Origin of the sequence: Streptomyces sp. NPDC059787 (assembly GCF_042732315.1) — a bacterium.
Lineage (GTDB): Bacteria > Actinomycetota > Actinomycetes > Streptomycetales > Streptomycetaceae > Streptomyces > Streptomyces atrovirens.
Map to the genome: position 1 here is coordinate 1 of NZ_JBHWHX010000035.1, position 53550 is coordinate 53550.

59 protein-coding genes and 1 pseudogene (1 of these 60 only partly in view) are annotated in these 53550 nt (G+C 73.3%); 34 read left to right on the plus strand and 26 right to left on the minus strand.

Going from position 1 to position 53550, the window contains the following annotated elements:
* Positions 1–26: 26 nt before the first annotated feature.
* Together ACFV5H_RS27405 and ACFV5H_RS27410 are read right to left on the minus strand one after the other, a co-directional pair.
* Complete coding sequence (locus ACFV5H_RS27405) at positions 27–659, minus strand: FMN-binding negative transcriptional regulator (protein WP_385197698.1); 633 nt, start codon at positions 657–659, stop codon at positions 27–29.
* Complete coding sequence (locus ACFV5H_RS27410; protein ID WP_385050319.1) at positions 659–1339, minus strand: pyridoxamine 5'-phosphate oxidase family protein; 681 nt, start codon at positions 1337–1339, stop codon at positions 659–661. Before ACFV5H_RS27410 ends, ACFV5H_RS27405 begins: the two co-directional genes overlap by 1 nt.
* A 35-nt stretch (positions 1340–1374) precedes the next feature.
* Here ACFV5H_RS27410 and ACFV5H_RS27415 point away from each other — a divergent pair, with 35 nt between their 5' ends.
* Positions 1375–2712, plus strand: a complete 1338-nt coding sequence (locus tag ACFV5H_RS27415) for an aminotransferase class I/II-fold pyridoxal phosphate-dependent enzyme (RefSeq protein ID WP_385197700.1) — start codon at positions 1375–1377, stop codon at positions 2710–2712.
* 166 nt (positions 2713–2878) lie between these two features.
* Here the strand turns inward: ACFV5H_RS27415 and ACFV5H_RS27420 are convergent, their stop codons facing one another.
* Positions 2879–3826: a DMT family transporter gene (locus ACFV5H_RS27420; protein WP_385050322.1), complete on the minus strand. Its 948-nt coding sequence runs from the start codon at positions 3824–3826 to the stop codon at positions 2879–2881.
* Positions 3827–3901: 75 nt separating this feature from the next.
* Between ACFV5H_RS27420 and ACFV5H_RS27425 the strand changes: the two genes are divergently transcribed.
* Positions 3902–4843, plus strand: coding sequence for a LysR family transcriptional regulator (locus tag ACFV5H_RS27425; RefSeq protein WP_385197701.1), 942 nt, complete (start codon positions 3902–3904; stop codon positions 4841–4843).
* On the opposite strand, the gene ACFV5H_RS27430 is transcribed toward ACFV5H_RS27425, so the two are convergent.
* Complete coding sequence (locus tag ACFV5H_RS27430) at positions 4818–5288, minus strand: pyridoxamine 5'-phosphate oxidase family protein (RefSeq protein ID WP_385050326.1); 471 nt, start codon at positions 5286–5288, stop codon at positions 4818–4820. The two genes, ACFV5H_RS27425 and ACFV5H_RS27430, sit on opposite strands and share 26 nt — an antisense overlap.
* Before the next feature lie 41 nt (positions 5289–5329).
* Positions 5330–5830, minus strand: coding sequence for a Rieske (2Fe-2S) protein (locus ACFV5H_RS27435; protein ID WP_385050327.1), 501 nt, complete (start codon positions 5828–5830; stop codon positions 5330–5332).
* Between the two features lie 198 nt (positions 5831–6028).
* Between ACFV5H_RS27435 and ACFV5H_RS27440 the strand changes: the two genes are divergently transcribed.
* Both ACFV5H_RS27440 and ACFV5H_RS27445 read left to right on the plus strand, forming a co-directional pair.
* Entirely contained in the window at positions 6029–6793 is a 765-nt protein-coding gene (locus ACFV5H_RS27440; RefSeq protein ID WP_385050329.1) for a HipA family kinase, read from the plus strand.
* A complete protein-coding gene (locus ACFV5H_RS27445) occupies positions 6790–7179 on the plus strand; it encodes a DUF3037 domain-containing protein (RefSeq protein ID WP_385050331.1) in 390 nt (129 codons plus the stop codon). The genes ACFV5H_RS27440 and ACFV5H_RS27445 overlap by 4 nt, the downstream gene beginning before the upstream one ends.
* A 115-nt stretch (positions 7180–7294) precedes the next feature.
* On the opposite strand, the gene ACFV5H_RS27450 is transcribed toward ACFV5H_RS27445, so the two are convergent.
* Positions 7295–7813 carry an excalibur calcium-binding protein gene (locus ACFV5H_RS27450; RefSeq protein ID WP_385197703.1) on the minus strand — a complete coding sequence of 173 codons (519 nt, stop codon included), beginning with the start codon at positions 7811–7813 and terminating at the stop codon, positions 7295–7297.
* A 281-nt stretch (positions 7814–8094) separates the two neighbouring features.
* Between ACFV5H_RS27450 and fabG the strand changes: the two genes are divergently transcribed.
* The 5 genes from fabG (at position 8095) to ACFV5H_RS27475 (ending at position 12921) form a co-directional block, all read left to right on the plus strand.
* Positions 8095–8856 (plus strand): 3-oxoacyl-ACP reductase FabG, encoded by a 762-nt coding sequence (gene fabG / locus ACFV5H_RS27455; RefSeq protein ID WP_030865253.1) that lies wholly within the window; start codon positions 8095–8097, stop codon positions 8854–8856.
* A gap of 13 nt (positions 8857–8869) precedes the next feature.
* Positions 8870–9628: an SDR family oxidoreductase gene (locus tag ACFV5H_RS27460; protein ID WP_383462306.1), complete on the plus strand. Its 759-nt coding sequence runs from the start codon at positions 8870–8872 to the stop codon at positions 9626–9628.
* 277 nt (positions 9629–9905) lie between these two features.
* The gene (locus ACFV5H_RS27465; RefSeq protein ID WP_385050335.1) at positions 9906–11492 is read left to right on the plus strand and encodes an ABC transporter substrate-binding protein; all 1587 of its coding nucleotides are present in this window, start codon (positions 9906–9908) and stop codon (positions 11490–11492) included.
* A gap of 90 nt (positions 11493–11582) precedes the next feature.
* On the plus strand, positions 11583–12266 hold the full coding sequence (ung, locus tag ACFV5H_RS27470; protein ID WP_385050337.1) for a uracil-DNA glycosylase: 684 nt from the start codon (positions 11583–11585) through the stop codon (positions 12264–12266).
* 139 nt (positions 12267–12405) lie between these two features.
* On the plus strand, positions 12406–12921 hold the full coding sequence (locus ACFV5H_RS27475) for a hypothetical protein (protein ID WP_385050339.1): 516 nt from the start codon (positions 12406–12408) through the stop codon (positions 12919–12921).
* Between the two features lie 23 nt (positions 12922–12944).
* Here ACFV5H_RS27475 and ACFV5H_RS27480 read toward each other — a convergent pair whose 3' ends face one another.
* From ACFV5H_RS27480 to ACFV5H_RS27490, 3 genes are all read right to left on the minus strand, one after another.
* Complete coding sequence (locus tag ACFV5H_RS27480) at positions 12945–13436, minus strand: hypothetical protein (RefSeq protein WP_385197704.1); 492 nt, start codon at positions 13434–13436, stop codon at positions 12945–12947.
* A 113-nt stretch (positions 13437–13549) separates the two neighbouring features.
* Positions 13550–14062 (minus strand): DinB family protein, encoded by a 513-nt coding sequence (locus tag ACFV5H_RS27485; RefSeq protein ID WP_385050340.1) that lies wholly within the window; start codon positions 14060–14062, stop codon positions 13550–13552.
* 30 nt (positions 14063–14092) lie between these two features.
* The gene (locus ACFV5H_RS27490; protein ID WP_385050342.1) at positions 14093–14695 is read right to left on the minus strand and encodes a TetR/AcrR family transcriptional regulator; all 603 of its coding nucleotides are present in this window, start codon (positions 14693–14695) and stop codon (positions 14093–14095) included.
* Positions 14696–14787: 92 nt separating this feature from the next.
* On the opposite strand from ACFV5H_RS27490, the gene ACFV5H_RS27495 reads away from it, so the two are divergent.
* Together ACFV5H_RS27495 and ACFV5H_RS27500 are read left to right on the plus strand one after the other, a co-directional pair.
* Entirely contained in the window at positions 14788–15981 is a 1194-nt protein-coding gene (locus ACFV5H_RS27495; protein ID WP_385197706.1) for an FAD-dependent monooxygenase, read from the plus strand.
* 13 nt (positions 15982–15994) lie between these two features.
* Positions 15995–16900 (plus strand): Gfo/Idh/MocA family protein, encoded by a 906-nt coding sequence (locus tag ACFV5H_RS27500; protein WP_385050345.1) that lies wholly within the window; start codon positions 15995–15997, stop codon positions 16898–16900.
* Here the strand turns inward: ACFV5H_RS27500 and lnt are convergent.
* A complete protein-coding gene (gene lnt / locus ACFV5H_RS27505) occupies positions 16824–18389 on the minus strand; it encodes an apolipoprotein N-acyltransferase (RefSeq protein WP_385050347.1) in 1566 nt (521 codons plus the stop codon). The genes ACFV5H_RS27500 and lnt overlap by 77 nt on opposite strands.
* A 70-nt stretch (positions 18390–18459) precedes the next feature.
* Entirely contained in the window at positions 18460–18945 is a 486-nt protein-coding gene (locus ACFV5H_RS27510) for a nuclear transport factor 2 family protein (protein WP_385050349.1), read from the minus strand.
* A gap of 257 nt (positions 18946–19202) precedes the next feature.
* Here ACFV5H_RS27510 and ACFV5H_RS27515 point away from each other — a divergent pair, with 257 nt between their 5' ends.
* From ACFV5H_RS27515 to ACFV5H_RS27530, 4 genes and pseudogenes are all read left to right on the plus strand, one after another.
* Positions 19203–19487: a hypothetical protein gene (locus ACFV5H_RS27515; RefSeq protein WP_385050350.1), complete on the plus strand. Its 285-nt coding sequence runs from the start codon at positions 19203–19205 to the stop codon at positions 19485–19487.
* Between the two features lie 291 nt (positions 19488–19778).
* Positions 19779–20345, plus strand: coding sequence for a hypothetical protein (locus ACFV5H_RS27520; RefSeq protein WP_385050463.1), 567 nt, complete (start codon positions 19779–19781; stop codon positions 20343–20345).
* A 54-nt stretch (positions 20346–20399) separates the two neighbouring features.
* Positions 20400–20652: pseudogene (locus ACFV5H_RS27525) on the plus strand (DUF4291 family protein); the annotation flags it as partial.
* Positions 20653–20697: 45 nt separating this feature from the next.
* Positions 20698–21438, plus strand: a complete 741-nt coding sequence (locus ACFV5H_RS27530) for an SDR family NAD(P)-dependent oxidoreductase (RefSeq protein ID WP_385197708.1) — start codon at positions 20698–20700, stop codon at positions 21436–21438.
* Positions 21439–21457: 19 nt separating this feature from the next.
* Here the strand turns inward: ACFV5H_RS27530 and ACFV5H_RS27535 are convergent, their stop codons facing one another.
* The 3 genes from ACFV5H_RS27535 to ACFV5H_RS27545 form a co-directional block, all read right to left on the minus strand.
* Positions 21458–21637 carry a hypothetical protein gene (locus ACFV5H_RS27535; protein ID WP_085570927.1) on the minus strand — a complete coding sequence of 60 codons (180 nt, stop codon included), beginning with the start codon at positions 21635–21637 and terminating at the stop codon, positions 21458–21460.
* A gap of 118 nt (positions 21638–21755) precedes the next feature.
* Positions 21756–22631 (minus strand): undecaprenyl-diphosphate phosphatase, encoded by an 876-nt coding sequence (locus tag ACFV5H_RS27540; RefSeq protein ID WP_385050354.1) that lies wholly within the window; start codon positions 22629–22631, stop codon positions 21756–21758.
* Between the two features lie 165 nt (positions 22632–22796).
* A complete protein-coding gene (locus tag ACFV5H_RS27545) occupies positions 22797–23267 on the minus strand; it encodes a winged helix-turn-helix transcriptional regulator (RefSeq protein ID WP_385050356.1) in 471 nt (156 codons plus the stop codon).
* 115 nt (positions 23268–23382) lie between these two features.
* Between ACFV5H_RS27545 and ACFV5H_RS27550 the strand changes: the two genes are divergently transcribed.
* Positions 23383–24552 (plus strand): thiolase family protein, encoded by a 1170-nt coding sequence (locus tag ACFV5H_RS27550; RefSeq protein ID WP_385050358.1) that lies wholly within the window; start codon positions 23383–23385, stop codon positions 24550–24552.
* 16 nt (positions 24553–24568) lie between these two features.
* On the opposite strand, the gene ACFV5H_RS27555 is transcribed toward ACFV5H_RS27550, so the two are convergent.
* The gene (locus tag ACFV5H_RS27555; protein ID WP_385050360.1) at positions 24569–25345 is read right to left on the minus strand and encodes a TVP38/TMEM64 family protein; all 777 of its coding nucleotides are present in this window, start codon (positions 25343–25345) and stop codon (positions 24569–24571) included.
* Between the two features lie 49 nt (positions 25346–25394).
* Between ACFV5H_RS27555 and ACFV5H_RS27560 the strand changes: the two genes are divergently transcribed.
* From ACFV5H_RS27560 to ACFV5H_RS27570, 3 genes are all read left to right on the plus strand, one after another.
* Positions 25395–26126, plus strand: coding sequence for a DNA alkylation repair protein (locus tag ACFV5H_RS27560; protein ID WP_385197710.1), 732 nt, complete (start codon positions 25395–25397; stop codon positions 26124–26126).
* A 306-nt stretch (positions 26127–26432) separates the two neighbouring features.
* Complete coding sequence (tuf, locus tag ACFV5H_RS27565) at positions 26433–27602, plus strand: elongation factor Tu (RefSeq protein WP_385050364.1); 1170 nt, start codon at positions 26433–26435, stop codon at positions 27600–27602.
* Between the two features lie 97 nt (positions 27603–27699).
* Entirely contained in the window at positions 27700–28545 is an 846-nt protein-coding gene (locus ACFV5H_RS27570; protein WP_385197712.1) for a spermidine synthase, read from the plus strand.
* A gap of 91 nt (positions 28546–28636) precedes the next feature.
* Here the strand turns inward: ACFV5H_RS27570 and ACFV5H_RS27575 are convergent, their stop codons facing one another.
* Together ACFV5H_RS27575 and ACFV5H_RS27580 are read right to left on the minus strand one after the other, a co-directional pair.
* Entirely contained in the window at positions 28637–29929 is a 1293-nt protein-coding gene (locus tag ACFV5H_RS27575) for an MFS transporter (RefSeq protein ID WP_385197714.1), read from the minus strand.
* Between the two features lie 70 nt (positions 29930–29999).
* Positions 30000–31010: a hypothetical protein gene (locus ACFV5H_RS27580; RefSeq protein WP_385050370.1), complete on the minus strand. Its 1011-nt coding sequence runs from the start codon at positions 31008–31010 to the stop codon at positions 30000–30002.
* A 134-nt stretch (positions 31011–31144) separates the two neighbouring features.
* Between ACFV5H_RS27580 and ACFV5H_RS27585 the strand changes: the two genes are divergently transcribed.
* Both ACFV5H_RS27585 and ACFV5H_RS27590 read left to right on the plus strand, forming a co-directional pair.
* The gene (locus tag ACFV5H_RS27585; RefSeq protein ID WP_385197744.1) at positions 31145–31582 is read left to right on the plus strand and encodes a DUF4442 domain-containing protein; all 438 of its coding nucleotides are present in this window, start codon (positions 31145–31147) and stop codon (positions 31580–31582) included.
* Between the two features lie 85 nt (positions 31583–31667).
* The gene (locus ACFV5H_RS27590; protein WP_385197716.1) at positions 31668–32297 is read left to right on the plus strand and encodes a DedA family protein; all 630 of its coding nucleotides are present in this window, start codon (positions 31668–31670) and stop codon (positions 32295–32297) included.
* Between the two features lie 67 nt (positions 32298–32364).
* Here the strand turns inward: ACFV5H_RS27590 and ACFV5H_RS27595 are convergent, their stop codons facing one another.
* Positions 32365–32895, minus strand: coding sequence for a gamma carbonic anhydrase family protein (locus ACFV5H_RS27595; protein ID WP_385050374.1), 531 nt, complete (start codon positions 32893–32895; stop codon positions 32365–32367).
* A gap of 115 nt (positions 32896–33010) precedes the next feature.
* Between ACFV5H_RS27595 and ACFV5H_RS27600 the strand changes: the two genes are divergently transcribed.
* The 3 genes from ACFV5H_RS27600 to ACFV5H_RS27610 all read left to right on the plus strand — a co-directional run bounded on the left by ACFV5H_RS27600 (position 33011) and on the right by ACFV5H_RS27610 (position 35093).
* A complete protein-coding gene (locus ACFV5H_RS27600; RefSeq protein ID WP_385050376.1) occupies positions 33011–33808 on the plus strand; it encodes an acyltransferase in 798 nt (265 codons plus the stop codon).
* Positions 33809–33939: 131 nt separating this feature from the next.
* On the plus strand, positions 33940–34512 hold the full coding sequence (locus ACFV5H_RS27605) for a helix-turn-helix domain-containing protein (RefSeq protein ID WP_385050378.1): 573 nt from the start codon (positions 33940–33942) through the stop codon (positions 34510–34512).
* Between the two features lie 23 nt (positions 34513–34535).
* Positions 34536–35093: a YbaK/EbsC family protein gene (locus tag ACFV5H_RS27610; RefSeq protein WP_385050380.1), complete on the plus strand. Its 558-nt coding sequence runs from the start codon at positions 34536–34538 to the stop codon at positions 35091–35093.
* 4 nt (positions 35094–35097) lie between these two features.
* Here the strand turns inward: ACFV5H_RS27610 and ACFV5H_RS27615 are convergent, their stop codons facing one another.
* Positions 35098–36126, minus strand: coding sequence for a cation diffusion facilitator family transporter (locus ACFV5H_RS27615; RefSeq protein WP_385050382.1), 1029 nt, complete (start codon positions 36124–36126; stop codon positions 35098–35100).
* A gap of 61 nt (positions 36127–36187) precedes the next feature.
* On the opposite strand from ACFV5H_RS27615, the gene ACFV5H_RS27620 reads away from it, so the two are divergent.
* A complete protein-coding gene (locus ACFV5H_RS27620) occupies positions 36188–36547 on the plus strand; it encodes an ArsR/SmtB family transcription factor (RefSeq protein WP_385050384.1) in 360 nt (119 codons plus the stop codon).
* 167 nt (positions 36548–36714) lie between these two features.
* On the opposite strand, the gene ACFV5H_RS27625 is transcribed toward ACFV5H_RS27620, so the two are convergent.
* The gene (locus ACFV5H_RS27625) at positions 36715–37122 is read right to left on the minus strand and encodes a CoA-binding protein (protein ID WP_085576563.1); all 408 of its coding nucleotides are present in this window, start codon (positions 37120–37122) and stop codon (positions 36715–36717) included.
* A 205-nt stretch (positions 37123–37327) separates the two neighbouring features.
* On the opposite strand from ACFV5H_RS27625, the gene ACFV5H_RS27630 reads away from it, so the two are divergent.
* From ACFV5H_RS27630 to ACFV5H_RS27650, 5 genes are all read left to right on the plus strand, one after another.
* Entirely contained in the window at positions 37328–38041 is a 714-nt protein-coding gene (locus tag ACFV5H_RS27630) for a hypothetical protein (RefSeq protein WP_385050388.1), read from the plus strand.
* A complete protein-coding gene (locus ACFV5H_RS27635) occupies positions 38038–38580 on the plus strand; it encodes a SixA phosphatase family protein (protein WP_385197718.1) in 543 nt (180 codons plus the stop codon). The genes ACFV5H_RS27630 and ACFV5H_RS27635 overlap by 4 nt, the downstream gene beginning before the upstream one ends.
* A 28-nt stretch (positions 38581–38608) precedes the next feature.
* Positions 38609–39235 (plus strand): YigZ family protein, encoded by a 627-nt coding sequence (locus tag ACFV5H_RS27640; protein ID WP_361745694.1) that lies wholly within the window; start codon positions 38609–38611, stop codon positions 39233–39235.
* A 118-nt stretch (positions 39236–39353) separates the two neighbouring features.
* Positions 39354–40517 (plus strand): exonuclease SbcCD subunit D, encoded by a 1164-nt coding sequence (locus ACFV5H_RS27645; RefSeq protein ID WP_385197720.1) that lies wholly within the window; start codon positions 39354–39356, stop codon positions 40515–40517.
* Positions 40514–43510, plus strand: coding sequence for an AAA family ATPase (locus tag ACFV5H_RS27650; protein ID WP_385197722.1), 2997 nt, complete (start codon positions 40514–40516; stop codon positions 43508–43510). Before ACFV5H_RS27645 ends, ACFV5H_RS27650 begins: the two co-directional genes overlap by 4 nt.
* Before the next feature lie 8 nt (positions 43511–43518).
* On the opposite strand, the gene ACFV5H_RS27655 is transcribed toward ACFV5H_RS27650, so the two are convergent.
* Complete coding sequence (locus tag ACFV5H_RS27655; RefSeq protein WP_385197724.1) at positions 43519–43965, minus strand: Lrp/AsnC family transcriptional regulator; 447 nt, start codon at positions 43963–43965, stop codon at positions 43519–43521.
* Positions 43966–44059: 94 nt separating this feature from the next.
* Between ACFV5H_RS27655 and ACFV5H_RS27660 the strand changes: the two genes are divergently transcribed.
* From ACFV5H_RS27660 to ACFV5H_RS27670, 3 genes are all read left to right on the plus strand, one after another.
* Positions 44060–44533 (plus strand): rhodanese-like domain-containing protein, encoded by a 474-nt coding sequence (locus tag ACFV5H_RS27660; protein ID WP_385050398.1) that lies wholly within the window; start codon positions 44060–44062, stop codon positions 44531–44533.
* 43 nt (positions 44534–44576) lie between these two features.
* Positions 44577–45089 (plus strand): immunity 21 family protein, encoded by a 513-nt coding sequence (locus ACFV5H_RS27665; RefSeq protein WP_385197726.1) that lies wholly within the window; start codon positions 44577–44579, stop codon positions 45087–45089.
* A 170-nt stretch (positions 45090–45259) separates the two neighbouring features.
* The gene (locus ACFV5H_RS27670; protein WP_385197728.1) at positions 45260–46105 is read left to right on the plus strand and encodes an SDR family oxidoreductase; all 846 of its coding nucleotides are present in this window, start codon (positions 45260–45262) and stop codon (positions 46103–46105) included.
* A 15-nt stretch (positions 46106–46120) separates the two neighbouring features.
* On the opposite strand, the gene ACFV5H_RS27675 is transcribed toward ACFV5H_RS27670, so the two are convergent.
* Positions 46121–47809: a DUF885 domain-containing protein gene (locus ACFV5H_RS27675; RefSeq protein ID WP_385197730.1), complete on the minus strand. Its 1689-nt coding sequence runs from the start codon at positions 47807–47809 to the stop codon at positions 46121–46123.
* A 32-nt stretch (positions 47810–47841) separates the two neighbouring features.
* Entirely contained in the window at positions 47842–48333 is a 492-nt protein-coding gene (locus ACFV5H_RS27680) for an Lrp/AsnC family transcriptional regulator (RefSeq protein WP_385050406.1), read from the minus strand.
* A 72-nt stretch (positions 48334–48405) separates the two neighbouring features.
* Here ACFV5H_RS27680 and ACFV5H_RS27685 point away from each other — a divergent pair, with 72 nt between their 5' ends.
* Positions 48406–49581: a trans-sulfuration enzyme family protein gene (locus ACFV5H_RS27685; RefSeq protein WP_385050408.1), complete on the plus strand. Its 1176-nt coding sequence runs from the start codon at positions 48406–48408 to the stop codon at positions 49579–49581.
* A 272-nt stretch (positions 49582–49853) separates the two neighbouring features.
* Here the strand turns inward: ACFV5H_RS27685 and ACFV5H_RS27690 are convergent, their stop codons facing one another.
* The 3 genes from ACFV5H_RS27690 to ACFV5H_RS27700 all read right to left on the minus strand — a co-directional run.
* Positions 49854–51116 (minus strand): GNAT family N-acetyltransferase, encoded by a 1263-nt coding sequence (locus ACFV5H_RS27690; RefSeq protein WP_385050410.1) that lies wholly within the window; start codon positions 51114–51116, stop codon positions 49854–49856.
* A 110-nt stretch (positions 51117–51226) separates the two neighbouring features.
* The gene (locus ACFV5H_RS27695; RefSeq protein WP_385050412.1) at positions 51227–52813 is read right to left on the minus strand and encodes an alkaline phosphatase D family protein; all 1587 of its coding nucleotides are present in this window, start codon (positions 52811–52813) and stop codon (positions 51227–51229) included.
* Between the two features lie 93 nt (positions 52814–52906).
* Positions 52907–53550, minus strand: partial view of a PLP-dependent aminotransferase family protein gene (locus ACFV5H_RS27700; protein ID WP_385050414.1) — the end only. 811 nt of this gene lie beyond the right edge of the window; the window shows 644 of its 1455 coding nt (coding positions 812–1455); the start codon falls outside the window, past its right edge — the gene reads right to left on this strand; it ends in the stop codon at positions 52907–52909.

The window sequence follows — 53550 nt, forward strand, 5'->3', positions numbered from 1 at the left end:
CTCGGATATGGGTATAAGAGACAGGGTCAGGCCGGCTGCCGGCGCAGGACGTGCGCGCGTGCCTCCGCGTCACGCGCGCCGTCCCGGTCCGCCAGCCCGGCCGCGATGCGTTCCCGTACCGCCTCGGACCGCTTGCCCGCGTACTTGAACTTCGCCCGTACGCCCGTCACTTCGAGCCGGAGCCCGCGGATCCCGGACAGCAGCCTGCCGTACGGGGCCTCGCCCGCCGCCGCCGGCGCGGAGCCGCCCTCCGGCTGGAAGTGGCCGACCTGGCGGTTGAGGAGCGCGGCCTTCTGTGCCGGATCGTCCACGACATGGGCGCGGCAGCGCAGTTGGACGGACGCGTAGAGGCTCGTCGGAACGCCGTGCTCGGGCGGGGTGCCGGGCTCGGCCTGCCAGGGGCCGGGGACGTAGACGTAGTCGTCGACCACGCTCAGCACGACCTCCGGGTTCGCCTCGACGGCGTGCCAGAGCGGGTTGGGCCGGGCCAGGTGGGTGACCGCCTCGCCGCGCTCGGCGTCGTAGGCGAAGTGCAGGGGCTGGACGTGGGGCGGCTCGCCCGGCGGGCCGTTGACCGCGAGCTGTCCGAAGTCGTGCACGGCCAGCCACCGCTGCCACTCGTCGTCGTCGCGGGGCGCGTCCCAGGGATGGATCAGCATCACAGGGCCGTCAGGTAGCCGGGCAGCTCGGTGCCGGGGGCCAGGTCCGGGTCGGCGAGCGGGGTGTCGTAGCCCTTGCGCAGCGGGACGACGCCGGCCCAGTGGGGGAGGGCGAGGTCCTCGGGCTCGTCGTTGACCCCGCCGGTGCGCAGCTTGGCGGAGACCTCGTCCAGGTCGAGGCGGATCACCGCGGTGGCGGCCAGTTCCTTCTTGTCGGCCGGCCGGGAGTCGGCGGCGCGGCCCGGTACGACATGGTCCACCAGGGCGTCGAGGGCCTGCCGCTTCTCCTCGGGGTCGGTCACGTCGTAGGCCACGCCGTGGACCACCACGGAGCGGTAGTTGATCGAGTGGTGGAAGGCCGAGCGGGCCAGCACCAGACCGTCGACGTGGGTGACGGTCAGGCAGACCGGGAGGCCGGGATCGGCCTGGCCCGCCGCGCGCAGCGGGCGCGAGCCGGTCGAACCGTGCACGTAGAGGACCTCACCGACCCGGCCGTACAGCGTGGGCAGCACCACCGGCGCGCCGTCCCGGACGAAGCCGAGATGGCAGACGTAGCCCTCGTCGAGTATCGCGTGCACCAGCTCCTTGTCGTACGCGGCACGGTCGGGGGAGCGGGTGGGGACGGTGCGCTCGGTGGGCGGGTAGGTGTCGGCGGGCCGCTGCTGCGGGGTCCCCTGCATGGCGCTCTCCATTGCACTAGTGCATAATCGGCTTTGTGCTAGGAGAGTATCGGATCAGTGGGCGGCGTGCGGCGGAGATTTCCGCGAGCATCGAGCGCGCGGTGGGGGAGGGGGCGCTGGGGCCGGGCGAACTGCTGCCTCCTCTGAGGGAGTTGGCGGATCGGCTCGGGGTGAACCCGAACACCGTCGCCGCCGCGTACCGGACCCTGCGCGAGCGCGGGGTCATCGAGACCGCGGGCCGGCGGGGGAGCCGGGTGCGGTCCAAGCCGGCCACCACCGCGCGTGAGCTCATCCGGGTGGAGGTCCCGCCGGGCGTGCGGAACCTGTCCGAGGGCAACCCGGACCCGGCGCTGCTGCCCGCGCTGGCCGGGGCGTTCGCTGCGGCGGCCGGGGAGGGCGACCGGGAGCCGGTGCTGTACGGGCACGCGCCCGTGGAGCCCGAGCTGGCGCGGCTGGCGCGGGCCGGGCTGGACGCCGACGGTGTTCCCGACGGGCCCGTCGCCGTCACCTCGGGCGCGCTGGACGCGATGGAGCGGGTGCTCGTGGCACATCTCCGACCCGGGGACGCGGTCGCGGTGGAGGATCCGGGGTGGGGCAGCCTGCTGGACCTGGTCCCGGCGCTGGGGCTGAGGACCGTCCCCGTGGGGGTCGACGACGAGGGTCCGCTGCCCGATGACGTACGGAGGGCACTGGCGGGCGGGGCGCGGGCCCTGATCGTCACGGACCGGGCGCAGAACCCGACCGGTGCCGCGCTGAGCGCCGCCCGCGCGCGTGCCCTGCGCCCGGTGCTCGCCGACCACCCGGAGACGCTGCTCGTCGAGGACGACCACGGGCACCACATCGTCGACCTGCCGCTGCACGCCTTGGCGGGTACGACCCGTAGCTGGGCCTTCGTGCGCTCGGCGGCCAAGGCCTACGGTCCCGACCTGCGGCTCGCGGTGCTCACCGGGGACGCGGTCACCCTCGACCGGGTGCGCGGACGGCAGCGGCTCGGGCCGGGCTGGGTCAGCAGGATCGTCCAGCGGGCGGTGGTGCGGCTGTGGAGCGAGGGCGCGGTGGATCCGGCGGCCGTGGCGGCGCGGTACGGGCGGCGCCGGGAGGCGCTGATCGGGGCGCTGGCCCGGTGCGGGGTCGCGGCACGCGGGCGCAGCGGTATGAACGTGTGGGTGCCGGTCCCCGACGAGACCGGTGCGGTCGCCCGGCTGCTGCACGCGGGCTGGGCGGTGGCGCCCGGTGCCCGCTTCCGGATGAACGCGGCGCCGGGGATCCGGGTCACCGTCTCGACGATCACGGAGGAGGAGATCGGGCCGCTGTCCGAGGCGATCGCCGCGGCGATCGGTCCGGCCGGGGGGCCTGGGCGGACGTATGCCTGAGGTGGGTGTCCGGGGGTGCGGGCCCCCTGCGGTCGGCTGCGTCGGTGGTGAGCTCCGGGGATGTGGGCTGGGCGGGGGTGCTTGCGCAGCCCGGCGTTTGCGGGGTGCCGTCGCGCCCACCCGTGCCGCCCCAGCGGCACGACTGCCCGCGGTGGCGGGGTGGGGACTACGTGGGCTTTCTCGGCCGCACCTGGGTCAGTGCCGCGCCCGCCAGGACGATCGCCGCGCCCACCGGTGTCGACCAGGTCAGGGTTTCGCCGAGGATGGCGATGCCGGCCGCGGCGGCGATCACCGGGACGAAGTAGGTGACCATCTGGCCGGTCGTCGGGCCGACCTCGGCGACCAGGCCGTACTGGATGAGTACGGCCAGACCCGTGCCCAGCATGCCCAGCGCGGCGATCGCCAGCAGCGGGCCGACGGCGAACCCGGTCGGCAGTGTGGTGAACAGCGGGGTGACGACGGCCAGCTGGACCGTGGCCAGCAGCAACTGGCCGCCGGTCAGGGACAGGTTCGAGTGGCTGCTGCCCGCCAGGGTGCGGCGGACGTAGATCCAGCCGACGGGGTAGCTCAGCGAGGCCAGCAGGGCCAGCGTCGTGCCGCGGGCGTCCAGGCCCTCGAAGCCCTGCCAGGCGCCCAGCACGGTCAGCACCCCGAGGAAGCCGAGGCCGAGCCCCGCCACCCGGACCCGGGTCGGCCGGTCCTCGGAGAGCGCCACCAGCGACAGCGCCATGCCCCACAGTGGCGAGGTCGCGTTGCAGATGCCGGCCAGCGTGGACGGGATGGTCAGCTCCGCGAAGGCGAACAGCGAGAACGGCAGGGCGTTCAGCAGGAACCCGGCGACCGCGAGATGACCCCAGGTCCGCGCACCGCGCGGCAGCCCCTCCCGCCGTACCGCCATCGCCACCGCCAGGACGGCGGTACCGAAGGCCAGCCGGCCGAAGGTGACCTGGAAGGGGGCGTAGCCCTGGGTGCCGACCTTGATGAGGAGGAAGCTGAACCCCCAGATCAGGGAGAGCGCGCCGAAACGCAGCCGCCAGTCCAGGCGGGGGCGGACGGGTTCCGGGGCGGGGCCGGCCGGGGCCGGTGCGGTGGTGGTCGCGGTGACGCTGCTCATGGACGCAACGATGCGGGACATCCATCTCGTAGCACAATCGAGATTTCGCACGCGGTATCTCGTAGCATCGCTTACATGTTGAACCTGGAGCGCCTGCGTACCCTCGACGCCCTCGCCCGGCACGGCTCGGTCAGCGGCGCGGCCGAGGGGCTGCACATCACGACCTCGGCCGTCTCGCAGCAGATGTCCAAGCTGGAGCGCGAGGCCGGTCAGCAGCTGCTGGCCAAGAACGGGCGGGGCGTCCGGCTCACGGACGCGGGCCGGCTGCTCGCCGAGCACGCGGCGCGCATCCTCTCCCAGGTCGAGCTCGCCCAGTCCGACCTGGAGGCGCAGCGCGGACAGGTCGCCGGTGAGCTGCGGGTCTCGGCGTTCCCGACCGCCGCGCGGGGGCTGTTCCCGGTGGCCCTGCGGGACCTGCGCGAACGGCACCCCGCGCTGCGCGTGCGCTCCCGCGAGCAGGAGCCGGAGCAGGGCATCCGGGGAGTGGTGCGCGGGGACCTCGATCTCGCGGTGGTGCTCGACTGGTACAACAAGCCGATGCCGTTGCCCGACGGTCTGGTCAAGGCGCCCCTGCTGGACGACCCGGCCGATGTGGCGCTCCCGGCCGGCCACCGGTTCGCCGGCCGGGACGAGGTGGACCTCGCCGACTTCGCCGAGGACGAGTGGATCACCTGGGGCGAGGGCGAGTTCTGCCACGAGTGGTTGATGTTCACCCTGCGCTCCAAGGGCATCGAGCCGGTCATCGGCCACCGCGCCGCCGAGAGCCACACCCAGCTCGGCCTGGTCGCGGCGGGGCTCGGCGTCTGCATCGCCCCGCTGCTGGGCCGCAACCCGCTGCCCGACGGGGTGGTGACCGTCCCGCTCAAACAGCGCGTACGACGGCACGTCTTCGTCGTCTGGCGCGCGGACGCCGACCGCCGCCCGTCGATCCGGGCGGCGGTACAGGCACTGCGGGCGGCGGGGGAGTGTGTCGGGGTGATGGGCGAGAGCCCTACGGCAGTGTCGGCAGCTTCCTGAAGTCCCAGGAAACGATCTTCTCCGGGGTCAGACGCAGCCAGGCGTGCCGCCCGTCGTGGGGCATCTCGTCCAGGCCGAAGTTCTTGCGGGCGAACAGCGTCTCCGGAACGTCGAGTTCCGCGCGCAGTTCGCCGGTGCGCGGGATCTCGCCCACGAACTCCACCCGCCCGGACAGCTCCGCGCCGCGCAGCTCGTCGTACTCCTCGCCCGTGTCGACCACGATCGCCACCCGCGGATCCCGCCGCAGATCCGCCCAGCGCCTGCTGCGCACCACGGAGTACAGCCACAGCGAGGTGCCGTCCCAGGCGAACCAGAGCGTGCTGACGTGCGGCGCTCCGTCGGCGGAGACCGTGGCGACCCGGCAGGTGCGCTGGACGGTGAGGAAGTCGTCCAGCTCACCGGGCGTCATCATGATCTTCCGGCCCCGGCGCTGCGTGGCGGTCATACGGCCCCTTCGTCTCTCGTGTCGTGCCCGGCGCCGGCGACTCAGGCGAGGGTGATCGAGTCCCCGCTCACCGCGATCTCCACGGCGGGCAGCGGCTTGGTCGCCGGGCCGCTCTGCACACTGCCGTCGGTGATGGAGAAGTTGCTGTTGTGGCAGGGGCAGTTGATGAGCCCGTCGGCGATGCTCTTCACCGCGCACCCCTGGTGGGTGCAGGTCGCCGAGAACGCCTTGAACTCGCCCGCCGTCGGCTGGGTGACGACCACCTTACGGTCGGCGAAGACCTTTCCGCCGCCCTCGGGGATGTCGGCGGTCGAGGCGAGCGGGTCGGCACCGGCGTTCTCGCCGCCGCCCGAACCCCCGCCGCTCGCGCCGTCGCCGTCCGGCGAGGCACCGGTGGAGCCGGAGTCCACGGAGGAGTTCGACGTGTCGTCGTCGGAGCCTCCGCACGCGGTCAGCGCGACGGCGAGGCCCGCCGCTCCGGCCGCCGCCACGACGGTTCGACGGGCGGGTCCCGATGCGGATGTGAGCGATGCGCTGGTCATGCCGATGTGTCCCTTCCGGGGTTGCGTGATCTGGGGAGAGGTACGGTCAGCGGGCCCACGCTGTTCATGCGATGCCGAGAGCTTGGCGTGTCCGCGGTCTGACGGGCGTAAATCACGGCTGTCGTTTCGCTGTCGGGCTCCGGGCAATCCCGCACGGGTCGCCTCCGACGTGCGGCGACACGCCAGTAGCCTGGTGCGATGCTGAAGGAAGTCACCGCGACCCGTTTCATCGCGCCGCTGCGCGAGGGCGGCTCGCTGCCGGGACTGATCGAGGCCGACGACCTCGGCACGTACGTGCTGAAGTTCGCCGGCGCCGGACAGGGCCGCAAGACGCTGGTCGCCGAGGTCGTCTGCGGGGAACTCGCCCGCCGGCTGGGACTGAGGGTGCCCCGCCTGGTCACCGTCGAGCTCGACCCCGTGCTGGGGCTCGGCGAGCCCGAGCAGGAGGTGCAGCGGCTGCTGAAGTCCAGCGGCGGCACCAACCTCGGCATGGACTTCCTCTCCGGCGCCCTCGGCTTCGACCCGCTCGCCTTCGAGGTGAGCCCCGAGGAGGCCGGGCGGATCGTCTGGTTCGACGCGCTGGTGAACAACGTCGACCGCTCCTGGCGCAACCCCAACATGCTCCGCCGGCACGGCGAACTGTGGCTCATCGACCACGGCGCGACCATGATCTGGCATCACAACTGGCCCGGCGCGGCAGCCTCCGCCGCCCGCCCCTACGACGCCTCCGACCACGCCCTGAAGTCGTTCGCGCCGGACATCGCGTCCGCCGCGGCCCGGCTCGCGCCGCAGGTAACCGAGGAACTGCTCGCCGAGGTCACCGCGGAGATCCCCGACCTCTGGCTGACCGGCGAGCCCGGCTTCGACACCCCGGACGAACTCCGGTCGGCCTACGCGCGGCCGCTGATCGCCCGCGCGGCCACCGTCCACCACGACATCCACGGCCTCGAGGGGGACCAGTGAGCGACCGGCACGTTTTCGAGTACGCGCTGCTGCGGGTCGTACCGCGCGTCGAACGCGGGGAGTGCGTCAACGCCGGGGTGCTCGTGTACTGCCGCCCCAAGTCGTTCGTCGCGGCCCGCACCCATCTCGACGAGGCGCGGCTGCTGGCCCTCGACCCGAAGGCCGACGTGCCCGGCGTACGGGCCGCGCTGCGCGCCGTCGAGGGCGTCTGCGCGGGCGGGGACGCGGCAGGGCAGGCGGCGGGGGACGACGCAGGACGGCGCTTCCGCTGGCTGATCGCACCCCGGTCCACCATCGTCCAGCCCGGCCCCGTGCACACCGGGCTCACCACCGACCCGGCGGCGGAGGCGGAACGGCTGCTGGAACTGCTCGTACTCGTACGCTGACCGGGATCGTGGGCGGCTGCGGGTGGTCGGTGGCTGGGCGCGGAGCTGTGTCGGTACGCGGCTCCACCGCGTGGGCGCGAACAGCCACGAACCACCCGCGGCCGCCCACGACCCGTCAGGTCCGGTGACGTTTCACCAGGTAACCGGTCGCGGCCACGGCGCCTGTCACAAATGTCGCGCCGATGCCCATGTCCCAGCCGCTCGGCCCGGACCCCGACGAGCCTCCCAGCCCGCCCTGCACGCCGCGCGTCGGGGCGACGGACGCGGGAGTCGTGGGCGCGACGGGTGTCCTGGTGGGCGCGGCGGTCGTCGGTGCGACGAGTGTCCTGGTGGGCGCGGCGGTCGTCGGCGCCGGTGACGGCGACCGGGTCGGCGCCGAGGTGGCGGGGGCCGGACGGAAGGTGGACGACGTGAGACCACGCCGGGGCAGCGCCTCGCAGGCCACTCCGTCGTCCGGACCCGGGTCCTCGTCGAGCCGGTGCGGATCGCTCCGGTCCGTGTCGAAGAAGACCTGCGCGTCCTCCTGGTAGGTGAAGTCGCTGCAGTCCAGGTCCTGGGCGTGAGCGGTGTCGGCCAACGGCACGATCGCGGCGAGCGCGATCAGCGTGCCCATGGCACCGGTGCGACGGCGCATGGAGCGCCTCCTTTCCGGCCGCGGGTGGCTCGCGCTTCGACGCTAGAGGCCGTCCGGCGCCGGGGCGCGCAGCGCTGGGCCGATCGGGTGCTCCACCCGGGGGCCGCCCACGGCGGGGCGGAGACGGCCCCCGCGCGGGGAATGGATCACACGCGCGCGGTGTGCCGTTGACACCGGGTGCCAGGGCTTCTAGCGTCACGTCTGCTGAAGGTACTAAGCGGTCGCTCACCGATTCCGGTCCGGCCGCAGGAGCCGCATCCCAAGCGCGAGGAGAAGCAGCAATGTCCACCACTGAGCAGCGGGTCGCGGTCGTCACCGGCGCCGCGCGCGGCATCGGCGCCGCCACCGCCGTACGACTGGCCGCCGAGGGCCGTGCGGTCGCCGTGATCGACCTCGACGAGGCCGCCTGCAAGGACACCGTCGAGAAGATCACCGCCGCCGGCGGCAAGGCGATCGCGGTCGGCTGCGACGTCTCCGACGAGGCGCAGGTCGAGGCGGCCGTCGCGCGGATCGCCGAGGAGCTCGGCGCGCCCACGATCCTCGTCAACAACGCGGGCGTGCTGCGCGACAACCTGCTGTTCAAGATGAGCGTCTCCGACTGGGACACCGTCATGAACGTGCACCTGCGCGGCGCGTTCCTGATGTCGAAGGCCTGCCAGAAGCACATGGTGGACGCCGGATTCGGCCGGATCGTCAACCTGTCGTCCTCCTCCGCGCTCGGCAACCGCGGCCAGGTCAACTACTCGGCAGCCAAGGCCGGACTCCAGGGCTTCACCAAGACCCTCGCCAAGGAGCTCGGCAAGTTCGGCGTCACCGCCAACGCCGTCGCCCCGGGCTTCATCGCCACCGAGATGACCAAGGCCACCGCCGACCGCGTCGGCATGGGCTTCGAGGACTTCAAGGCCGCCGCCGCCACCCAGATCCCGGTCGCCCGCGTCGGCGAGCCCGAGGACATCGCCAACGCGATCGCCTTCTTCACCGGCGAGGCGGCCGGCTTCGTCTCCGGCCAGGTGCTGTACGTCGCCGGCGGACCGCTCGACTAGGAAGACCGGGAACATGACTGCTGTGGAACTCTCGGGCAAGGTCGCCCTGATCACCGGCGCCAGCCGCGGCATCGGCTACGGCGTCGCCGAGGCGCTGGTCGCGCGCGGCGACCGGGTCTGCATCACGGGCCGGGGCGAGGACGCCCTCAAGGAGGCCGTCGAGAAGCTCGGCGCCGACCGTGCCGTCTACGTCGCCGGCAAGGCGCACGACGAGGCCCATCAGGCCCTCGCCGTCGAGCGCGTGATGGAGGCCTTCGGCCGGGTCGACTATCTGGTCAACAACGCCGGTACCAACCCGGTGTTCGGGCCGATCGCCGACCTCGACCTGAACGTGGCGCGCAAGGTGTTCGAGACCAACGTGATCTCGGCGCTCGGCTTCGCGCAGAAGACCTGGCACGCCTGGCAGAAGGACAACGGCGGCGCGATCGTCAACATCGCCTCCGTGGCGGGCATCGCGCCCTCGCCGTTCATCGCCGCCTACGGTGTCAGCAAGGCCGCGCTGATCAACCTGACCCAGCAGCTGGCGCACGAGTTCGCGCCCGGGGTGCGGGTCAACGCCATCGCCCCGGCCGTGGTGAAGACCAAGTTCGCGCAGGCGCTGTACGAGGGCCGGGAGGCGGAGGCCGCGGCCGGCTACCCGCTGGGCCGGCTCGGCGTGCCCTCCGACATCGGCGGTGCCGCCGCGTTCCTCACCTCGGACCAGTCGGACTGGGTCACCGGCCAGACCCTGGTCGTCGACGGCGGCATCTTCCTCAACGCCGGCGTCGCCTGAACCGAACACCCCGCGCGGTGCGACACATGCGCCGCGCGGGACGGTCCCACGCCCCGCGCGGGTGACGCGAGTGCCCGCGTGGGGCCCCTGTTCGACGATCCGGCACGGGCGTCCGTTGACGAAAACGGCGCCCGTGTCGGCGTATCGGGCCGCGACGGTGCGTGACAACGTAGTCATCGGAGAGTTGATCTCAAGGGTCGTACAGAGAGGGGTCAACGGGGCGAACACTGCGGTATGGTCTGCCGACTCTTGGGACGGCAGAGCGAGGAGCGTGCGCGTGTTCAACCGGAACCGATGCCTGCGGCGGGTGGCGGCCATCGCGTCCATATCGTCCTTGGTGGCCGGGTGCGGCGTCCTGTCGTCCGACACCTCGGACGACGAGGGACCCATCGTCGTGGGAACCACCAGCTCGCCCAGCACGCTGGATCCTGCCGCCTCCTGGGACAGCTCCTGGGAGCTGTTCCGCAACATCTACCAGACCCTGCTGAGCTACCCGGTCGGCGCGAGCACCCCGCAGCCGGACGCCGCCAAGAGCTGCGAGTTCTCCGACAGCTCCAACCAGGTGTTCCGCTGCGAGCTGCGCGAGGGACTGACGTTCTCCGACGGGAGCACCCTCGACGCCGGTGCCGTCAAGCACTCCATCGACCGGATCCGGGAGATCGACGTCAACGGCGGTCCGGCCGGTCTGCTGGGCAGCCTCGAACGGGTGCAGGCGCCCAGCGAGCGCGAGGTCGTCTTCTACCTCAACAAGCCGGACGCCACCTTCCCGTTCGTGCTCGCCACCCCGGCGATGTCCATCGTCGACCCCGACGCCTACCCGGCCGACGCCCTGCGCGAGGACGACGGCGTCGTCGGCTCGGGGCCCTACACCCTCGGGTCGTACAAGGAGGGCGAGGAGGCCGAACTCGCCCGCAACGACCGCTACAAGGGCTTCGCCGAGCGCCGGAACAACGCGGTGACCATCCGCTACTTCCAGAACTCCGGCACCATGGTCAAGGCACTGCGGGACGACCGGATCGACCTGACCTACCGCGGTCTGGCGGCGGGCGACATCATCGATCTCCAGGGCAAGACCTCCAAGGAGGAGGAGCTCCAGCTGATCGACGGCACCGGGACGGACATCAACTACCTGGTGTTCAACCCGAAGGACCCGTGGGCCGGCAAGAAGGCGGTGCGCCAGGCCGTCGCCCAGGTCGTCGACCGCGCGGCGATCGCGCACAAGGTCTACAAGGACACCGTCGACCCGCTGTACTCCATGGTCCCCAAGGGGCTGACCGGGCACACCACCGGCTTCTTCGACGACTACGGCGAGCCCAGCGTGCCCAAGGCCCGGCGGATCCTCACCGAGGCGGGCATCACCGAGCCGGTCCCGCTCACCCTCTGGTACACCACGGACCGCTACGGCTCCGAGACCGGACTGGAGTTCAAGGAGCTCGAGCGGCAGCTGGAGGCGTCGAAACTGTTCGACATCACGCTCAAGAGCCGCCCCTGGAAGACGTACGTCGAGGGCTACCAGAACGGTGAGTACCCGGTGTTCGGGCGCGGCTGGGCCCCCGACTTCCCGGACGCGGACAACTTCATCGCCCCGTTCGTCGGCAAGCAGAACGCGCTCGGCACACCCTACGAGGCGAACGAGATCACAAACGATCTGCTGCCCAGTTCCCGCCGGGAGAGCGACCGAGGGAACGTGGTGAAGCAGTTCGAGGAGGCCCAGCGGATCCTGGTCGGCGACGTGCGGCTGCTGCCGTTGTGGCAGGGCCGGCCGTACGTGGCGGCGAGCCGCGACATCTCGGGCGCGGAGCGGGCCCTGGACCCGTCCACGATCATGATGATGTGGCAACTCTCCCGGAAGACGAGCTGGTAGGGCCGGGTACGGCCGTTCGCCGGGCCGGTTGTCAGTGGTCGCCTGTAGGTTCTGTGGTCTGGAAGCGACCGCACACGTAAGGACAATGACGTGACCGACATCGCCATGCTGCCCGAGTCCTGGCGCGGGGTTCTGGGCGACGAGCTGCAGCAGTCCTACTTCAAGGAGCTGACAGAGTTCGTCGAGGAGGAGCGGGCGAACGGTCCGGTCTACCCGCCCCGCGAGGAGGTCTTCGCGGCGCTGGAGGCCACGCCGTACGACAAGGTGAAGGTCCTGGTCCTCGGCCAGGACCCGTACCACGGCGAGGGCCAGGGACACGGCCTGTGCTTCTCCGTCCGCCCGGGCGTGAAGATCCCCCCGTCCCTGCGCAACATCTACAAGGAGATGCACGCCGAGCTGGGCACGCCCGTCCCGGACAACGGCTATCTGATGCCGTGGGCCGAGCAGGGCGTGCTGCTGCTCAACGCGGTGCTCACGGTCCGCTCCGGTGAGGCCAACTCCCACAAGGGCAAGGGCTGGGAGCTGTTCACCGACGCGGTGATCCGCGCGGTGGCGGACCGCCCCGACCCGGCGGTCTTCGTGCTGTGGGGCAACTACGCGCAGAAGAAGCTGCCGCTGATCGACGAGAGCCGGCATGTGGTGGTCAAGGGGGCGCACCCCTCGCCGCTGTCCGCGAAGAAGTTCTTCGGGTCCCGGCCGTTCACGCAGATCAACGAGGCGGTGGCCGCTCAGGGCCACGAGCCGATCGACTGGACCGTCCCGAACCTGGGCTGAGGCCGCCCCGCCGGGTGCGGAGCGCTTCGTCGGCCCCGCACCCGGCCCGCTTGAGGTACTACGGAGCGGCTTGTCCGGTATTGCCCGGGCCTGCGGTTAGCGTCGGGGGCGACAGTCGGCGAGCGGTGCGGAGGACGCGGTGGCGGAGCGACAGGAGCAGGCGGCGCCGGACGCCGTGCTCACGCGGATCGGTCAGGTCGTGATGCTGCACCACGCGGGGGACCGCGAGGAGGCCCGGCACCGGTTGCTCGGTCTGTGGGCGGAGATCGGCGAGCACGGGGACCCGCTGCACCGCTGCACCCTGGCCCACTACCTCGCCGACACACAGGACGACCCCGAGGACGAACTGGCCTGGGACCTGCGGGCGCTGACGGCGGCCGAGGAGGTGGCGGACGACCGCGTCGACGCGTACGGGGAATCCCTCGCCGTGCGCGCGCTCTACCCGTCCCTGCAGCTCAGCCTGGCCGCCGACTACGCCCGCCTCGGCCGCCCCGACGCCGCCCGCACCCATCTCCACCGGGCCCGGGGCGCCGCCCGCACCCTGGCCGACGACCGCTACGGCGAGGGTGTACGGGCCGCCATCCGGCGGCTGGAGATCCGGCTGGACGAGGACGGGACGCCCGAGGGCCGGTGGCCGCCGGGACGACGTTCCTAGGACCGGCACCGCTCCGGCCCGGTTCAGCCTCCGTACGTCTTCTCGCAGATGGTCGCCTCCGGGCTGCCCGGGCGCCAGCCGCCGTACCGCCTGCCCAGCGCGCACACGTCCGTTCCACCGGAGGAGCCGCGGCGCATCGGCTCCGGCACACCGGGGAGGTCCGTCGCGGGAGGGCGCGGCCGGCCGTTCCCGCCGGTCCCGGGACGGGCCGGCCGGGCCTGCCCGTTCCGGTCGTCGGGCGGTGTGCCCCGCTCCGGCGTGGCCCTGGGAGCGGCCCGGTGCGACGGGGACGCGGGCGTCTTCGAGGGCCGGGACGGGCCGATCATCTCCAGGGCCTCGCGCGCCGGTGCCTGCACGACCTCCGTCTCGTCGCCCCCGACCGGCCGTGGCTCCGACCCCTGGGACGGTGCCGTCGCCGGTCCGGGTGCGAGGGGACGGTGGACCGTCACACAGCCCGAGAGGGCCGAGACCGCCACGGTCACCAGAAGCGTTGCTGTGGTCGTCGTTCGATGCACCCGCGCCACTCTGCTGGCTCCGGCCGCCCTGGGGAGGCCGGACAGGCACAGCATGCCCCGCACGGGTGATCTCCCGCCCCGTACGGGGGCTTCCGGACGCCCCGCGGGTGACGTCAGTCGCCGGTGGCGCCGTCGACGCGCTCGCGGAGCAGGTCGGCGTGGCCGTTGTGACGCGCGTACTCCTCGATCATGTGGGTGTAGATCCAGCGCAGACTGTACGGATCGTCGCTGAACCTGTGACGGCCCCGGGACAGGTCGTCCAGGGCGAAGCCGGCCGCGTTGCGCCGGGCGGCGCCTATCTCGGACTGCCAGGTCGCGTACGCCTCCTGCCAGGTGTCCGCCTCGGTCAGATGGAACTCGCCGTCCCGGTCGGCCTCGCTGTAGTACAGGGGGGCGGCGTCCTCGTCCACGAGCACCCTGCGGAACCAGCTCCGTTCCACCTCCGACATGTGCCGCACCAGGCCCATCAGGGACAGCTCCGAGGGTGGCACCGACGCGGTGCGCAGCTGCTCGTCGGTCAGCCCTTCGCACTTCCGGGCGAGGGTGCTGCGGTGATAGTCGAGCCATCCCTCCAGCATGGTGCGTTCGTCGGCGTTGACGGCGGGTTCACTGCGCTCGATCGTCATGCCGCCATCCTTGCCCAGCGAGACCCCCCTTCACCAGGGCTTTTCGGTGCCGAGCATCCCCGCCAGCAGTTCCCCGAGGTCCGCGCGCACCTCCGCGAGGCCCGGAACGCGCGCGCTGAAGGAACCGGCCACGCAGGAGAACATCAGCCCGTCCGCCCAGGCGATCAGCGACAGGCAATGACGGTCGGGGTCCGTCGAGCCCAGCCCGGTGACGAGGGCGGTGAGCAGGTCGCGGAAGCGGGCACCGGCCGCGTCGAAGTGCGCCCGCAGTTCGGGGCGGCGGGTGGCCTCCAGGGCCAGCTCGTAGCGGGCGAGCGTCAGCGCCCGGTTGCGGGTCAGCGCGCGGTGGGTGGCCAGTGCCAGGGCGTCCACCAGTGAGCCGGCGCCGGCCCGCGGGTCGGGCATCTCGTGCAGCGCGAGAACCCGTGCCTCCCGCTCGGCGAGCCGCCGTACCGCCAGCTCGAGGAGCGCCTGGCGGGTGCGCGCCAGGTTCGAGGTGGACCCCTGGGGGAGTCCGGCCGCCTCGTCGACCGCCCGGTGGGTGAGTCCGCGCATCCCGCGTTCGGCGAGCAGGGCGAGGGCGGTGTCGGCGACGAGATCGGCACGGGCGGCGCCTGCGGTGCGTACGGACATGGAGGTCAAACTACCCACCTCACTACGGACGTAGTACGTTGGAGTCCTGCGTTCACTACAGGTGTAGTTCGAGTGTGGTGCGAGGAGGAGTCATGGCACGGACCGGACGGGCGATCGTCATCGGCGGAGGGATCGGCGGCCTGACCGCGGCAGCCGCCCTGCACCGGCGCGGTGTGCGGGTGACGGTGCTGGAGCGGGCCGGCTCACTGGAACCCGTCGGCGCGGCCATCTCCCTGGCCCCCAACGCCCTGCGCGGGCTGGACGTCATCGGGCTCGGCGACGACATCCGCGCCCTGTCCGCCTGGCAGGGCGACGGAGGGCTGCGCGCGCCGGGCGGACGGTGGCTGTCCCGTACCAGCGCCGCCGCGGCGACCGAGCGCTTCGGCGGCCCCCTCGTCCTGCTGCACCGCGCCACCCTCGTCGGCCACCTGGCCGCGCTGCTCCCGTCGGACGCCGTCCGCACGGCCACCGAAGCCCGCCTCCTCGACCCCGGTGTCCCCGGAGACTCCGGCCGGCCGGCCCGCGTCGGCACCCCCGACGGCGAACTGGAGGCCGACCTCGTGGTGGCCGCCGACGGCATCCACTCCGCCGTACGCCGCGTGCTGTTCCCCGGCCACCCCGGGCCCGTGTACGCCGGGTTCACCACCTGGCGGGTGGTGATCCCGCTGCCCGGCGTGGAGTTCGCCTCCCACGAGACCTGGGGCCGGGGCCGCATCTGGGGCACGCATCCGCTCAAGGACGGCCGGGTCTACGCCTACGCCGCCGCCGTGGCCCCCGCCGGGGAGCACGCCCCCGACGACGAGCGGGCCGAACTGCTGCGGCTCTACGGCGACTGGCACACCCCGGTCCCCGACGTACTGGCCGCCGCCCGACCCGAGGACGTACTCCGCCACGACGTCCACCACATCACCGAGCCGCTGCCCGCCTACCACCACGGCCGGGTGGCCCTGGTCGGCGACGCCGCGCACGCCATGCCGCCGACCCTCGGCCAGGGCGGCAACCAGGCCGTCGAGGACGCGATCACCCTCGCCCACCACGCCGGTGACCTGCCCGCCTACACCGCGGCCCGGCTGCCCCGCACCACCGGGATCGCCCGCCGGGCCGTGAAGGTGGCCCGCTTCAACCTGATGACCGGCCGCGTCGGCGTCGCCGTACGCGACAACGCGGTCGCCGCGCTGTCGAAGGCCGGACCGGCCCTGTTCCTGCGCGGCTTCGACTCGATCGCCGGCTGGTGCCCGCCGCAGCAGCCGTATGCTTCGCAGCACACCACGCAAGGCAATGGCTAGAGGAGAACACCCCGTGAAGGTCGGCTGCATCGGACTCGGTGACATCGCCCAGAAGGCCTATCTTCCGGTGCTCGCCCACCAGCCCGGAGTGGAGCTGCACCTGCAGACCCGCACCCCCGCGACCCTCGACCGGGTCGCCGACGGCCTCCACCTCCCGCCCGCGCGGCGCCACGCGGACCTCGACTCCCTGATCGCCCAGGACCTCGACGCGGCCTTCGTGCACGCGCCCACCGAGGTCCACCCCGAGATCGTGACCCGGCTCCTGGAGGCGGGCGTACCGACGTACGTCGACAAGCCGCTCGCCTACGAACTCGCCGACTCCGAGCGGCTGGTGGCGCTCGCCGAGGAGCGGGGCACGAGTCTCGCCGTCGGCTTCAACCGGCGCTTCGCCCCCGGCTACGTCCAGTGCGCCGACCACCCGCGCGAGCTGATCCTGATGCAGAAGAACCGCGTCGGACTGCCCGAGGAACCCCGCACGATGATCCTCGACGACTTCATCCACGTCGTCGACACCCTGCGTTTCCTGGTGCCCGGCACGGTCGACGACGTGACCGTGCGCGCCCGCACCGAGGACGGGCTGCTGCACCACGTGGTGCTCCAGCTCTCCGGGGACGGCTTCACCGCGCTCGGCGTGATGAACCGGCTCAGCGGCTCGGCCGAGGAGATCCTGGAGGTCTCCGGGCAGGACACCAAGCGTCAGGTGGTCAACCTCGCCGAGGTGATCGACCACAAGGGACAGCCCACCGTGCGCCGGCGCGGCGACTGGGTGCCGGTGTCGCGGCAGCGCGGCATCGAGCAGGCGGTGCTCGCCTTCCTGGACGCGGTCCGCGCGGGCGAGGTGCTCAGCGCCCGGGACGCGCTGGCGACCCATGAGCTGTGCGAGCGGGTGCTGCGAGCGGTCCACGAGCGCCCCGCCTGACCCGCAGCACCTCGGCGACGCCCCAGACCGTGAGGATCATGGGGGCCCCGTACAGCGGCCAGTCGCCGAAGCGGACGTAGGGCGTGGTGCCGTGCGCCAGTGGAACCTCGTACACCCGCGCGGCGGCGGTGTCCGTGCCGAGCCGCGGGCCGACTGGCTCCCCGCCCGGCCCGTACACCGCGGAGACGCCCGTCAGGGTCGCGTGCACCATCGGGCGGCCGGTCTCGGCGGCGCGCAGCGCGCCGAGCGAGGCGTGCTGCGCGGGCGCCCAGCTCTGCTGGAACGTCGACGTGGAGGACTGGGCGAGCAGGACGTCGGCGCCGTCCTCGGCGAGATGCCGGCTCATGTCGGGGAACGCGGACTCGAAGCACACCATCGGGCCGATCCGCGGCCCGTTCGCCGTGTCCATCACCACCTGCTCGGAGCCCTGCCGGCGGTCCTCGCCGGCCGCCTCGCCGACGGAGGTCGCCCAGCCCAGCAGGGAACGGGCCGGGATGTACTCGCCGAACGGGACCAGCCGCATCTTGTCGTACCGGTCGCCGGTCGGACCGTCCGGGCCGATCAGTACCGAGCTCTTGTGGATACCGGGCTTGTCCGACCGCCGGGCGTCCACGTTGACCAGGAGTTCGGCGCCCGTCTCGCGGGACAGCGCGGCCAGCCGCCGCGCGAGGTCGGGCCGGTCCCCGAGGTCGAAGCCGACGCTGCTCTCGCCCCAGACGACCAGGCCGACGTCCTGCCTGGCGAGCTCGCGCGTGAGCTGTTCCTCACGGTCGAAGCGGCGGTCCGCACTGTCGGGTCCGGCGACGACGCCCGGCTGCACGAGCGCGATCCGCACCCGGTCGTCGGTGCCGGGCCGGGGCGAGAACACCCAGGCGGCGGAAGCGGCGGCGGCCGTGGCGACGAGCCCGGCCAGGGCGGGCAACCGGGCCTGCCGGACCGCGACCAGCACGGCCACGGCGACGTTCAGGGCCACCACCAGGAAACTGAGCAGCCATGTCCCCCCGACCGACGCCAGCCGCAGCGCGGCCTCCACCTGCCACTGGCTCGCACCGAGCACACCCCAGGGGCCACCGAGCCCCTGCCAGGAGCGGACGAGTTCGATCGTCAGCCACCCCGACGGCACCACGACGAGCGCGGCCGTGACCCGCCCGCGGGACGGCACCCCGCCGAGCAGCCGCCGCACCAGCCACCCCCACGGCGCCCACAGCGCGCCCAGCAGGGCGGCGATGACGAACGTGAACACGTGCAGATTCGGCAGCAGCCAGTGGTGCATGGCCAGCATGAAGCCGAACCCGCCCCACCAGCCGTCGCAGGCCGCCCGTCTTCCCGTAGGAGCGGTACGGGCCAGCAGCACCCACGGGACCAGGGCGACGTAGGCGAACCACCACAGGGACGGGGCGGGAAAGGCCAGGACGGGCAGGGCGCCCACGACCGCGGCGGCGGTCGAGCGCCGCCAGGGGGAGGCGAGCCAGTGGCCGAGCGTCTTCATAGGCGCCTCCCTACCCCGTGGTGCCTCCAGTGTGCGTCCCCTCGGTGATCCGGGACGGCGCACGCCGGGATCAGCCGATCACAGAAGCCGTCCGCGGGTCGGGCAGGCGGCGCCACTTCTCCCGTACGACCACCCCGCTCAGCCGCCAGCCGTCGTCCGTGCGCAGCATCGCGAAGGCGCACCGGCCGCCGCACACGAGGTCCAAGGCGGCGAAGGCGCCGTCCTGTCCGGTACGGCCCATCGGATTGACGTAGTCGGCCTGCACCTGGGCCGTGTCGCCGGTGTCCTGCTCCCAGACCCCGAACCGCACCCGCCGGTTGACGATCAGGTGCTGCCGCACGGGGAAGCCCCCGAGACTGTCCGCCAGCCATCCGGCCACTGTCCCGGCGCTGCCCTCGATGCCGCCGGCCGAGCGGTAGTCCGCCCGCCCGTCCGGGGTGAACAGTCCCCGGTACGCCTCCCAGTCGCCGTCGTCCACGGCCACCGCGTACTCGGTGACGAGCCCGTCCACGGCCAGCCGGTCCCTCACGGTCGCGAGCTCCACACGCTGCGTCATCGGCTCAGTGTTGGCCATGGCGCGTGCGCGGCCAAGGGGGCGTGCGCGGATATTCACCGGTCTTCGCCCTGTTGCGCGGCCGAGGCCGTCTCGTGGCGCAACCGCGGAGGGCCTCGCGTCCGGGGCGGCGGCCGCCGTTCGGATCACCCGAGGTGGCCCTTCAGGTGATTGCCGGACGCCTCATGAGCCGGACGGCCGTCGCAGGGGTACGACGTCCCGGCAGAGGACGAGTCCGGAACGCCACGAGGAGCTTGGGGATGTACGCAGCAGTCCGGCGGTACGAAGGAGTGACCGATGCGGCCGAGGCGGCACGTCTCGTGAACGAGGGGTTCGTGCCGCTCATGCGTCAGGTCGCAGGCTTCGTGGCCTACTACTGGATCGATGCCGGGGACGGAGTGATGGTCTCGACCAGCGTCTTCCAGGACCGGGCCGGCGCCGAGGAATCGATCCTGAGGGCTGCGGGCTTCGTGCGGGACAACCTCGCGTCACTGCTTCCCCACCCTCCCGAGGTCATGGCCGGCGAGGTGGTGGCTTCCGCGTGACGGCGTTCTGGCCGGCCGTACGAGGTGGTCTCCACAAGGCCGTACCGGCCTGCCCTGCCCGCATGACCGGCTTTTCGGCGAGGTGCCGTCAGCCGCGAACGAGACCCGACGTGGGTTGTCAAGCCGCGTTCACGGACTGCGAGGGCCCGTGCTCGAGTACCGGGCTGCATCGACTCCGTTGGACGAGCCTGCCGGGAAGCGGATCATGGAGCCGTGACGAAGCGGACGAAGAAGACGGCTCCGGCCGAACAGCCGGAGCGTGAGCCCGGGCTCTCGGCGTACCAGCAGGCGATGCGGAACCGGCTCCTCGCGGCCCCCGTGGTGCCCGCTCCCGAACCCTGGCAGCCCGTCTTCGAGTACGCGTACGGCGTTCCTGTCGGCGGCCTGCTCGGGATCGGCTTCGCGACGCATCCCGACAGCGGCCACGATCTGGTGATGGTCGTCTCCTCCGACGGCCACGGTCTCTTCGACGCCGTCACCGGGGAGAAGATCGCCAGGGACCGCGACCCCGACGCCGAGGACAGCACCCCCGACGCGGTCGCCGATCTGTCCTGCCCGGGACTGGGGCCGGTCGCCGGGAGCCGCGTACGCATCGCGGGGCTGTTCGGCGGAGGGCTGCACACCACCACCGCGGACGGCTGGACCCTGGAGGTCGTCACCCCGGCCTGGCCGAACGACCGTGTCCTGCTGTCCAGCGACGGCGGGCCGCCCCACGCCGGTCCGCACGGAGAGCGGTGGTGGCACATCTTCCACTCGAACTACTCCGAACTTCGAGCAGCCGGTTTCTCGCCCTCCGGGCAGACGGTCGCCGTGGCGACGAGCAGCGACCTCTCCCTGTGGACACGCGTGGAGGAGTGAGGTCACCCGTCGAACCGGTTCCACTCGATCGCGGTACCGGTCGGTGGGGCGAGGGCGCTGCGGGACGCGTGTCTGTCGCACTGCGTGCCGCCCCGCACGGTGACGGCGGCACCTGGAAGCGGGAGCTGCGGGAGGCGGCCGCGCGGTACGCGGACGAGTGGATCGTGGGCGTCGAGGACGTGACACCGCTCGCCGCCGAGATCCATGCCCTGGTGCGGGAGGGGAGCCCGACCGTGCGGCCGGGCTGCTGCCCGAGGAGCGCCCCCACCCCCTCGACGACGAGGTGCTCGCGCATCTGCGAGCCTGAGGATCTTCGTCCCGCGCTCTTCGCGCTCTTCGCCTGGAGGTACTCATGAAGCGTCTCGTCACGGTGGTCACCGGTGGCAGCCGGGGGATCGGTGCCGCGACCTGTCTGCGGCTCGCGTCGGAGGGGCACGACGTGGCGGTGAACTACGTCCGGGACGCCGCGGCCGCCGAGGACGTGGCGCAGGGGGTGCGGGCGGCCGGGGCGCGGGCCGTGACCGTGCGCGCGGACACGTCCGTCGAGGCGGATGTCGACCGTCTCTTCGAGGTGGCGGAGCGGGAGCTCGGGCCGCTGACGGGGCTGGTGAACAACGCGGCGGTGACGGGGCCGCTGGGGCGGTTCACCGAGGTCGGGACGGACGTCCTGCGGCGGGTCGTCGACGTCAACCTCATCGGCACGCTGCTGTGTTCGCGGCGGGCGGCGCAGCTCATGACGCCCCGGGGAGAGGGTGTGATCGTGAACATCTCCTCGGGGGCCGCCACTCTGGGCAGCCCCGGCGAGTTCGTGCACTACGCGGCGACGAAGGCCGCCGTCGACACCCTGACCCTCGGTCTGTCCAAGGAGCTCGGCCCGGACGGCATCCGGGTCAACGCGGTCGCGCCGGGCGCGATCGACACGGAGATGCATGCCGCCATGGGAGCCCCGGACCGTGCCCGGGAGATGGCCGGGAGCATCCCGCTGCGGCGGGTGGGGCAGGCCGAGGAGATCGCGGCGGCCGTGGCGTGGCTGATGTCGCCGGAGGCCTCGTATACCACGGGGACGGTGCTGAGAGTGGCGGGCGGGCGCTGAGCCGCGGGGCGGGGGAGGGTCAGGCCGCCTTGACGACCCGGCCGCGGATCGCCGCCGCCCACTCGACCACCAGCAGTTCGTACTGCTCGCGCTCCTGGGCGGACAGGGACCCGCCCGCGCGCAGCCACAGCGCGCGGATCTGCTCGTTGACCTCGGCGGCGGACCGCGCGGAACCAGGGGTCACTAAGTCGGGGGACATGCGGACAAGCCTAGGGCCAGGGACTGACAGTGCGCTACCGGACGGCTACGCGCACCGTATGTCTTCGGTCACGTGCCCGAGTCACGTTCCCGCCGGGGAGGCGTGTTCCGCGCGGGGCTCAGCCCGCCGACTCCGCCGCGTGCGGGCTGAGGGCGCCCGTGGCGACCAGCACGATGATGACGATGCCGAGCGCGATGCGGTACCAGACGAAGGGCATGAAGCTCTTGGTCGAGATGAACTTCATGAACCAGGCGATCACCGCGTACCCGACGGCGAAGGCGATCACCGTCGCGAAGAGCGTCGGGCCCCAGGAGACGTGCCCGCCCTCCGCGGCGTCCTTCAGCTCGAACGCCCCGGAGGCCAGCACCGCGGGGACGGCGAGCAGGAAGGAGTAGCGGGCCGCGGCCTCGCGCCGGTAGCCCATGAACAGACCGCCGCTGATGGTGGCGCCGGAGCGGGAGACACCCGGGATGAGGGCCATGGCCTGGCAGATGCCGTAGATCAGGCCGTCCTTGACGCTCAGATCCTTGAGTTCCTTGCGCTGCTTGGCCACACGGTGCCGGCCGCCGCTCTCGCTCCGCGCCGCGAGGCGGTCGGCGACGCCGAGCACGACGCCCATGCCGATCAGCATCGCCGCGGTGAGCCGCAGATCACGGAACGGCCCCTCGATCTGGTCCTTGAGCGTCACCCCGAGCACGCCGATCGGGATCGAGCCGACGATGACGAGCCAGCCCATGCGCGCGTCCTGGTCGCGGCGCATCTCCTTGTCCGTCAGCGAGCGGGTCCAGGCCGACAGGATCCGCCCGATGTCCTTGCGGAAGTAGATCAGGACCGCGGTCTCCGTGCCGATCTGGGTGATCGCGGTGAAGGCCGCGCCCGGGTCCTCCCAGCCGGAGAAGGCCGCGGTCAGCCGCAGGTGCGCGCTGGAGGAGACGGGCAGGAACTCGGTCAGCCCCTGGACGAGTCCGAGGATGAGTGATTCGAACCAAGACATGAGGTAGCGGAGTCCAAGTGCCGATCGTGGGACGGGCGACGGCGCACCGCACCGCCGTGAGCGGTGATCGATGATCAGGCGCGCCGAGGGGGAAGCGTAGCGCCCCAAGATGAACAGCCCCGACACAGGGGCTTCACGGCTCCGCCCTTGACGGAAAGCGACGGCTCAGGCCGCCGTGGGGCCGCCCACCGTCCACCCCGGCGCCTGCGGATGCGAGGTCAGGTCCTCGTGACGCGCCTCGTCGCCACAGGTCCGGCAGGTGACGACCGGGACGAATTCGCTGCCGCAGACGTGCTCGAGCACCATGGGCAGGTCGCCGTCCCGGTGCAGATGGCGGTCGCCCCACTCCTTGAGGGTCAGCAGGACGGGCTCCAGTTCCAGCCCCGCCTGGGTGGGCCGGTACTCGAAGCGCTGCGGGCGCTCGCTGTAGGGGTGCTTGGCCAGGATCCCGGCGTCGACCAGCCGCCGCAGCCGGGTGGCCAGGATGTCGCGCGGAGCGCCGATGTTGCGCACCAGCTGGTCGAAGCGGCCGTTGCCCAGGCACACCTCGCGCAGGACGAGCAGGGAGTACTTCTCGCCGACCAGCGCGAGCGTGTCGGCGATCGAGCAGGGACGCGGGTCTTTGGAGGCGGCCATACGGCCGAGTCTAGAGGAGGGTTTGTTTTTCCAACTCACAGGGCTATGGTGAGTTCGGATTTCCTACTCACTGGTACGTCGTCCTGAACCGGTCCCGGCCAAGGAGGCCCGCACCATGCGTGACGCAGTCGTCGTCGAAGCCGTACGCACCCCCATCGGCAGGGGCAAGCCGCAGGGCGCCCTCGCCCACGTCCACCCCGTCGAACTCCTCGCCCACACCCTGCGCACCCTCGTCGAGCGCTCCGGCGTGGACCCCACGCTGATCGACGACGTCATCGGCGGCACCGTCGACCAGGTCGGCGAGCAGGCCATGAACACCACCCGCTACGCCGTCCTGTCCGCCGGCCTGCCCGAGTCCGTCCCGGCCACCACCGTGGACCGCCAGTGCGGCTCCTCCCAGCAGGCCGTGCACTTCGCGGCGCAAGGGGTCATGTCCGGCGCGTACGACCTCGTCGTCGCCTGCGGCGTGGAGTCCATGAGCCGGGTGCCGATGTGGTCCAACGTGCCCGCGGGCAAGGACCCCTTCGGCCCCGGAGTCGCCGAGCGCTACCCGGAAGGGCTCGTCCCGCAGGGCGTCAGCGCCGAACTCATCGCCGCCAAGTGGTCGATCACCCGCGAGCAGATGGACACCTTCGCCGTCTCCTCGCACCGCAAGGCCGCCGGGGCCTGGAACACCGGGCTGTTCGACGCCGAGGTCGCACCGCTCGACGGCGTCACCCGCGACGAGTGCGTACGGCCGGACAGCACCACCGAGACCCTGGCCGGCCTGCGTCCCGCCTACCACGACCCGGTCTTCGCCGAGCGCTTCCCGCAGATCGAGTGGAACGTCACCGCGGGCAACGCCAGCCCGATCAACGACGGTGCCTCCGCCGTCCTCATCACGTCGAGCGAGACCGCCGCCCGCCTCGGCCTGCGCCCGCTCGCCCGGCTGCACAGCTTCGCCGTCACCGGATCCGACCCGCTGCTGATGCTCACCGGTGTCGTCCCGGCCACCGAGAAGGTGCTGCGCCGCGCCTCCCTGTCGCTCGACGACATCGACCTGTTCGAGGTCAACGAGGCGTTCGCCGGTGTGGTCCTGGCCTGGCAGCAGGAGACCGGCGCCGACCCGGCCAAGGTCAACGTGCACGGCGGCGCCCTCGCCCTCGGCCATCCGCTCGGCGCCAGCGGCACCCGGCTGACGACGACCCTGGTCCACGCGATGCGCGAACGCGGCGCCCGCTACGCCCTGCAGACCATGTGCGAGGCCGGCGGACTCGCCAACGCGATGGTCCTGGAGCGGGCCTGACGTACCGCCGGCCGACTCACCGTCCGCGCAGCTGGTGCCGCTTGCGCCACGCCACCACCGCGCCCGCCAGGCCCGGTACGGCGATGCAGGCCAGCGCGATCAGGAAGGCCGGGGACGTCGGCGTCGAGGCACGGGCGCCGGCCACCACGTAGGCGGCGGTGTTCGGGACCGACCCGAGTGCCGTCGCCAGCAGGAACGGCAGCAGGCCCATACGGGAGACGGCGGCGCAGTAGTTCGAGGCGGCGAACGGGATACCCGGGAACAGCCGGGCCGCCAGCATCGAGCGGAAGCCGTGCCGGCTCAGCTGGTCGTCCGCGGCCTTCAGCCAGCGTCCGCGCAGCAGCGGACGGAGCGCCTCCTGGCCGAGCGCCCGCCCCAGGCAGAAGGCCAGCCCGGCGCCCAGCACCGTGCCGCCCAGCGCCGCGCCCAGGCCGAGCTGGGAGCCGAACAGCGCGCCCGCGGCGAGGTTCAGCAGCGGGCGCGGCACGAACGCCACCGTGCACACCCCGTAGGCCACCGCGTACGCCACGACCGCCGCGGCCCCGCCGAGCTGTGCGGGCCAGCCGTCGGTCAGCAGCCGCTGTGGCTCGAACGCGAGCATCAGCGACGCGGCGGTGAGGAGCAGGGCGACCAGCAGGGACAGCCGTGACCACGGCGACAGCAGGATTCTGGCGCAGCGGGCGGCGAATCCCGTGGTGGTGGCCGGCGGGAGCGGTACCGCGAGGTCCGTGGCGGTGGCCCGGGGAGAGGCCGTGGCGGCGGTGCCCCCAGAGCGGGTGGTGGCATCGAGCATCCGGTGACACTAACCGACAAATGTGTGTGATCGCCGTAGTGTTCGTCTCATGCGCGTCACAGAGGACGGTACGGCGGCACCGCGTGTGCCGGGCAGTCCGCTCGCCGACACCGTGCTGGAACGGCTCACCGCCGCGTACGGGCCCGCGGCCGATCCGGAGCGGGCCGTGGCGATGCGCGCCTACATGAAGGACGTCGCCCCCTTCCTCGGCCTGACCACCCCGGCCCGCCGCGCCCTGTCCCGCACCGTCGTGGAAGGGCTGCCCCGCCCCGACGAGGCCGACTGCGCGGCCGTCGCCCTGCGCTGCTGGGAGCTGCCCGAGCGCGAGTACCAGTACTTCGCCGTGGACTACCTGCGCCGCCACGTACGGCACTGCTCCTCCGGCTTCCTGCCCGTCGCCCGGCACCTCGTCACCACGGTCCCCTGGTGGGACACCGTCGACCTGCTCGCCGCGCACGTCGTCGGGGCGCTGGTCGCCGCCGACCGGAGTCTCACCGCCGAGATGGACGAGTGGATCGGCGACGACGACCTGTGGCTCGCCCGCACCGCCCTGCTCCACCAACTGCGCTACAAGGAAAGCACCGACACCGCGCGCCTCTTCGACCACTGCCTGCGCCGGTCCGGACACCAGGACTTCTTCATCCGCAAGGCCATCGGCTGGTGCCTGCGCGAGTACGCCAGGACCGACCCCGACGCCGTACGGGCCTTCCTGGCGCGCGAGCAGGGACGGTTCGCGCCGCTGTCGGTACGGGAGGCGCTGAAGAACATCGGCGCCCGGTAGCCCGGCCCGGCGCGGAAAACCATTCGACGCGGAGCGGGTCGTCGGCAAGGATCGACGCCATGTTCCGGTACGCCTTCCACCTCGCAGCATCCGCGGTCGCGGATGCCCCGAAGGCTGCCGTTCCCGCCTTCCTCGCAGCAGTCGACGGCGCCCGAAGCTGACCCTCCCCGGATCGTCCGGCGGACCCCCCAGGGGGAGGGTCGGTCAGGTCCCTGGGGTCCCCGTCCCGGCCGCGCGCCGATCCGCCGCGCCCGGGGCCGTCACGCGTCACCACGCGTCATCACCGAGAGGCTTCGAGGTACCGCCATGTCCAAGACGGCGTACGTCCGCACCAAACCGCATCTGAACATCGGCACGATGGGCCATGTCGACCACGGCAAGACCACCCTGACCGCCGCCATCACCAAGGTCCTCGCCGAGCGCGGCTCCGGCAGTTTCGTCCCGTTCGACCGCATCGACCGGGCGCCGGAGGAGGCCGCGCGCGGCATCACCATCAACATCGCGCACGTCGAGTACGAGACCGACACCCGGCACTACGCCCACGTCGACATGCCCGGCCACGCCGACTACGTCAAGAACATGGTCACCGGCGCCGCGCAGCTCGACGGGGCGATCCTCGTCGTCTCGGCGCTCGACGGGATCATGCCGCAGACCGCCGAGCACGTGCTGCTCGCCCGGCAGGTGGGCGTGGACCACATCGTCGTGGCGATCAACAAGGCCGACGCGGGCGACGAGGAACTCACCGACCTGGTCGAACTGGAGGTCCGCGACCTGCTCTCCGCGCACGGCTACGGCGGGGAGTCCGCGCCCGTCGTACGGGTCTCCGGGCTGAAGGCGCTGGACGGCGACCCGCGCTGGACGGCGTCGATCGACGCGCTGCTCGACGCGGTGGACACGTATGTGCCCATGCCCGAGCGGTACCTGGACGCGCCGTTCCTGCTGCCGGTGGAGAACGTGCTCACCATCACCGGCCGGGGCACCGTCGTGACGGGCGCGGTGGAGCGCGGCACGGTCCGCGTCGGCGACCGGGTCGAGGTGCTCGGCGCCGACGTGGAGACCGTGGTGACCGGCCTGGAGACCTTCGGCAAGCCCATGGAGGAGGCGCAGGCCGGCGACAACGTGGCGCTGCTGCTGCGCGGGGTGCCGCGCGACGCGGTGCGACGCGGGCACGTGGTGGCCGCGCCGGGCAGCGTGGTGCCGAGCCGGCGTTTCACCGCGCAGGTGTACGTGCTGTCGTCCCGCGAGGGCGGCCGTACGACACCGGTGTCGACCGGGTACCGCCCGCAGTTCTACATCCGCACGGCGGACGTCGTGGGTGACGTCGACCTCGGCGAGGCGGCGGTGGCGCGGCCCGGGGACACGGTCACGATGACCGTCGAACTGGGACGGGACGTGCCCCTGGAGTCCGGGCTCGGGTTCGCCATCCGTGAGGGCGGCCGCACCGTGGGGGCGGGGACCGTGACCGCCGTCGGGTGAGGGCGGTGTCCGTGCGCGGGGGACTGCCGGCCGGTGCACGACCGGTCGCGCGGTGCCCCGCGCCTCTGCCGGCGTCGGCCGCCCGCACAATGAGGAGGTGAACGAAGCCATACCCGTCAGCCGCGTCACCGACCACGGCACCGCGAGACTCATGCCCGACGTGGACCGGGAGCGGGCCTGGCTGCTGACCGTCGACGGGGCACCGCAGTCGTACGTCGACCTCGACGAGCCGACGCATCTGGAGTTCGAGTACGCGCGTCGGCTCGGGCACGTCCTCGACACCGTGGGCGAGCCGGGGCGCCCCCTGGACGCCCTGCACCTCGGCGGCGGCGCGCTCACCCTGCCCCGCTACCTGGCCGCCACCCGCCCCGGCTCCCGGCAGCACGTCGTGGAGTTCGACCGGGGGCTGCTGGAACTGGTCGCCGAGCACCTGCCCCTCCCCGCCGACGCCGATGTCACCCTGCACGCGGCGGACGCCCGCGCCTGGCTGGAGTCGGCCCCCGACGACAGCGCGGACGTCCTGGTCGCCGACGTCTTCGGCGGCTCACGGGTCCCGGCGCACCTGACGTCCGTCGCCTACGCGCAGGAGGCCGCCCGCGTCCTGCGGCCCGGCGGGGTCTATCTCGCCAACCTCGCGGACGCGGCCCCGTTCGCCTTCCTCCGCTCCCAACTCGCCACTTTGGGGACGCGGTTCGAGGAGCTGGCGCTGATCGCCGAGCCGGGAGTGCTGCGCGGTCGCCGCTTCGGCAACGCGGTTCTGGCCGCCGCCCACCGCCCCCTGGACATCGCCGGCCTGTCCCGCGCCACCGCCGCCGACGCCTTCCCCGCGCGGGTCGAACACGGCGCGGCCCTGCGGGACTTCACACGCGGTGCGCGCCCGGTGCGCGACGAGGACGCCGTACCGTCCCCGGAACCTCCGGAGGGGGCGTTCGGCATCGGTTGACCCGGCGCCCGTGCCGATTCCGCGCGCGGCGCACGCCGTCACCGGAGCCCGTCGACGGGCGTTCGGTGTCGGCCGGCGCGGTGCGCGCCCGTCATCCGAGCTCGCCGACGGGGCGTTCGGTGCCGGCCGGCGCGGTGTCCGGGGCCGCGCCGGTGACCTGGCGGGTTCGGCGGCGCAGATTCCGTACGTCCGGGACGCACAGCACCGCCGCCGTGACGACCACGACCAGCGCCGCGCACCCCCACAGCGCCTCCGGGCGGCCGAACGCCGTCTCCGCCGGGCCCGCCAGGGCCATCGCCGTCGGCACCAGCGCGACCGAGCCGAACCAGTCGTACGCCGAGACCCGGGACAGCTTCTCCTCCGGTATCTCCTGGTGCAGCGCGGTCATCCAGGAGACGCCGAACACCTCCAGCGACACGCCGGTCACGAACATCACCGCGCACAGCACGGCGACCGGCGCCGGCACGGCGAGCGCGGCGGACGGCAGGGCCAGCGGGAACACGCACAAGGTGCCGGCGAACAGCAGACGGCGCGGCTGCCAGCGGGTCATCAGCAGCGCGCCCACCACCGTGCCCCCGCCGAAGAACGCCAGCGCCACGCCCCACGGACCGGGGCCGCCCAGATGGTCCCGGGCGACGAGCGGTCCGTAGACCGCGTCGGCCGCGCCGACGACCGCGTTGGCGACGGAGAACTGGACGACGATGCCCCACAGCCAGGGCCGGCCGATGAACTCCCGCCAGCCCTCCTTCAGATCGGCGAGCATGCCGCCGCCGGGGGCGCGCGGCGGTATGTGCTTCACGTCGAGGAACGCCCGCAGCGCCGCCGCGACCGCGAAGGCCGCCGCGTCCGCCGCCAGCACCCAGCCGGGCCCGATCGCGGCGACCATGGCGCCGCCCAGCGCGGCCCCGCCGAGCGTCGCTCCGTGCATCGCCATCCGGAACACCGCGAACGCCCGGCCGGCCTGCTCGCCCTCGACCGAGGACAGCAGCATGCCCTCGGCGGCCGGGTTGAAGAACGCCTGACCGGTACCGCCGAGCGCGCTGAGCAGCATCATCTGCCACAGCCGCGCCTCGCCCGCCAGGACCAGCGCCGCGAACGCGGCCTGCGAGACACAGTTCAGGGCGTTGGCCGCGACCATCACCCGGTGCCGCGGCAGCCGGTCCGCGACGGCACCGCCGATCAGCAGGAACAGCACCAGCGGCAGGGTGCGGGCGGCGGCCACCAGACCCACGTCGCCGCCGTCGCCGCCCGTGCCCAGCACGGCGAACGCGGCGGCGATCAGCGCGCCGTGACTGCCCAGGTTGGTCACCACGGCGGCGGCGGTCAGCAGGGAGTAGTTGCGGCCGGCCCAGACGGGACGGCGGCGGATGACGGTGGTCGGCACCCCGTGACTATCGCCGGGCCGGGGCCGACTTGCCAAATGGGCCGCCGTGGGCCGCCGCCCTCCCGACCTGCTACGACCCCTGCGGTCCGTCCTCCGTCAGACGCACCGTGCTGAGGATCTTCTGCACGGTCGCGTCCGGGATCTCGTCCTTGACGCCCTTGGCGCCGTACAGGTTCCAGGTGACGAAGTCCCCGGCGCCGTTCTTGAAGGCGAACGTGATCGCCTTGCCGTCGCTGTCGCACTTGCCGTTCTGCGGCGTGTTCTCCGAGTGCGCCGTGGCCACGCTGCCCTTGATGCCGGACGCCGTGGTGTACGCCTTCGGCTTCTCGTACTTGATGCTCTTCTTGTCGGGCTGCGTGTACCCGCCGTAGACCCACCACGGCACCCGGGTCTCGGCCGCCATGTCCGTGTCCTTGGCGCCGTTCTCGCCGCGGGTACCGGCGGTGGCGAGGGAGGTGTTCTCCTCGCGGCCGTCCTTGTTGTCGTCGCTCGTGCACCACTCGGACTTCAGATAGGCGGGGGCGGTGACGGTGGTGCGGTCCAGCTCACCGTCCTCCTTCTCCCACTCGAAGCCCACGCTGGTGCCGGGCGTCTCGATCTCCCAGTCGGCCGGGACGTCGAACTTGGTGCCGAAGCGGGTGTTGACGACGACCTGCCAGCCCGGAATGGTCGCCTTCTCCCCCTCGCCGCCGCGCGGGTTGTCGTCCGAGGCGGAGGCGCTCGGTCCGGCGGAGGTGTCCTTGGTCGCCGTCGCGGTCGGCTTGGCGTCCTTCTTGCCGTCGGCCTCGTCGTCCTCGCCGCCGCCGAGCACCAGGAACCCGGTGACACCGGCGGCCACCACCACGGCCGTCGCCGCCACGATCGCCACCAGCTTCGTCCGGTTCCCGCCGCCCCCGCCCTGCGGTGGCTGCGGTCCGCCCGCCACGGTCTGCGCCCCCCAGCCGGACTGCTGCTGGTACGGGTTCGGCTGCTGGTAGCCGGGCTGCTGGTACGGATTCGGCTGTTGGTACCCCGGCTGCTGGTACGGGTTGTTCGACTGCGGGTTCTGCTCGCCCCCGGGCGGCTGCTGTCCTGGCCACATGGGCAGCAACCCTAGCCGTGCCAGGGACACGATTGGGTCACCGCCCTTTGACGGGGACGTAGCAAACCGGATGCCGCGCGGCATGGCGAGTTGAGGCTACTCGCGGGTAACCTGCGCCCATGAGCGCAGACCAGATGTCCATCGGCGAGATGCTCGCCGCCACGGTGCCCATGGCCCGGACCCTCAACCTCCAGTTCCTGGAGACCACGCCCGAGCGGGCCGTGGTGGCCCTGCCGGACCAGGCCGACTACCACAACCACGTGGGCGGGCCGCACGCCGGTGCGATGTTCACCCTCGGTGAGTCGGCGAGCGGCGCGATCGTGCTCGCCGCGTTCGGTGACCAGCTCGCACGCGCCGTGCCGCTTGCCGTCAGCGCCGAGATCGCCTACAGGAAGCTGGCCATGGGCCCGGTCACCGCCACCGCGACCCTCGGCCGCCCGGCCACCGAGGTCGTCGCCGAACTCGACGAGGGCGTGCGCCCCGAGTTCCCGGTCTCGATCGCCATCCGCCGTGAGGACGGCGCCGTCACCGGCGAGATGACCGTCGTCTGGACCCTGCGCCCCAACGGCTGACCGCCGGCACACCGACGGGGCCCGGTAGGCTTCCCGTTCGTGCGCCGGTCCCGGCGCACGAACGGCGGGCCGGGAGGACAGGGCGTTGCACGTGCAGGAGTGGCTCGAGACCGTACCCGCGGTCGCCGTGTACGCCCTGGTGGGGCTGGTCATCGGGCTGGAGAGCCTGGGCATCCCGCTGCCGGGCGAGATCATCCTGGTCTCCTCCGCGCTGCTCGCCTCCCAGCACGGCGACATCGACCCGGTGGTCCTCGGTGCCTGCGCCACCGCCGGCGCGATCATCGGCGACTCGATCGGCTACGCCATCGGCCGCAAGGGCGGACGGCCACTGCTGGCCTGGCTGGGCGCCAAGTTCCCCCGCCACTTCAGCGAGGGGCACATCGCGACCGCCGAGCGCTCCTTCAAGAAGTGGGGCATGTGGGCCGTATTCTTCGGCCGTTTCGTGGCCCTGCTGCGCATCTTCGCCGGCCCGCTCGCGGGCGTGCTGCGGATGCCGTACTGGAAGTTCCTGATCGCCAACGTCCTCGGCGGCATCGTCTGGGCGGGCGGCACCACCGCCGTCATCTACTACGTGGGCATCGTCGCCGAGTCCTGGCTGAAGCGCTTCTCCTGGCTGGGCCTGGTACTGGCGGTACTGATCGGCGTCACCTCCATGCTCGTACTGAAGCGCAAGGCGAAAAAGGCAGCACCGGAACCCGTCGTCGCCGTTGAGTAGAAGCGCCCCGAAGGGGCGCGGGGAACTGCGCGACAAGCCCCAACGGTCCGCGGTCCGCCGGCAACCCTTACGCCCCGTGCTCTTCCCGATGCACCTCTGCAAGCGCCGCGTACATCGTCCCGTTGAGGGACAACCCCTCCCGCTCCTCCGAGGTGAGCTCCCGCCGAACCTTCGCCGGCACCCCCGCGACCAGCGACCCCGGCGGCACCTCCATCCCCTGCGGCACCAGCGCCTGAGCGGCGACAAGGGACCCCGCCCCGATCACCGCACCGTTCAGCACCGTCGCCCCCATCCCGATCAGACAGTCGTCCTCGACGGTCGCCCCGTGCACCACGGCGTTGTGTCCGATCGACACCCGCTCACCCACGCTGACCGGAAACCCCGGATCGGCGTGCAACGTGCAGTTGTCCTGCACATTGCTGCTCGCCCCGACGGAGATCCGCTCCACGTCACCGCGCAGCACCGCCCCGTACCAGACGCTCGCCCCCGCGTGCAGCGTCACGTCCCCGATCACCGAGGCCGTGGGTGCCACGAAGACGTCCCCGTCCACCTTCGGCTCCTTGCCTCCGATACCCGTGATCAGCGCGCGGTGCGTCATCGCCCTCTCCTCCACACGACGTCGTAGACACCCCGCACCGTACGCCAACCCGGTGGGGTGAAGATCACAGGGTCACCGGCCCGTCGGCGAGCCGCCCGCCGACTACGGTGAGCGGGTGCCGAAGCGCAAGAACACGTTCTCGTCCTGGCCGCGCCGCCTCGCCCAGCGCGCGGTCCACGCGGGCTGGGCCTGGGCGCAGCGCACGGGCTCGGTGACCGCCGAGCACCCCGGCCGCTTCCGCTTCGGGGCGATGGGAACAGGTACCAGGCTCGCCTTCCCGCTCGGCACGGTCTTCGGCGAGCCCTGGATCCGGATCGGCGCGCACTGCATCGTCGGCGAGCAGGTCACCCTCACCGCCGGTCTGATGCCCGGTCTCGACCTCGGCCCCGAGCCGATCCTGCGCATCGGCGACGGGGTCGTGCTGGGCCGCGGCAGTCATGTCATCGCCGACACGACGGTCACCATCGGCAGCGACTGCTACTTCGGGCCGTACGTCTACGTCACCTCCACCAATCACTCCTACGACGATCCGCACGAGCCCATCGGCAAGCAGTGGCCGCGGATGGAGCCGGTGGAGATCGGCCCCGGCTGCTGGATCGGCACCGGCGCGGTGATCCTGCCGGGGGCGCGCGTCGGGCGGAACGTGGTGGTGGCCGCGGGCGCGGTGGTCCGGGGCACGGTGCCCGACCACGCCGTGGTCGCGGGTGCCCCCGCCCGTGTCGTACGCCGCTGGACCCCCGCCGACGGCTGGCAGCCGCCGCTGCGCACCCCGGCGCCCGTACCGATCCCGGAGGGCATCACCCCGGAGCAGTTGCGGGCGCTGTCGGAGCTGGACGAGGAGGGCGTCGCGCGGCTCGCGGAACTGGACGAGGAGGGCGCGGTCCGGCTCGCCGAGCTGGAGCCCGAGGGCTGAACCGTCCTCACCCGGTCGTGAGCGACGCCGATTCCGGCCGCAGTACAGTGCGACGGACGACCGGGTCCGTCCCGCGACAGCCGGACACAGGGGACCCGGTCGCCCCACCTGCTGGACGGAACGGACGGAACGTGTCGGACCTCGACCTGCTGACCCAGTCCCTGGCGCGCAACGTCAGACGCTGGCGCACCGAGCGCGGCTTCACACTGGACACGCTCGCCGCGCGGGCCGGTGTCAGCCGCGGCATGCTCATCCAGATCGAACAGGCCCGCACCAACCCGAGCATCGGCACGGTCGTCAAGATCGGCGACGCGCTCGGCGTCAGCGTCCCCACCCTGCTCGACTACGAGCGGGGCCCGAAGGTCCGGATCGTCCCCGCCGACCAGACCGTGCGGCTGTGGCACACCGAGGGCGGCAGCTACAGCCGGCTGCTCGCCGGCACCGAGGCACCCGGCCCGCTGGAGATGTGGGACTGGCGGCTCATGCCGGGCGAGAGCAGCGACTCCGACCCGCACCCCGCCGGCACGGTCGAACTCGTCCACGTCACGTCCGGGGAACTGACCCTCACCGTCGACGGAGCGGAGCACCGGGTGCCGGCCGGCGCCAGTGCCTCCTTCGAGGCCAACACGCCGCACACGTACGGCAATCGGGGCGATGCCCCGATGGAGATGATCATGACGGTCTCGGTGCCGTCCGTGCACTGAGGCACCCCTGTTACGGTGCGGCCATGCGCGCACCCATCGGAGACTTCGACCACGCCACCCCCGCCCCCGACTGCCTCGACGAGCTGACCGCTCCGGTCGCCGCCGCCGTCCGTGCCTGGAGCGGCAGCGTCCCCGCGGACCGGATCCTCCACGTCGACACCGACCCGCGCTGGGCGGACACCGCCGTCTTCGTCGAGCACTACGGCCGGGAGCTGCTGGAGCAGTCGGCGAACTGTGTGGTGGTCGCGGGCAAGCGGGGCGGAGAGACCACGCTCGCCGCCTGTGTCGTCCTGTCCACCACCCGGCTCGACGTCAACGGTGTCGTACGGCGTCACCTCGGCGCCCGCAAGGCGTCCTTCGCCCCGATGGACACGGCCACGGGGGAGACCGGCATGGAGTACGGCGGCATCACCCCGGTCGGACTGCCCGGCGAGTGGCCGGTGCTGGTGGACGCGGCCGTCGTGGACCTGCCGTACGTGCTCGTCGGCAGCGGCCGGCGGCGCGGCAAGCTGCTGGTGCCGGGCAAGGCGTTCGCGGAGCTGCCCGGAGCGGTCGTACTGGAAGGGCTGGGTGTGGCCTGACGGGTCACCTCACCGCGTGGTGGGCGAGCGGCAGGTGCGGGTCCGCCGCGCCGGGCACCGGTTCCGGGTCGGCGTGGACCAGGGCCGCGGTCAGCCGGGGGACGGCGTGCAGCAGCGCGTGCTCGGCCTCGACGGCGACGCGATGGGCCTCGCGCACCGTCGCCTCGCCGTCCACCACGACCGCCACCTCCGCGCGCAGCCGATGGCCGATCCAGCGCAACCGCAGCTCACCCACCCCGCGCACACCCGGAACCGCCGCCAGGGCCCGCTCGGCCCGGTCCACCAGCGCCGGGTCGACGGCGTCCATCACCCGCCGGAACACCTCCCGCGCGGCGTCCCGCAGCACGAACACGATCGCCGCCGTGATCGCCAGCCCCACCACCGGGTCCGCGTACCGCCACCCCAGGGCCGAGCCGCCGGCGCCCAGCAGCACCGCCAGTGAGGTGAACCCGTCCGTACGGGCGTGCAGCCCGTCGGCGACCAGCGCGGCCGAGCCGATGTCACGCCCGACCCGGACGCGGTACCGGGCCACCCACTCGTTGCCCGCGAACCCGACCAGCGCCGCGACGGCGACCACCGGGACGTGCGCGACCGGGCGCGGGTCCAGCAGCCGGTCGAACGCCGTCCAGCCGGCGAAGGCCGCGGACGCGGCGATCGTCAGCACGATCGCGATGCCCGCCAGGTCCTCCGCGCGACCGTAGCCGTAGGTGAAGCGGCGGGTGGCGGCGCGCCGCCCCAGGACGAAGGCGATGCCCAGGGGTACGGCGGTCAGCGCGTCCGCGGCGTTGTGCACCGTGTCGCCGAGCAGCGCCACCGAGCCCGACACGACCACCACGGCCGCCTGTGCCAGCGCCGTCACGCCCAGCACCGCGAGCGAGACCCACAGGGCGCGCATGCCCCGGGCCGAGGACTCCAGCGCGGAGTCGAGCCTGTCGGCCGTCTCGTGGGAGTGCGGGGTGAGGAGGTGGGCGAGGCGGTGGAGCGGCGAAGCCCGGTGGTGCTCGTGCTCATGGCCGTGGTGGCGGTCGCTCACGATCGTCCCCTTCCGGTGCGCGAGGTGGACGCGGCGGCGCCCACACCGCCATTATGTGCGTATGAGCGCACGCATGCACCTGTCACCTGCGCACGATGAGCACCCGCGCACACCCGGCGAGGAGCACTTCGCGCTCGCGGCGGAGCTGCTCGCCCTGCTCGGCGACCGCACCCGGCTGACCCTGCTGCACGCCCTGACCGGCGGCGAGGCCGATGTCACCACGCTCACCGAGACCTGCGGCGCGGCCCGGCCCGCGGTCAGCCAGCATCTGGCGCGACTGCGGCTCGCGGGTCTCGTGGACACCCGAAAGGAGGGCCGCCGGGTGATCTACTCCCTGCGCGACGGCCATCTGCGGCGGCTGCTGGACGAGGCGCTGAACGTGGCCGACCACCGGATCGGCGACCGGCCGCCGCACGACTGACGGGACCGAGGCCTCAGTACCGGGCCGACCGCGCGCAGGACGTTGCCGACGGTGGGCCCGGCGCCCACCAGGACAGCCGGAAAACGTTGCGGAGGAGGGGAGCCGAAGAGGGGAGAGCTCTGGCTCTCATCGCGCCATCGTGGCGGCACGGCCCCCTGTGACAAGCCCTAGCCGAGCCTGGGTATCTCGATCGCCGGGCAGCGGTCCATCACCATCTCCAGGCCCGCCGCGCGGGTCCGCTCGTAGGCCGCCTCGTCGATGACGTCGAGCTGGAACCACACCGCATCGGCGCCCTTGGCCACCGCCTCGTCCGCGACGGCCCCGGCCAGGTCGCTGTTGACGAACACGTCCACGACGTCCACCTCGAAGGGGATGTCCGCGAGGGAGGCGTAGCCCTGCTCGCCGTGCACGGTCTCGGCCTTCGGGTGCACCGGCACCACGCGCTTGCCGAACCGCTGGAGCACCTGGGCCACGCCGTACGCCGCACGCTGCCGGTTCGACGACAGGCCGACCACGGCCCAGGTGTCACCGAGTCCGGTGAGGATCTTGCGGACCGTCGCCTCGTCGCCGTACACCGTCGGCCTCCCGGGAGTCGTGAAACAGCTGTCACCCCGCACAACGAAGCGGGACGCGTGGTGATTCCCGGAACCGCCCGTCCTCCGCCGGGGGGCGGTGGACTGTACCGGTCACCGGGCCGTCCGGCGCCGGGAACCGCACACGGCGACCCGAAAAGCGGCCCGGATACCTGCGTACGACCGCTCACGCGCCTACGCTCGCCTCGTGCTGCGCATCACCGACGCCCGAACCGGCGAACCCGTGGACGCCGCCCCCGCCCGGCGGGGCCTGACCCGGGTCGAGGCCCACACCCAGGGGGCCGACCCGACGAACCTGCGTGTGCTGCTCGTCGCCGACCTGCTCGTACGCGCCCTGGAACTCGGCGGCACGCCGGTCTGGGCGCTGCTCACCGGCGATCGGCAGCGGGTGGAACTCCGCGCGGCGGGCGCGGCCCTCGGGGTCCGGCCCTTCGAGGACGGCGGGGACACCGGCACCGGCCTGGGTGAGGCCCAGGTGCTGCACGTGGTGAGCGAGGGCGGCGCGACACCCGACGGGGTGCGCGTCGCCGTGGCCCCCGCGCACGGGGAGGCGGGCGGCGCCGATCCCGCCGCCCTGCGCCTGGCCCTGCTCGCCCGCCCCAGAAGCGAGCCCGTGACGGTCGGCCCGGCCGCCCTGGGCGACGCCGCCGGAACCCTCGACCGCTGGCGCCGCGCGGTCGCCGACTGGGCGCGACGGCCCTCGAAGCCGATCCCCGACGCGGTGCGCGCCGATCTGCGCACCGCGTGGGAGGACGATCTCGACACGGCCGGCGTGCTGGGCGTCCTCCGCGCGGTGGAGACGGACCCCGGCCTGGCGGACGGCGCCCGCTTCGAGACGTACGCCTACGCCGACCGGCTGCTCGGCCTCGACCTCACCCGAGACCTGGGAGTCCCGGAATGATCGAGCGTGCCGGACCGGGACCGCTGCGCCGCCTGGTCGTCCTGCGCCACGCCAAGTCCGCCCGGCCGGAGGGCGTCACCGACCACGAGCGCCCCCTCGCCCCGCGCGGCCTCCGGGACGCCCCCGCCGCCGGGCGCGCGCTCGCCGAGGCCGACTGCCTGCCGGGCCTCGCCCTGTGCTCCACCGCCGTCCGGGCCCGCCGCACCTGGGAGCTGGCCGCCGCGCAGTGGGGCACACCCCCGCCGGTCCGCCACGACCCCCGCCTGTACCACGCCGACGTCCCCGAGCTGCTGGACGTGGTGCGCGGGACACCGGCCGAGGTCGAGACGCTGCTGCTGGTCGGACACAACCCGGGACTGGAGGACCTCGTCCTGACCCTGGCCGGCGACGGCCTGGACGACACCCTGGACCGGGTCCGCGCCAAGTTCCCCACCTCCGCGGTCGCCGTGCTGTCCTGGCGCGGCGCCGCATGGCGGGACCTCGCCCCGGGCGCCGCCCTCCTGACGGCGCTGACCGTGCCCCGGGGCGGGCGCCGGTAGCCCGCGCGGGGACGCATAGGCTGGCCGGATGCAGGACGAGTACCGCACCGTCGCCCGCGCGGGTGTGCACGAGACCGAGATCAACCGCTCCCGCTTCCTGTGCGCCCTCGCCCCGGCGGCCACCGAGCAGGAGGCGCAGGACTTCGTCGCGGCCGTCCGCAAGGAGCACGCCGACGCCACCCACAACTGCTGGGCGTACGTCATCGGCGCCGACGCCTCCACCCAGAAGGCCAGCGACGACGGGGAGCCCGGCGGCACCGCCGGCGTCCCCATGCTCCAGATGCTGCTCCGCCGAGACATGCGGTACGTCGTCGCCGTCGTCACCCGCTACTACGGCGGCGTCAAGCTCGGCGCCGGCGGCCTCATCCGCGCGTACGGCGGCGCCGTCGGCGAGGCACTGGACACCCTCGGCACGATCACACGGCGCCGCTTCCGGCTGGCCACGGTGACCGTCGGCCACCAGCGGGCCGGCAAGGTCCAGAACGACCTGCGCGCCACCGGACGCGAGGTGCGCGACGTGCGCTACGGCGAGGAGGTCACGATCGAGATCGGCCTCCCGGACGCCGACGTGCCCGCCTTCCGCGCGTGGCTCGCCGACGCGACCGCCGGGACGGCCGGGTTCGAGCTGGGCGGGGAGGCGTACGGGGACGCGTGACCGGTACGTATTCGACCTCTTCGGGTGCATGACGGGGGAAATGCGCACCGGGTCATGACGGAGCGATACGGGAGTAACCGCCCGTGCTGTCGGGCCCTCCGGTTACGCTGCGGGGATCATGAGACTGCTGCACACTTCCGACTGGCACCTCGGCCGCTCCTTCCACCGGGTCGGCATGCTCGGTGCCCAGGCCGAGTTCATCGGCCACCTCGTCAGCACCGTGCGTGAGCGCGAGGTGGACGCGGTGGTCGTGTCGGGAGACGTGTACGACCGCGCGGTGCCGCCGCTCGCCGCGGTCGAGCTGTTCGACGACGCCCTGCACCGTCTCGCCGGCCTCGGCGTGCCGACGGTGATGATCTCCGGCAACCACGACTCGGCCCGCCGCCTCGGCGTCGGCGCCGGGCTCATGGGGAGTGCGGGCATCCATCTGCGGACCGATCCGGCCGCGTGCGGCACACCGGTGGTGCTGTCCGACGGGCACGGGGACGTCGCCTTCTACGGGCTGCCGTACCTCGAACCCGCCCTGGTGAAGGACGAGTTCGCGGTGGAGAAGGCCGGCCACGAGGCGGTGCTCGCCGCCGCCATGGACCGGGTCCGCGCGGACCTCGCCGCCCGCGCGCCCGGCACCCGCTCGGTCGTCCTCGCGCACGCCTTCGTCACCGGTGGCGAACCCAGCGACAGCGAGCGGGACATCACTGTCGGCGGGGTGGCCGCCGTGCCCGCCGGGGTGTTCGACGGCGTCGACTACGTGGCGCTGGGGCATCTGCACGGCTGCCAGACCCTCACCGAGCGGGTGCGCTACTCCGGCTCCCCGCTGCCGTACTCCTTCTCCGAGGCCGCGCACCGCAAGAGCATGTGGCTCGTCGACCTGGCCGCCGACGGGGCGGTCACCGCCGAGCGCGTGGACTGCCCGGTGCCGCGCGCGCTGGCCCGGATCCGCGGCACCCTCGGGGAACTGCTCGCCGATCCCGCGCTGGCCCGGCACACGGAGGCGTGGGTCGAGGCGACCCTCACCGACCCGGTCCGCCCGGCCGACCCCATGGCCCGGCTCACCGAGCGCTTCCCGCACACCCTCAGCCTCGTCTTCGACCCGGTCCGGACGGGGGACGACCCCGCGGTCTCCTACGCCCGCCGCCTCGCCGGCCGCGACGACCAGCAGATCGCCGAGGACTTCGTCGCCCACGTGCGCGGCGCCGGCCCCGACCCGCAAGAACGGGCCGTCCTGCGGGACGCCTTCGACGCGGTCCGCGCGGACGACGCGGTACGGGAGGTGGCGCGGTGAGGCTGCACCGGTTGGACATGACGGCCTTCGGACCCTTCGGAAGCACCCAGAGCGTCGACTTCGGCGAGCTGTCCGCCGCGGGGCTCTTCCTGCTGCACGGCCCCACCGGCGCCGGCAAGACCTCCGTCCTGGACGCCGTCTGCTACGCGCTGTACGGCTCCGTCCCCGGCGCCCGGCAGAGCGGTCAGGGCATGACCCTGCGCAGCGACCACGCCGCCCCGGGCGTCCGCACCGAGGTCACCCTCGAACTCACCGCCGCCGGGCGCCGGCTGGAGATCACCCGGCAGCCGCCCTGGGAGCGTCCCAAGAAGGGCCGCCGCGCGGGCACCACGGTAGACAAGGCCCAGACCTGGCTGCGCGAACGCGACGCCGCCTCGGGCACCTGGAAGGACCTCAGCCGCTCGCACCAGGAGATCGGCGAGGAGATCACCCAGCTCCTCGGCATGAGCCGGGAGCAGTTCTGCCAGGTCGTGCTGCTGCCCCAGGGTGACTTCGCGCGCTTCCTGCGCGCCGACGCCGAGGCCCGCGGCAAGCTGCTGGGCCGCCTCTTCGACACCCGCCGTTTCGCCGACGTGGAGAAGCGCCTCGCCGAACGCCGGCGGGCCGCCGAGTCCCGGGTGCGCGAGGGCGACGCCGACCTGCTCGCCGACGCGCACCGGATGCAGCAGGCCGCGGGCGGCTCCATGGAGCCGCCCGAGCTGACGCCCGGCGAACCTGGACTGGCCGAGGCCGTGCTGGGCGCCGCCGCCGTCGCCCGCAGCACCGCGCGGGAGCAGCTCACCGCCGCCCGCTGCCGCCTCGCCACCGCCGAGTCCGCCCTCGCCGACGCCGGCCGTGTCCTGGACGTCGTACGCGAACGGGACCGGCTGCAACGGCGGTTCGCCGAGGCACGGGAGCGGGCGGACCGGCTTCGGGAGCGGTCCGGCGCCCACCACGAGGAGCGGACCCGCATGGAGCGGGCCCGCAAGGCCGAGACCGTCGCCCCCGCCCTGGACCTGCGGGACTCCGCAGGGGCCGAGCACGCACGGGCGGCCGGTGCCGAGCTGCGCGCGCGTGCCCTGCTCCCGGCGTCCCTCGCGGACGCGGGAGCGGCCGGGCTCGCGGCCGCCGCACGCCGGGCCGCCGAGGAACTGGGCGGGCTGGAGTCGGCCCGTCGCGCCGAGCGGCGGCTGACGGAACTCCTCGGCGAGCGTGCCGACCTGGACCGCCGGGAGCGTGCCGACGACGAAGCGCGGGAGGACGCGGAGACCTGGCTCGCGGACTGGGAGGAGACCCGCGCGGGTCTGCAGGCCGGCATCGAGTCCGCTCAGCAGGCCGCGACCACGGCCCGTGAACTCGCCGTGCGGCGAGACCCCGCGCGGCAGCGGCTGAACGCCGCGCGGCTGCGCGACCGGCTCGCCGTGGACACGGAAGCGGCCGAGGAGCAGGCCCGCGCCGCCCGGGAACGGGCGCTCGCGGCGAAGCAGCACTGGCTCGACCTCAAGGAACAGCGGCTGAACGGCATCGCCGCCGAACTGGCCGCCGGTCTCACCGACGGCGACCCCTGCGCGGTCTGCGGCGCCACCGAACACCCCGCCCCCGCCCGCAAGGTCTCCGGGCACGTCGACCGAGAGACGGAGGAACGCGCCCTCGCCGGCCACCAGCGCGCCGAGGACCACCGCGCGGAGGCCGAGCAGCGGCTCGGCGCCGTACGGGAGGCGCTGGCCGCCGCGAGCGCCGAAGCCGGGGACACCACCACCGAACAGCTCTCCCGCGCGGTCCACGAGTTGGAGCAGCAGTACGCGCAGGCACGGGACGCCGCCTCCGCGCTGCACGCCGAGCAGGAACGGCTGCGCCGTGCGGAGGACGAGCACGAGCTGCGGATCACCGCCCAGCGCGAGGCGGCCGTCCGGGCCGCCTCCCGCGTGGGCCACCGCGAGCGGCTGGACCGGGAACACGCCGCGCTGGAGGAGGAGTTGGCGCAGGCGCGGGGGGACGCCACCAGCGTGGCCGCGCGCGCCGCGCAGCTGGAGCGGAGCGTCGGGCTGCTCACGGACGCCGCCGACACCGCCCGCGCCGCCGAGGACGCGGCCCAGCGGCTCAAGGAGGCCGACGCCCGGCTCGCCGACGCCGCCTTCCGCGCGGGCTTCGACACCCCGGGGGCCGCCGCCGAAGCCCTCCTGGACGACGCGGCCCACCGCGAACTCCAGCGACGCCTGGACGCCTGGCAGCACGAGGAGGCCGCCGTACGGGCCGTCCTCGCCGAACCGGAGACCGTCGCCGCCGCACAGCAGCCGCCCGCCGACCTCGGCTCCGCGCAACGGGCCGCCGAGGACGCGGACCGCAGGGTGCGCGAGGCGGCCTCCGCGCGGGACGCCGCCGACCGGTGCTGCGCCGAACTCGACCGGCTCTCCGCGCGGGCCGCCGCCTCGGTGCGCCGGCTGGGACCCCTGCGCGAGGAGTACGACCGGGTGGCCCGCATGGCCGGACTCACCGCGGGCACCTCGGCGGACAACGAACGGAAGATGCGCCTGGAGTCGTACGTCCTCGCCGCCCGTCTGGAACAGGTCGCCGCCGCCGCGACCGTACGGCTGCACCGCATGTCGTCCGGCCGGTACACCCTCGTCCACTCCGACGACCGCACCGGCCGCGGCCGCAGCGGACTCGGACTGCACGTCGTCGACGCCTGGACCGGACGGGAGCGCGACACCGCGACCCTCTCGGGCGGTGAGACCTTCTTCGCCTCGCTCGCCCTCGCGCTCGGTCTCGCGGACGTCGTCACCGACGAGGCGGGCGGGGTCCGGCTGGACACCCTCTTCATCGACGAGGGCTTCGGCAGCCTCGACGACCAGACCCTCGACGAGGTCCTGGACGTCCTGGACTCCCTGCGCGAACGCGACCGCAGCGTGGGCATCGTCAGCCATGTCGCCGACCTGCGGCGCCGGATACACGCCCAGCTGGAGGTCGTGAAGGGCCGTTCCGGCTCGGAGCTGCGTCAGCGCGGCACCCGCTGAGGGCCGGCTCAGCGCCCCAGCGGGCGGCGCGGCAGCGGCGAGGAGTAGACGACGCTGGTGGTCACGGAGCCGAGCGTGCCGATCCGGCCCGCCACCTCCTCCAGGTGCCGCATCGAACGGGCGGCGACCTTGATGACGAAGCAGTCCTCGCCCGTCACATGGTGCGCCTCCAGGATCTCGGGCGTCACGGCGACGAGGTCGTGGAACGGCTTGTAGTTTCCGGTCGGGTAGCGCAGCCGTACGAAGGCCAGGATCGGCAGCCCGATCCGCTCCGGGTCGACCACCGCCGCGTAGCCCTGGATGACCCCGGCCTCCTCCATGCGGCGCACTCTCTCGGTGACCGCGCTCGCGGACATCGAGACGGCACGGGCGAGTTCGGCGAAACTGGCCCGTCCCTCCCGCTGGAGGACGTCGAGGATGCGCCAGTCGGTGGCGTCCGGGGAATACGCGGTCATGTCTGAGAAGTACCAGGGGAATCCCCGGCCGATCAAGACGGAGGCCGGGGTTCTCCGCTTCAGGTCCGGATCCCGCGGCCGTAGTTTCTCTCCCATGACCACCACCGTGAACTCCGTCCTGCGCGTCGCCCCCGCCTCCCCGGCGGAGGCCGCCGCCCACTTCCGCGCGAGCCTCGCCTTCCACACCGATGTCTCCGACGTGGCCGCCGCACTCGCGGCCGGTGGCGACCCCGGGTTCGTCCTGGTGGACTCCCGCTCCACCGAGGCCTGGGACCAGGGCCACGTCCCCGGCGCGGTGCACCTTCCCGCCGCGCTCGTCCCCGAGCGGGCCGCGGAGCTCCTGGATCCGTCGGTCCCGGTCGTGACGTACTGCTGGGGCCCCGGCTGCGACGGCGCCACCCGATCCGCGCTCGCCCTCTCCGAACTCGGCCACCGGGTCAAGGAGATGCTCGGCGGATTCGAGTACTGGGTGCGTGAGGGCTTCGAGTTCGAGACCTGGCGGGGCCGGGAGCGCCGTACCCCCGACCCGCTGACGGCGCCCGTGGGCGCCGGCGACTGCGGATGCTGAACCCCCGGTTCCGGTAAGGGAGTCGGCCCGGTAGGTTCTGCGCATGGTGCGATACGCGGAGCCGGGCACGGTCGAGTGGGTGGAGTCGGGCGGCGGTCCGCTCGTCGCGGTGCCGGAGACGGTGCTGTCCTTCTGGACGGGCGCCGACGGCGAGGAGACGGCCTCGGACTACGACCGGGCCTGCGAGGTGGACGGACTCGTCGGGCTCCTCCCGGTCGGCGACGCGACGGCCCTGGTCCTGGGCGACGAGCCCGCCGCGACCGCCTTCCTCCCCGAGCACGGCACCCTCGTCCGCTGGATCGCCGGTGACTCCGAGGAGGAACTCCTGGCGAGCGTCCCGGCCGCGCTGCACACCGCGCGGTGGCAGCCCGAGGTGCACTGGAAGGTGCCCGGCGGGGTCGTCCTGTTCGACGCGGCCTGGCCCGGTACCGGCTCCACGGGCACCGACCATGTGAGCCTCACGCTCGCCCCGGGCCGTTACGCGGTCCGCGCGGCGCAGGTCCAGCCGGGCCCGGAGACCTGGCTGGTCCTCGTCCAGCTCCGACCGCTGCCCTGACCCTGCGGCCCGCCGTCACGGCGGTCGCGCCCGTGGGCGACCGACCCCGCCGGCCTCGGCGCGCACGGACCGAGGCCCGGAGGACGGTGGCGACCGCACCGCCGCGCGGGCGGGTCGTCCGGCCGATATTCGCGTGCGCCCGCCCACCCGGCCCCGCATCATGGACGATCATGCCCAAGCTCCCGCCCCCCGCGCCCGAAGCGCTCCGCCGTGACCCCCTGCCCCTGCGGGGCCGGACCGCGCTGGTCACCGGGGCCAGCCGGCGCGGCGGCATCGGTCATGCCGTGGCCCGGCGTCTCGCCGCCTACGGGGCGAGCGTCTACCTGCACCATCATGTGCCGCACGACGCCGCCATGCCCTGGGGCGCCGACCGGACCGAGGACGTGACCGCCTCCGTGCGCGACGCCCTCGGCGACCCCGACGCGACCGTGCTCGCCGGCCCCGGCGACCTCACCGACCCCGCGGCCCCCGCCGAGTTGCACGCCCGCGCGGCCGAGGCGCTCGGCGGACGGCTCGACATCCTCGTCGCCAACCACGCCCTCAGCGGCTCCGACGGCGACCTCTGCACCGTCGACGCCGCCATGCTCGACGCGCACTGGGCCGTCGACGCCCGCTCGGTGCTGCTGCTCGTCCAGGCCCACGCCCGGCACCGCGCCGCCCTGCCGCCGCGCACCCCGGGCGGGCGCGTGGTGATGATGACCTCCGGGCAGGACATCGCGGGCGGTATGCCCGGCGAGATCGCCTACGCCCTCCAGAAGGGCGCGCTCGCCTCCGTCACCCGCTCCCTGGCGACCACGCTGGCCGAGCACGCGGTCACCGTGAACACCGTCAACCCCGGCCCGGTGGACACGGACTACCTGACCGGCGACGCCTACGACGCCGTCGCCGCCCTCTTCCCCGCGGGCCGCTGGGGCATGCCCGACGACCCCGCCCGCCTCATCGCGTGGCTGGCCACGGACGAGGCGGACTGGATCACCGGTCAGGTCATCGACTCCGAGGGCGGCTTCCGGCGCTGACGGCGTAGGACCGGCTCACAGCGCCGACAGCTCGTCCACCAGGTCGTCCAGGCCCAGCGACCCCTGGGACAGCGCGGCCATGTGCCACGCCTTGAGGTCGAAGGCGTCGCCGTGCCGCTCGCGGGCGTTCTCCCGGCCCAGCAGCCACGCCCGCTCGCCGAGCTTGTAGCCGATCGCCTGGCCCGGGATCGTCAGATAGCGGGTCAGCTCGCTCTCCACGAAGTCCGCCGGACGGCTGCTGTGCGCCCCGAAGAACTCCTCGGCCAGCTCCGGCGTCCAGCGCTCACCCGGGTGGAACGGCGACTCCGCCGGGATCCGAAGCTCCAGGTGCATGCCGATGTCGACGACGACCCGGGCCGCCCGCATCATCTGCGCGTCCAGGTAGCCCAGCCGCTCCTCCGCGTCCGCGAGGAAACCGAGCTCGTCCATCAGCCGCTCCGCGTACAGCGCCCAGCCCTCGGCGTTGGCGCTGACCATGCCGACGGAGGCCTGGTAGCGGGAGAGGTCCTCGGCCACGTGCACCCACTGCGCGAGCTGGAGGTGATGGCCGGGCACGCCCTCGTGGTACCAGGTGGAGACCAGGTCGTAGACCGGGAAGCGGGTCAGGCCCATCGTGGGCAGCCAGGTGCAGCCCGGCCGCGAGAAGTCCTCCGACGGCGGCGTGTAGTACGGCGCCGCCGCGCTGCCCGCCGGCGCGATCCGTGACTCCACCTTCCGCACCCGCTCGGCGAGATCGAAGTGCGTGCCGTCCAGGGACTCGATCGCCCGGTCCATCACGCCCTGCAGCCACGCGCGGACCTCGTCGACGCCCTCGATGTGCCGGCCGTGCTCGTCCAGGTGCGCCAGCGCCACCCACGGCGTCCCGGCCCCGGGCAGGATCTTCTCGGCCTCCTTCTTCATCTCGCCGAGCAGCCGGTGGTACTCCGACCAGCCGTACGCGTACGCCTCGTCCAGGTCGAGATCGGTCCCGTTGTAGTAGCGGGCCCAGCGGGCGTACCGCTCCCGGCCCACCGTGTTCGGCGCGCCCTCGACGGCCGGCGCGTACACGTCGCGCATCCAGTCCCGCAGCTCCACGACGGCCGCGGTCGCCGCGCGGGCGCCCTCGTCCAGCTCCGTGCGCAGCGCGTCCGGTCCCGCGGCGGCGAAGTCCTCGAACCAGCCGCGGCCCTCGCCGGTGTCCGCCCACTCGCCGAGCTGCCCGATGAACGTCTCCGTCGGGCGCGGAGCCGCGTACAGCTTGCGCTCCAGGCCCAGCGCGAGGGACTCCCGGTAGCCCGCCAGCGCGGCCGGCACCGCGCGCAGCCGCTCGGCGATCGCCGTCCAGTCCTCCTCCGTCCCGGCCGGCGTCACGGTGAACACCTCGCGCACCGAATGCGCGACCGTGCCCAGGTTGCCGACCGCGCGCAGTCCTTCGTCGGCCTCGTGCACGGCGAGTTCCGCGGTGAGCCGCTCGCGCAGCAGGCGGGCGCAGCGGCGCTCGATGTCGCTGTCCGCGCCGGGCCGCCGCTCGGCCTCGTCGAGCCGCGCGAGGGTGGCCCGCTGGAGTTCGGCGACCGCCTCCTGTCCGGCGGGCGAGAGGTCGGGCAGCCGGGAGGAGCTCTCCTTCACTCCGAGGAACGTTCCGGTGACCGGGTCGAGGGCGATGAGCTCGTCGACGTAGGTGTCGGCGACCTGACGGGGAAGCGCGCTGTTGGTCTGAGACATGCGGACCATCCTGGTACGCGGCCCCGCGCACGTCACCCGGTTTGAGCTGTGGGCGAAGGCGGCAGCAGGGGACCGCAGTCCCACTGCTGGAAGATCAGCCGGGTCTCCACGCGGGCCACCTCCCGACGGGCGGTGAACTCGTCGAGCACCAGCCGTTGCAGATCCGCCATGTCCGCGACCGCGACATGCACCAGGTAGTCGTCGGGGCCGGTCAGGTGGAACACGGTCAGCGATTCCGGCAGCGCCCGGATCCGCTCCACGAACGGCCCCACCAGTTCCCGCCGGTGCGGTCTGACCTGCACTGACAGCAGCGCCTGGAGCCCGCGCCCCAGTCTGGCGGGGTCCAGCTCCAGCCGGTGTCCGAGGATCACGCCGGAGCGGCGCAGCCGGGTCACCCGGTCCAGACAGGTCGACGGTGCGACCCCGACCTGTGCGGCGAGATCCCGGTACGTCGTCCGGGCGTCGTTCTGCAACAGCCGCAGCAGATGGAGGTCCACCGGATCCAGTACGACAGATTCGGCCACCGGCCGAACGTAGCACGGGGATCAGCCATCGGTACCCGTTCGGTGTTCACCCTTCCGTCCATGGACTTGGGCATGGACACGCGACGCACCACACGAGCACTCGCCACCGAGGCCGTGCACGCAGGCCGCGACGACCTCGCCGGACTGGGACTGCACGCCCCGCCGATCGACCTGTCGACCACGTACCCCTCGTACGACAGCCGCGCCGAGGCGGCCCGCATCGACGCCTTCGCCACCACCGGCGCCGAGCCGGAGGGCCCGCCCGTCTACGGGCGGCTCGGCAATCCGACCGTCGCCCGCTTCGAGACCGCCCTGGCCCGCCTGGAGGGCACGGAGTCGGCGGTCGCGTTCGCCAGTGGCATGGCCGCGCTCAGCGCCGTCCTGCTGGTCCGCGGTTCGACGGGGCTGCGGCACGTCGTCGCCGTACGTCCCCTGTACGGGTGCAGCGACCATCTGCTGACCGCCGGACTGCTCGGCTCCGAGGTGACCTGGACCGACCCGGCCGGGGTCGCCGACGCGCTGCGCCCCGACACCGGCCTGGTGCTCGTGGAGACCCCGGCCAACCCCACTCTCGCCGAGATCGACCTGCGGGCCGTCGCCCATGCCTGCGGCTCCGTGCCGCTGCTCGTCGACAACACCTTCGCCACGCCGGTCCTCCAGCGCCCGGCCGAGCACGGGGCACGGCTGGTGCTGCACAGCGCCACCAAGTACCTCGGCGGGCACGGGGACGTACTGGCGGGCGTGGTGGCCTGCGACGAGGAGTTCGCCGGGCGGCTGCGCCAGGTGCGGTTCGCCACGGGCGGCGTACTGCATCCGCTGGCCGGCTATCTGCTGCTGCGCGGCCTGTCGACCCTGCCGGTACGGGTGCGGGCCGCGTCCGCGAACGCCGCCGAACTCGCCGGCCGGCTCACCGCCGATCCGCGCGTGGCCCGGGTGCACTACCCGCGCATCGGCGGGGCGATGGTCTCCTTCGAGGTGCACGGGGACCCGCACGAGGTGATCGCCGGCGTACGGCTGATCACCCCGGCCGTCAGCCTGGGCAGCGTGGACTCCCTCATCCAGCACCCGGCCTCCATCAGCCACCGCATCGTCGACGCCGAGGACCGCAGGGACGCCGGGGTGGGCGACCGGTTGCTGAGGCTCTCGGTCGGCCTGGAGGACGTCGAGGACCTGTGGGCCGATCTGGACGCGGCCCTGGGGGAGCGGGCCGGGACGCCCGCACCGGCGGAGGCGCCGGCCCGGGGCTGAGGTGAGGCACACGGGGAGCGGCCCGGCGGGTCGTGCCGCCGGGCCGCTCCCCGGACGCCCGCGCGGTGGCCGGGGTCCCGTGTTCGCGTGCTCGGGGTGCGCCGGCCGGCACGCTGTGGCCGTCGTCCCGTGGCCGCGCGGCGGCCGGAGCCCCGTGTCCACACGCTCGCCGTGTGCCGACTGACGCGTTGTGACCATCGCCCCGCGCCCGCGCGGTGGCCGTGGCCCCGTCTCCGCGTGCGGTGCCGGCGCCGCGTGTCGCGTGCGACGGGCTACGACCGGCCGACCCGTTCGCCGTGCTCCCGCCCCTCCTCCGCGCGGCGGTCCGGTACGGCGTCCAGGCGGGCCGTGACGACCAGCGTGCCCTCCTCGATCTGGTAGTCGAGCGGCAGCCCCAGGCCGCGCATCGCGGCGACCATGCCGGTGTTCGACGCCTGCGTCACGGCGTACACCTGGGCGCAGCCGTCCTCGGCCGCCATCGCCACCAGCCGGGTGAGCAGCTCGGCGCCGATGCCCCGGCGCTGCCAGGCGTCCTCCACGACCAGCGCGACCTCGGTCTCGTCGCCGTCCCACAGCAGATGGCCGAGGCCGACGATGCGGCCCGAGGCGGTCTGCGCGGCGAGCGTGCGGCCGAAGCGCGGGCTGAGCAGGTGGTTCAGATAGCGGTCGGCGTCGCCGACCGGCCCGTGGTACCGCATGCGCAGGGTCTCGGTGGAGCACCGCTCGTGCATCGCCCGCGCGGCCGCCAGATCGCCGGTGTCCGCGCGGCGCACGGAGACGGCACTGCCCTCGGGCAGCATGAGGACGTCACGGCCGCGCGGGATCCGCGGACCGAGCCGGGCGTCCAGCTCCACGAGTGCCCGCGCGCGGGCGAACTCGGTGGGTGTGAACGGCAGATACGGCCGCTCCACGGTGATCACCCCGCCCTCCGGGGCGCGCAGCCGGATCACGGTGTCCTCCAGGGAGCCCTCCTCGGGCACGGCCGTGGCCGCCCGGTGACCGCCGCCCGGCAGGGAACGGATCGTGCACCGGCCCAGCAGTTGGCGCAGCGCGAGCGGCAGTTCGGCCGCGTCCTGTGCGGTGCGGGCGGCCAGCCCGAGGACCCGGGTCGGCGCGTCCACCAGATCGTGGGCGTCGGCCCGCTCGGTCCAGGTGTCCGCGCCTCCGGCGAGCGACACGGCGGCGACGAGGTCCGTCCCCTCCGGTGCCCGCAGCAGGAACTCGTCGACGGTGTCCTCGCCCAGCGGGTGCGTCTGCAGGCTCAGGATGTCGACCCGCAGCTCGGCCAGCGCCGTGCAGAGCGTGGCCAGCGCGCCCGGTTCGTCCTTCACCGTCGTCCGCATCCGCCACAGCACGCTGCCCCCGGCCACGGCGGAGGGCGGCGGGGCGTCGCCGGTATCGTGCGCCGGCGGTGCGTGGCCGTGGCGGCGTACCCACCATGCGTGGAACGCCGCCGTGCAGCGTGCGGCGAGTCCGGCCGGGTCCCGGCGGCCGTTCGTGGGGCCGCCGTGCGGGGTGTTCGTCACTTCAGACATGTCTCGACTCATACAGCCACTGTGAAGGAACCGTGTTTCGTGATCACGAACGTACTGTGACTGATGGGTAAAGCGCGCTTCTGCCCGTTTTGTTGAGTCGCTGACCGAAGTTACTGACCGACCAGGCCTGGCCGCAGCGTCTTCGTGAACAGCACGGTGCCGTCCTGCTCCCGCATCCGCACCGTCAACTCACCGCCGGCGCCGTCGATGTCGACCTCGCCGAAGAACTGGTAGCCGCCGGCGGGCGAGACGTTCGAGGCGCTCGGCGCCTTCACCCACACCCGCTCCGGGCCGAAGGTGCCGTCGAGCGCGCCGGCCGGGAAGGCGCCCGCGTTCAGCGGACCGGAGACGAACTCCCAGAACGGCTCGAAGTCGTCGAACGCGGCCCGCGAGGGCTGGTAGTGCTGCGCCGAGGTGTGGTGCACGTCGGCCGTCAGCCACACCGTGCCGGTGATCCGCCGGTGCTTGACGAACCGCAGCAGCTCCGCGATCTGCAGCTCCCGCCCCAGCGGCGCCCCCGGGTCGCCCTGGGCCACCGCTTCGACGTGTCGGCTGCCTTCGGTCGTGTCGGGCACGACGAGACCGATCGGCATGTCGGCGGCGATCACCTTCCACACCGCCCGCGACCGCGACAGCTCCCGCTTGAGCCACTCCAGTTGCTCCCGCCCGAGGATGCCCTGCGGGTCCACGGTCTGGTCACCGGAGGAGTTGGCGTTGCGGTACGTCCGCATGTCCAGCACGAACACGTCGAGCAGCGGCCCCTGCCGCAGCACCCGGTACACCCGGCCCTCCCGGGCGCCCGGCCGCAGCGTGGACATCGGGAAGTACTCGCCGAACGCGCGCCGCGCGCGGGCCGCCAGCACGTCGACGCTCTTCTCCGTGTACCGGGCGTCCGTGTCGGCGATCCGCTGGCCCGGGTACCAGTTGTTGCGCACCTCGTGGTCGTCCCACTGCACGATGGACGGCACCTGGGCGTTGAACCGGCGCAGGTTCTCGTCGAGCAGGTTGTAGCGGAAGTTGCCCCGGAACTCGGCCAGGGTCTCGGCGACCTTCGACTTCTCCTCGGTGGTGACGTTCCGCCAGACGCCGCCGTCCGGCAGGGCGGCGGTCGCGGAGACGGGGCCGTCGGCGTAGACGGTGTCCCCGCTGAACAGGAAGAAGTCGGGGTCGAGCCGCGCCATCGCGTCGAAGATGCGGTAGCCGCCGAAGTCGGGATTGATGCCCCAGCCCTGTCCCGCCAGGTCGCCCGACCACAGGAACCGCACACCGTCCCGGCGCCGGGTGGCGACCGTGCGGAACGTGCCGGTGACCGGCTCGCCGGTGCGGCGCGGGTCGTCGGGGTCGGCGAGCAGCACCCGGTAGTGGATCTGCTCGCCGGACGGCAGCCCGCGCAGCCGGGTCGTTCCGGTGAAGTCGGTGCCCGCGCCGAGCAGCGGACCGTGCCATCTGCGCGGACGGCGGAACGACTCGGTCGCCGACGTCTCGACGATCACCCGCGCCGGACGGTCGGAGCGCACCCACACCAGCCCCGAGTCACTGGTGACGTCGCCGGTCTGCACGCCCCATTCGGCCCGCGGGCGCCCGGAGAGGGCGAAGGCGGGCGCCGCGCCGAGCGCGGTGGGCAGGGTCAGGGCCGCCGAGGCCGCGAGCGAGCCGCGCAGCACGGCGCGACGGCCGGGGAGCGGACGGTGTGACATGGATGCGCCTCCAGGGACGGGATCCGGCCAGTGTGCGCAACCACACCTACTCGGGCGGCGCGGCGCGCACACCAACCCCGAGTGAACAATTGATCACACGCGCGGACGGGCGGGTGTCTGTCCGGCGGTGGCCTCCGCCATGAGACGGACGCCTTCACGGATCCGCGCGGGCGTCATGTGCGCGTAGCCCAGCACGAGCCGTACGCCCTCCTCCGGCTCCTCGTGGTGGGCGTGGTCCGTGAGCGGGCGCACCGCGACACCGGCGGCCGCCACCCGTGCGAGGAAGCGTTCTCGCGGCCCGTGGCGTCCGGGCAGCGAGACGATGACGTGCAGCCCCGCCGCGATCCCGGAGACCTCGGCGCCCGGGAAGTGCTCCCCGAGCGCGGAGACCAGGGCGTCGCGCCGCTCGCGGTAGGCGCGCTGGCAGCGACGCAGCTGACGGTCGTAGTCGCCGCGTTCCAGGAACCGGGCGAACAGCGCCTGGTCCAGGGTGGGGTGGCCGAGGTCCATGGTGCGCTTGCGCTCCACCACCTCCTCGGCCCACCCCTGCGGCACCAGCAGCCAGCCGAGCCGCAGCCCCGGGGCGAGGGACTTGCTGACCGAGCCGGTGTAGGCCACGTGCTCGGGGTCGAGCCCCTGAAGGGCGCCGACGGGCGCCCGGTCGTAGCGGAAGTCGCCGTCGTAGTCGTCCTCCAGGACGATCCCGTCCACGGACCGCGCCCAGTCGAGCAGTTCGG

Excerpts from the sequence above, each read along its gene's own strand:
- ACFV5H_RS27665 (WP_385197726.1), top strand. The coding sequence starts at position 44,577 with ATGGTGCGATACGCGGAGCCGGGCACGGTCGAGTGGGTGGAGTCGGGC.
- ACFV5H_RS27405 (WP_385197698.1), bottom strand. The coding sequence starts at position 659 with ATGCTGATCCATCCCTGGGACGCGCCCCGCGACGACGACGAGTGGCAG.
- ACFV5H_RS27545 (WP_385050356.1), bottom strand. The coding sequence starts at position 23,267 with ATGGCCGCCTCCAAAGACCCGCGTCCCTGCTCGATCGCCGACACGCTC.
- ACFV5H_RS27560 (WP_385197710.1), top strand. The coding sequence starts at position 25,395 with ATGCGCGTCACAGAGGACGGTACGGCGGCACCGCGTGTGCCGGGCAGT.
- ACFV5H_RS27580 (WP_385050370.1), bottom strand. The coding sequence starts at position 31,010 with ATGTGGCCAGGACAGCAGCCGCCCGGGGGCGAGCAGAACCCGCAGTCG.
- ACFV5H_RS27695 (WP_385050412.1), bottom strand. The coding sequence starts at position 52,813 with ATGTCACACCGTCCGCTCCCCGGCCGTCGCGCCGTGCTGCGCGGCTCG.
- ACFV5H_RS27440 (WP_385050329.1), top strand. The coding sequence starts at position 6,029 with ATGCTGAAGGAAGTCACCGCGACCCGTTTCATCGCGCCGCTGCGCGAG.
- ACFV5H_RS27495 (WP_385197706.1), top strand. The coding sequence starts at position 14,788 with ATGGCACGGACCGGACGGGCGATCGTCATCGGCGGAGGGATCGGCGGC.
- ACFV5H_RS27555 (WP_385050360.1), bottom strand. The coding sequence starts at position 25,345 with ATGCTCGATGCCACCACCCGCTCTGGGGGCACCGCCGCCACGGCCTCT.
- ACFV5H_RS27550 (WP_385050358.1), top strand. The coding sequence starts at position 23,383 with ATGCGTGACGCAGTCGTCGTCGAAGCCGTACGCACCCCCATCGGCAGG.
- ACFV5H_RS27485 (WP_385050340.1), bottom strand. The coding sequence starts at position 14,062 with ATGACGATCGAGCGCAGTGAACCCGCCGTCAACGCCGACGAACGCACC.
- ACFV5H_RS27675 (WP_385197730.1), bottom strand. The coding sequence starts at position 47,809 with ATGTCTCAGACCAACAGCGCGCTTCCCCGTCAGGTCGCCGACACCTAC.
- ACFV5H_RS27610 (WP_385050380.1), top strand. The coding sequence starts at position 34,536 with ATGCGCGCACCCATCGGAGACTTCGACCACGCCACCCCCGCCCCCGAC.
- tuf (WP_385050364.1), top strand. The coding sequence starts at position 26,433 with ATGTCCAAGACGGCGTACGTCCGCACCAAACCGCATCTGAACATCGGC.
- ACFV5H_RS27585 (WP_385197744.1), top strand. The coding sequence starts at position 31,145 with ATGTCCATCGGCGAGATGCTCGCCGCCACGGTGCCCATGGCCCGGACC.
- fabG (WP_030865253.1), top strand. The coding sequence starts at position 8,095 with ATGTCCACCACTGAGCAGCGGGTCGCGGTCGTCACCGGCGCCGCGCGC.
- ACFV5H_RS27410 (WP_385050319.1), bottom strand. The coding sequence starts at position 1,339 with ATGCAGGGGACCCCGCAGCAGCGGCCCGCCGACACCTACCCGCCCACC.
- ACFV5H_RS27640 (WP_361745694.1), top strand. The coding sequence starts at position 38,609 with ATGCAGGACGAGTACCGCACCGTCGCCCGCGCGGGTGTGCACGAGACC.
- ACFV5H_RS27420 (WP_385050322.1), bottom strand. The coding sequence starts at position 3,826 with ATGAGCAGCGTCACCGCGACCACCACCGCACCGGCCCCGGCCGGCCCC.
- ACFV5H_RS27515 (WP_385050350.1), top strand. The coding sequence starts at position 19,203 with ATGTACGCAGCAGTCCGGCGGTACGAAGGAGTGACCGATGCGGCCGAG.
- ACFV5H_RS27535 (WP_085570927.1), bottom strand. The coding sequence starts at position 21,637 with ATGTCCCCCGACTTAGTGACCCCTGGTTCCGCGCGGTCCGCCGCCGAG.
- ACFV5H_RS27645 (WP_385197720.1), top strand. The coding sequence starts at position 39,354 with ATGAGACTGCTGCACACTTCCGACTGGCACCTCGGCCGCTCCTTCCAC.
- ACFV5H_RS27460 (WP_383462306.1), top strand. The coding sequence starts at position 8,870 with ATGACTGCTGTGGAACTCTCGGGCAAGGTCGCCCTGATCACCGGCGCC.
- lnt (WP_385050347.1), bottom strand. The coding sequence starts at position 18,389 with ATGAAGACGCTCGGCCACTGGCTCGCCTCCCCCTGGCGGCGCTCGACC.
- ACFV5H_RS27635 (WP_385197718.1), top strand. The coding sequence starts at position 38,038 with ATGATCGAGCGTGCCGGACCGGGACCGCTGCGCCGCCTGGTCGTCCTG.
- ACFV5H_RS27540 (WP_385050354.1), bottom strand. The coding sequence starts at position 22,631 with ATGTCTTGGTTCGAATCACTCATCCTCGGACTCGTCCAGGGGCTGACC.
- ACFV5H_RS27620 (WP_385050384.1), top strand. The coding sequence starts at position 36,188 with ATGAGCGCACGCATGCACCTGTCACCTGCGCACGATGAGCACCCGCGC.
- ACFV5H_RS27595 (WP_385050374.1), bottom strand. The coding sequence starts at position 32,895 with ATGACGCACCGCGCGCTGATCACGGGTATCGGAGGCAAGGAGCCGAAG.
- ACFV5H_RS27660 (WP_385050398.1), top strand. The coding sequence starts at position 44,060 with ATGACCACCACCGTGAACTCCGTCCTGCGCGTCGCCCCCGCCTCCCCG.
- ACFV5H_RS27520 (WP_385050463.1), top strand. The coding sequence starts at position 19,779 with ATGCGGAACCGGCTCCTCGCGGCCCCCGTGGTGCCCGCTCCCGAACCC.
- ACFV5H_RS27685 (WP_385050408.1), top strand. The coding sequence starts at position 48,406 with ATGGACACGCGACGCACCACACGAGCACTCGCCACCGAGGCCGTGCAC.
- ACFV5H_RS27450 (WP_385197703.1), bottom strand. The coding sequence starts at position 7,813 with ATGCGCCGTCGCACCGGTGCCATGGGCACGCTGATCGCGCTCGCCGCG.
- ACFV5H_RS27425 (WP_385197701.1), top strand. The coding sequence starts at position 3,902 with ATGTTGAACCTGGAGCGCCTGCGTACCCTCGACGCCCTCGCCCGGCAC.
- ACFV5H_RS27530 (WP_385197708.1), top strand. The coding sequence starts at position 20,698 with ATGAAGCGTCTCGTCACGGTGGTCACCGGTGGCAGCCGGGGGATCGGT.
- ACFV5H_RS27490 (WP_385050342.1), bottom strand. The coding sequence starts at position 14,695 with ATGTCCGTACGCACCGCAGGCGCCGCCCGTGCCGATCTCGTCGCCGAC.
- ACFV5H_RS27430 (WP_385050326.1), bottom strand. The coding sequence starts at position 5,288 with ATGACCGCCACGCAGCGCCGGGGCCGGAAGATCATGATGACGCCCGGT.
- ACFV5H_RS27510 (WP_385050349.1), bottom strand. The coding sequence starts at position 18,945 with ATGACGCAGCGTGTGGAGCTCGCGACCGTGAGGGACCGGCTGGCCGTG.
- ACFV5H_RS27670 (WP_385197728.1), top strand. The coding sequence starts at position 45,260 with ATGCCCAAGCTCCCGCCCCCCGCGCCCGAAGCGCTCCGCCGTGACCCC.
- ACFV5H_RS27655 (WP_385197724.1), bottom strand. The coding sequence starts at position 43,965 with ATGACCGCGTATTCCCCGGACGCCACCGACTGGCGCATCCTCGACGTC.
- ACFV5H_RS27690 (WP_385050410.1), bottom strand. The coding sequence starts at position 51,116 with ATGTCTGAAGTGACGAACACCCCGCACGGCGGCCCCACGAACGGCCGC.
- ACFV5H_RS27435 (WP_385050327.1), bottom strand. The coding sequence starts at position 5,830 with ATGACCAGCGCATCGCTCACATCCGCATCGGGACCCGCCCGTCGAACC.